This is a genomic window from Sinorhizobium fredii, assembly GCF_002944405.1.
Taxonomy (GTDB): domain Bacteria; phylum Pseudomonadota; class Alphaproteobacteria; order Rhizobiales; family Rhizobiaceae; genus Sinorhizobium; species Sinorhizobium fredii_C.
The window spans coordinates 2,667,869-2,724,144 of the sequence record NZ_CP024307.1 but is presented as its reverse complement, the minus strand read 5'-3'; the positions used below and the strand labels follow the sequence as shown (position 1 = coordinate 2,724,144).

53 protein-coding genes (2 of these 53 running past the window's edge) are annotated in these 56,276 nt (G+C 63.4%); 25 read left to right on the top strand and 28 right to left on the bottom strand.

From position 1 onward, the window contains the following. From ade to NXT3_RS13375, 7 genes are all read right to left on the bottom strand, one after another. A protein-coding gene (gene ade / locus NXT3_RS13405) for an adenine deaminase (protein WP_104839504.1) crosses the window boundary here: on the bottom strand, positions 1–88 show its start. The gene continues 1,610 nt to the left of window position 1, outside the view; the window shows 88 of its 1,698 coding nt (coding positions 1–88); it begins with the start codon at positions 86–88; its stop codon lies off the left edge, out of view. A gap of 91 nt (positions 89–179) precedes the next feature. Then, complete coding sequence (locus tag NXT3_RS13400) at positions 180–1,508, bottom strand: omega-aminotransferase AptA (RefSeq protein WP_097538001.1); 1,329 nt, start codon at positions 1,506–1,508, stop codon at positions 180–182. 176 nt (positions 1,509–1,684) lie between these two features. Next, a complete protein-coding gene (locus NXT3_RS13395; protein ID WP_037414853.1) occupies positions 1,685–2,029 on the bottom strand; it encodes an ArsR/SmtB family transcription factor in 345 nt (114 codons plus the stop codon). A gap of 119 nt (positions 2,030–2,148) precedes the next feature. After that, the gene (locus NXT3_RS13390; protein WP_104839503.1) at positions 2,149–2,892 is read right to left on the bottom strand and encodes a HugZ family pyridoxamine 5'-phosphate oxidase; all 744 of its coding nucleotides are present in this window, start codon (positions 2,890–2,892) and stop codon (positions 2,149–2,151) included. A gap of 82 nt (positions 2,893–2,974) precedes the next feature. Further along, positions 2,975–4,024, bottom strand: a complete 1,050-nt coding sequence (gene choV / locus NXT3_RS13385) for a choline ABC transporter ATP-binding protein (RefSeq protein WP_037414858.1) — start codon at positions 4,022–4,024, stop codon at positions 2,975–2,977. Further along, positions 4,021–4,866: a choline ABC transporter permease subunit gene (choW, locus tag NXT3_RS13380; protein WP_037414860.1), complete on the bottom strand. Its 846-nt coding sequence runs from the start codon at positions 4,864–4,866 to the stop codon at positions 4,021–4,023. The genes choV and choW overlap by 4 nt, the downstream gene beginning before the upstream one ends. 183 nt (positions 4,867–5,049) lie before the next feature. Further along, positions 5,050–6,006: a choline ABC transporter substrate-binding protein gene (locus tag NXT3_RS13375; RefSeq protein ID WP_104839502.1), complete on the bottom strand. Its 957-nt coding sequence runs from the start codon at positions 6,004–6,006 to the stop codon at positions 5,050–5,052. Positions 6,007–6,300: 294 nt separating this feature from the next. On the opposite strand from NXT3_RS13375, the gene NXT3_RS13370 reads away from it, so the two are divergent. The 8 genes from NXT3_RS13370 to NXT3_RS13335 all read left to right on the top strand — a co-directional run bounded on the left by NXT3_RS13370 (position 6,301) and on the right by NXT3_RS13335 (position 15,971). Continuing rightward, positions 6,301–6,888 (top strand): thymidine kinase, encoded by a 588-nt coding sequence (locus NXT3_RS13370; protein WP_037414865.1) that lies wholly within the window; start codon positions 6,301–6,303, stop codon positions 6,886–6,888. Between the two features lie 35 nt (positions 6,889–6,923). Continuing rightward, a complete protein-coding gene (locus NXT3_RS13365) occupies positions 6,924–7,304 on the top strand; it encodes a c-type cytochrome (protein ID WP_104839501.1) in 381 nt (126 codons plus the stop codon). Positions 7,305–7,453: 149 nt separating this feature from the next. Next, a complete protein-coding gene (locus NXT3_RS13360; RefSeq protein WP_037414871.1) occupies positions 7,454–8,542 on the top strand; it encodes a coiled-coil domain-containing protein in 1,089 nt (362 codons plus the stop codon). Positions 8,543–8,603: 61 nt separating this feature from the next. After that, positions 8,604–9,752: a hypothetical protein gene (locus tag NXT3_RS13355; protein ID WP_037414874.1), complete on the top strand. Its 1,149-nt coding sequence runs from the start codon at positions 8,604–8,606 to the stop codon at positions 9,750–9,752. Positions 9,753–9,755: 3 nt separating this feature from the next. Next, positions 9,756–11,672, top strand: a complete 1,917-nt coding sequence (locus tag NXT3_RS13350) for an AAA family ATPase (protein ID WP_104839500.1) — start codon at positions 9,756–9,758, stop codon at positions 11,670–11,672. A gap of 19 nt (positions 11,673–11,691) precedes the next feature. Then, a complete protein-coding gene (locus NXT3_RS13345) occupies positions 11,692–12,981 on the top strand; it encodes a DUF6638 family protein (RefSeq protein WP_037414880.1) in 1,290 nt (429 codons plus the stop codon). A 3-nt stretch (positions 12,982–12,984) separates the two neighbouring features. Next, positions 12,985–14,205: a DUF2333 family protein gene (locus NXT3_RS13340; RefSeq protein WP_097538005.1), complete on the top strand. Its 1,221-nt coding sequence runs from the start codon at positions 12,985–12,987 to the stop codon at positions 14,203–14,205. 86 nt (positions 14,206–14,291) lie between these two features. Then, positions 14,292–15,971: a formate--tetrahydrofolate ligase gene (locus tag NXT3_RS13335; RefSeq protein ID WP_104839499.1), complete on the top strand. Its 1,680-nt coding sequence runs from the start codon at positions 14,292–14,294 to the stop codon at positions 15,969–15,971. 21 nt (positions 15,972–15,992) lie between these two features. Here NXT3_RS13335 and NXT3_RS13330 read toward each other — a convergent pair whose 3' ends face one another. After that, positions 15,993–16,502 carry a DUF1993 domain-containing protein gene (locus NXT3_RS13330; protein WP_104839498.1) on the bottom strand — a complete coding sequence of 170 codons (510 nt, stop codon included), beginning with the start codon at positions 16,500–16,502 and terminating at the stop codon, positions 15,993–15,995. Between the two features lie 269 nt (positions 16,503–16,771). Here NXT3_RS13330 and NXT3_RS13325 point away from each other — a divergent pair, with 269 nt between their 5' ends. Beyond that, positions 16,772–17,242, top strand: coding sequence for a YiiD C-terminal domain-containing protein (locus NXT3_RS13325; RefSeq protein WP_104839497.1), 471 nt, complete (start codon positions 16,772–16,774; stop codon positions 17,240–17,242). On the opposite strand, the gene NXT3_RS13320 is transcribed toward NXT3_RS13325, so the two are convergent. Then, entirely contained in the window at positions 17,239–18,060 is an 822-nt protein-coding gene (locus NXT3_RS13320; protein ID WP_104839496.1) for an extensin-like domain-containing protein, read from the bottom strand. The genes NXT3_RS13325 and NXT3_RS13320 overlap by 4 nt on opposite strands. Before the next feature lie 249 nt (positions 18,061–18,309). On the opposite strand from NXT3_RS13320, the gene NXT3_RS13315 reads away from it, so the two are divergent. From NXT3_RS13315 to queF, 5 genes are all read left to right on the top strand, one after another. Then, entirely contained in the window at positions 18,310–20,421 is a 2,112-nt protein-coding gene (locus tag NXT3_RS13315) for a TonB-dependent receptor, heme/hemoglobin family (RefSeq protein WP_104839495.1), read from the top strand. Between the two features lie 18 nt (positions 20,422–20,439). Next, the gene (gene trpLE, locus NXT3_RS33085) at positions 20,440–20,589 is read left to right on the top strand and encodes a trpE operon leader peptide TrpLE (RefSeq protein WP_337442160.1); all 150 of its coding nucleotides are present in this window, start codon (positions 20,440–20,442) and stop codon (positions 20,587–20,589) included. 114 nt (positions 20,590–20,703) lie between these two features. After that, entirely contained in the window at positions 20,704–22,893 is a 2,190-nt protein-coding gene (locus NXT3_RS13310) for an anthranilate synthase (protein WP_104839494.1), read from the top strand. A gap of 178 nt (positions 22,894–23,071) precedes the next feature. Continuing rightward, entirely contained in the window at positions 23,072–23,983 is a 912-nt protein-coding gene (locus NXT3_RS13305; RefSeq protein WP_097525397.1) for a cation diffusion facilitator family transporter YiiP, read from the top strand. Between the two features lie 57 nt (positions 23,984–24,040). Further along, positions 24,041–24,505, top strand: coding sequence for a preQ(1) synthase (gene queF, locus NXT3_RS13300; protein ID WP_037414901.1), 465 nt, complete (start codon positions 24,041–24,043; stop codon positions 24,503–24,505). Positions 24,506–24,541: 36 nt separating this feature from the next. Here the strand turns inward: queF and NXT3_RS13295 are convergent, their stop codons facing one another. Further along, positions 24,542–25,120: a HupE/UreJ family protein gene (locus NXT3_RS13295; protein ID WP_104839493.1), complete on the bottom strand. Its 579-nt coding sequence runs from the start codon at positions 25,118–25,120 to the stop codon at positions 24,542–24,544. Between the two features lie 230 nt (positions 25,121–25,350). On the opposite strand from NXT3_RS13295, the gene NXT3_RS13290 reads away from it, so the two are divergent. Together NXT3_RS13290 and leuA are read left to right on the top strand one after the other, a co-directional pair. Next, positions 25,351–25,935, top strand: a complete 585-nt coding sequence (locus NXT3_RS13290; protein WP_037414905.1) for an ATP-dependent Clp protease proteolytic subunit — start codon at positions 25,351–25,353, stop codon at positions 25,933–25,935. A 482-nt stretch (positions 25,936–26,417) separates the two neighbouring features. Next, a complete protein-coding gene (gene leuA / locus NXT3_RS13285) occupies positions 26,418–28,127 on the top strand; it encodes a 2-isopropylmalate synthase (protein WP_104839492.1) in 1,710 nt (569 codons plus the stop codon). Between the two features lie 192 nt (positions 28,128–28,319). Here the strand turns inward: leuA and NXT3_RS13280 are convergent, their stop codons facing one another. The 4 genes from NXT3_RS13280 to NXT3_RS13265 form a co-directional block, all read right to left on the bottom strand. After that, entirely contained in the window at positions 28,320–29,141 is an 822-nt protein-coding gene (locus NXT3_RS13280) for an anti-sigma factor family protein (RefSeq protein WP_104839491.1), read from the bottom strand. A 3-nt stretch (positions 29,142–29,144) separates the two neighbouring features. Then, positions 29,145–29,663, bottom strand: a complete 519-nt coding sequence (locus NXT3_RS13275; protein WP_097525235.1) for an RNA polymerase sigma factor — start codon at positions 29,661–29,663, stop codon at positions 29,145–29,147. A 185-nt stretch (positions 29,664–29,848) separates the two neighbouring features. Next, on the bottom strand, positions 29,849–30,394 hold the full coding sequence (locus NXT3_RS13270) for a tetratricopeptide repeat protein (protein WP_104839490.1): 546 nt from the start codon (positions 30,392–30,394) through the stop codon (positions 29,849–29,851). 164 nt (positions 30,395–30,558) lie between these two features. Further along, positions 30,559–31,467, bottom strand: a complete 909-nt coding sequence (locus tag NXT3_RS13265; RefSeq protein WP_037414920.1) for a metallophosphoesterase family protein — start codon at positions 31,465–31,467, stop codon at positions 30,559–30,561. Positions 31,468–31,597: 130 nt separating this feature from the next. Here NXT3_RS13265 and NXT3_RS13260 point away from each other — a divergent pair, with 130 nt between their 5' ends. After that, positions 31,598–32,086, top strand: a complete 489-nt coding sequence (locus tag NXT3_RS13260) for an NUDIX domain-containing protein (RefSeq protein ID WP_104839489.1) — start codon at positions 31,598–31,600, stop codon at positions 32,084–32,086. Between the two features lie 5 nt (positions 32,087–32,091). On the opposite strand, the gene NXT3_RS13255 is transcribed toward NXT3_RS13260, so the two are convergent. Beyond that, complete coding sequence (locus NXT3_RS13255; RefSeq protein ID WP_037414927.1) at positions 32,092–33,069, bottom strand: glutathione S-transferase family protein; 978 nt, start codon at positions 33,067–33,069, stop codon at positions 32,092–32,094. A 259-nt stretch (positions 33,070–33,328) separates the two neighbouring features. Between NXT3_RS13255 and NXT3_RS13250 the strand changes: the two genes are divergently transcribed. Next, the gene (locus NXT3_RS13250) at positions 33,329–33,889 is read left to right on the top strand and encodes a GNAT family N-acetyltransferase (protein WP_037414930.1); all 561 of its coding nucleotides are present in this window, start codon (positions 33,329–33,331) and stop codon (positions 33,887–33,889) included. Between the two features lie 269 nt (positions 33,890–34,158). Here the strand turns inward: NXT3_RS13250 and NXT3_RS13245 are convergent, their stop codons facing one another. From NXT3_RS13245 to NXT3_RS13230, 4 genes are read right to left on the bottom strand one after another with little or no spacing between them, the layout of a single operon-like run. Next, positions 34,159–36,228 carry a hypothetical protein gene (locus tag NXT3_RS13245; RefSeq protein ID WP_097525238.1) on the bottom strand — a complete coding sequence of 690 codons (2,070 nt, stop codon included), beginning with the start codon at positions 36,226–36,228 and terminating at the stop codon, positions 34,159–34,161. Between the two features lie 7 nt (positions 36,229–36,235). Then, positions 36,236–39,049, bottom strand: coding sequence for a DUF4159 domain-containing protein (locus NXT3_RS13240; RefSeq protein WP_104839488.1), 2,814 nt, complete (start codon positions 39,047–39,049; stop codon positions 36,236–36,238). Next, positions 39,046–39,966 carry a DUF58 domain-containing protein gene (locus NXT3_RS13235; protein ID WP_097525240.1) on the bottom strand — a complete coding sequence of 307 codons (921 nt, stop codon included), beginning with the start codon at positions 39,964–39,966 and terminating at the stop codon, positions 39,046–39,048. The genes NXT3_RS13240 and NXT3_RS13235 overlap by 4 nt, the downstream gene beginning before the upstream one ends. A gap of 3 nt (positions 39,967–39,969) precedes the next feature. Continuing rightward, positions 39,970–40,983 carry an AAA family ATPase gene (locus NXT3_RS13230; RefSeq protein ID WP_097525241.1) on the bottom strand — a complete coding sequence of 338 codons (1,014 nt, stop codon included), beginning with the start codon at positions 40,981–40,983 and terminating at the stop codon, positions 39,970–39,972. 265 nt (positions 40,984–41,248) lie between these two features. Between NXT3_RS13230 and NXT3_RS13225 the strand changes: the two genes are divergently transcribed. The 3 genes from NXT3_RS13225 to NXT3_RS13215 are packed head-to-tail and all read left to right on the top strand — an operon-like array spanning position 41,249 to position 43,757. Continuing rightward, entirely contained in the window at positions 41,249–41,872 is a 624-nt protein-coding gene (locus NXT3_RS13225; protein ID WP_104839487.1) for a DUF1285 domain-containing protein, read from the top strand. After that, the gene (locus tag NXT3_RS13220) at positions 41,869–42,501 is read left to right on the top strand and encodes a CoA pyrophosphatase (protein WP_104839486.1); all 633 of its coding nucleotides are present in this window, start codon (positions 41,869–41,871) and stop codon (positions 42,499–42,501) included. The genes NXT3_RS13225 and NXT3_RS13220 overlap by 4 nt, the downstream gene beginning before the upstream one ends. Next, the gene (locus NXT3_RS13215) at positions 42,498–43,757 is read left to right on the top strand and encodes a CCA tRNA nucleotidyltransferase (protein WP_104839485.1); all 1,260 of its coding nucleotides are present in this window, start codon (positions 42,498–42,500) and stop codon (positions 43,755–43,757) included. The genes NXT3_RS13220 and NXT3_RS13215 overlap by 4 nt, the downstream gene beginning before the upstream one ends. A gap of 17 nt (positions 43,758–43,774) precedes the next feature. Here NXT3_RS13215 and NXT3_RS13210 read toward each other — a convergent pair whose 3' ends face one another. Then, on the bottom strand, positions 43,775–43,960 hold the full coding sequence (locus tag NXT3_RS13210) for a DUF1059 domain-containing protein (RefSeq protein ID WP_037414981.1): 186 nt from the start codon (positions 43,958–43,960) through the stop codon (positions 43,775–43,777). Positions 43,961–44,261: 301 nt separating this feature from the next. Between NXT3_RS13210 and NXT3_RS13205 the strand changes: the two genes are divergently transcribed. Beyond that, the gene (locus tag NXT3_RS13205; RefSeq protein WP_037414984.1) at positions 44,262–44,804 is read left to right on the top strand and encodes an adenine phosphoribosyltransferase; all 543 of its coding nucleotides are present in this window, start codon (positions 44,262–44,264) and stop codon (positions 44,802–44,804) included. Between the two features lie 31 nt (positions 44,805–44,835). Here the strand turns inward: NXT3_RS13205 and NXT3_RS13200 are convergent, their stop codons facing one another. From NXT3_RS13200 to ychF, 3 genes are read right to left on the bottom strand one after another with little or no spacing between them, the layout of a single operon-like run. Continuing rightward, the gene (locus tag NXT3_RS13200) at positions 44,836–45,306 is read right to left on the bottom strand and encodes a MaoC family dehydratase (RefSeq protein ID WP_083853895.1); all 471 of its coding nucleotides are present in this window, start codon (positions 45,304–45,306) and stop codon (positions 44,836–44,838) included. Further along, positions 45,306–45,755: a MaoC family dehydratase gene (locus NXT3_RS13195; protein ID WP_037414987.1), complete on the bottom strand. Its 450-nt coding sequence runs from the start codon at positions 45,753–45,755 to the stop codon at positions 45,306–45,308. The genes NXT3_RS13200 and NXT3_RS13195 overlap by 1 nt, the downstream gene beginning before the upstream one ends. 29 nt (positions 45,756–45,784) lie before the next feature. Beyond that, positions 45,785–46,888, bottom strand: coding sequence for a redox-regulated ATPase YchF (gene ychF / locus NXT3_RS13190; RefSeq protein WP_104839484.1), 1,104 nt, complete (start codon positions 46,886–46,888; stop codon positions 45,785–45,787). 174 nt (positions 46,889–47,062) lie between these two features. On the opposite strand from ychF, the gene clpS reads away from it, so the two are divergent. Beyond that, positions 47,063–47,374, top strand: coding sequence for an ATP-dependent Clp protease adapter ClpS (clpS, locus tag NXT3_RS13185; RefSeq protein ID WP_037414992.1), 312 nt, complete (start codon positions 47,063–47,065; stop codon positions 47,372–47,374). 15 nt (positions 47,375–47,389) lie between these two features. On the opposite strand, the gene pth is transcribed toward clpS, so the two are convergent. The 5 genes from pth to NXT3_RS13155 all read right to left on the bottom strand — a co-directional run bounded on the left by pth (position 47,390) and on the right by NXT3_RS13155 (position 53,679). Next, entirely contained in the window at positions 47,390–48,109 is a 720-nt protein-coding gene (gene pth / locus NXT3_RS13180) for an aminoacyl-tRNA hydrolase (RefSeq protein WP_104839483.1), read from the bottom strand. 235 nt (positions 48,110–48,344) lie between these two features. Continuing rightward, complete coding sequence (locus NXT3_RS13170) at positions 48,345–49,079, bottom strand: substrate-binding periplasmic protein (RefSeq protein ID WP_097538021.1); 735 nt, start codon at positions 49,077–49,079, stop codon at positions 48,345–48,347. 24 nt (positions 49,080–49,103) lie between these two features. After that, positions 49,104–51,470 (bottom strand): EAL domain-containing protein, encoded by a 2,367-nt coding sequence (locus tag NXT3_RS13165; RefSeq protein WP_104839999.1) that lies wholly within the window; start codon positions 51,468–51,470, stop codon positions 49,104–49,106. A 258-nt stretch (positions 51,471–51,728) separates the two neighbouring features. Next, positions 51,729–52,343, bottom strand: a complete 615-nt coding sequence (locus NXT3_RS13160; protein ID WP_037414999.1) for a 50S ribosomal protein L25/general stress protein Ctc — start codon at positions 52,341–52,343, stop codon at positions 51,729–51,731. Between the two features lie 154 nt (positions 52,344–52,497). Continuing rightward, positions 52,498–53,679, bottom strand: coding sequence for a benzoate/H(+) symporter BenE family transporter (locus NXT3_RS13155; RefSeq protein WP_104839482.1), 1,182 nt, complete (start codon positions 53,677–53,679; stop codon positions 52,498–52,500). 230 nt (positions 53,680–53,909) lie between these two features. Between NXT3_RS13155 and NXT3_RS13150 the strand changes: the two genes are divergently transcribed. Further along, positions 53,910–54,866: a helix-turn-helix domain-containing protein gene (locus NXT3_RS13150; RefSeq protein ID WP_097525247.1), complete on the top strand. Its 957-nt coding sequence runs from the start codon at positions 53,910–53,912 to the stop codon at positions 54,864–54,866. Between the two features lie 237 nt (positions 54,867–55,103). Then, on the top strand, positions 55,104–56,276 hold the 5' portion of the coding sequence (adh, locus tag NXT3_RS13145; RefSeq protein WP_097525248.1) for an aldehyde dehydrogenase. 336 nt of this gene lie beyond the right edge of the window; only the first 1,173 of its 1,509 coding nucleotides appear in the window; it begins with the start codon at positions 55,104–55,106; its stop codon lies beyond the right edge, outside the window.

Here is a 56,276-nt window from a genome sequence, read left to right as displayed (position 1 = left end):
GATCGAAGAAGCGCCCGCCCTTGAGCACGATGTCGGCCGGCTTGCGGCCGACGCCCTGATCGATGAACCGTTCCAGCGCCTCGGACATGCCTGCACCTCGCCCCTTTGCTGCTTTGCCGATGACAATACCCCTCTCCCCTGAGGCGGGGAAAGGGCTTCGCAAATAACGCGGAGATGTCTCAGATATTGTTCTTCAAGACGTCGCGCAGCTTGTCGAAGAGTTCGTCGATCTGCTGCTTTTCGATGATCAGCGGCGGCGACAGCGCGATGATGTCGCCGGTCGTGCGGATCAACAGGCCTTTCTCGTAGGCCTTTAGGAAGGCGGAGAAGGCGCGCTTCGTCGGCTCGCCGGCGATCGGCTCGAGCTCGACCGCGCCGATCAGGCCGATATTGCGGATGTCGATCACATGCGGGCAGTCCTTCAGCGAATGCAGCGCCTCCTCCCAGTAGGGCGCGAGATCGGCGGCGCGCGTCAACAGACCCTCTTCCTTGTAGGTGTCGAGCGTTCCGAGTGCCGCGGCAGACGCGATCGGGTTGCCGGAATAGGTGTAGCCGTGGAAGAACTCGATCAGATGCTCCGGGCCGGTCATGAAGGCGTCGTGGATTTCCGAGGTGACGAACACTGCGCCCATCGGGATCACGCCGTTAGTCAGGCCCTTGGCGGTGGTGATGATATCCGGCTTGACGTCGAAATATTGCGCGGCAAAAGGCGTGCCCAGACGGCCATAGCCGGTGATGACCTCGTCGAAGATCAGCAGGATGCCGTGCTTGGTGCAGATCTCGCGCAGCTTCTGGAGGTAGCCCTTCGGCGGGATGAGCACGCCGGTGGAGCCGGCGACCGGCTCGACGATGACCGCGGCGACCGTCGAGGCGTCGTGGAGCGTGACGATCCGTTCCAGTTCGCTCGCAAGATCGGCGCCGTGCTCGGGCTCGCCGCGGGCAAAGGCGTTCTTCCCCGGCAGGTGCGTATGCGGCAAATGATCGACGCCCGTCAGCAGCGTGCCGAACATCTTGCGATTGGCAACGATGCCGCCGACCGAAATGCCGCCGAAATTGACGCCGTGATAGCCGCGCTCGCGGCCGATGAGGCGGAAGCGCGAGCCGTTGCCCTTGGCGCGGTGATAGGCGAGCGCGACTTTCAGCGCGGTGTCGACCGATTCCGAACCGGAATTGGTGTAGAGGACGTGGTTCAGACCTTCCGGTGCGATGTCGACAAGCCGGTTGGCGAGCTCGAAGGCCTTCGGATGGCCGAGCTGAAAGGCCGGCGCATAATCGAGTTCGCCCGCCTGTTCGCGGATCGCCTCGGTGATCTTCGGCCGACAGTGACCGGCATTGACGCACCAGAGACCGGCCGTGCCATCGAGCACGGTCCGCCCGTCATGGGTGGTGTAGTACATGTCCTTGGCGCCGACGAAGAGCCGCGGCTCCTTCTTGAACTGCCGATTGGCGGTGAAGGGCATCCAAAAGGCGCGGAGATCGTTCGGGGTGGTGTTCAGGCGGTTCGACATGTCTGTTCTCCTCGGGGGCGTCCAGCGCGAAAAGTCGGCTGGGGTCCGAATTCTTTTACCTGTTGGTCAAATTATCAGTGCCCCTGTGAGCGTCAAGCCTGCCGGCGCGCAAGAAATAAGCCCCGCGATTGCTCGTCGGGGCTTTGGCCTTGCAGCTCTTGTCGGCGTCTTGGGAGTTACGCCGACTTGCGCACGAAGGGCTTTTCTATGACGACGCTCGTGGGGGCTCCGTAAATCTCCGTGAGTGCGCCCAAAATCCTCATGACCGCCTCGGACGAACTCGAATAATAGATCGTCTGGGCGTCACGACGGGTGCTAACCAGATTCTGGGCACGCAACTTCGAGAGGTGCTGGGAAAGAGCCGACTGGCTCAGCCCGACCTTGTTGGCCAATGCGCCTACCGCCATTTCTTCCTTGACCAGCGAGTCGAGAATGAGCAGGCGTTTTGGATTTGCCATGGCCGAGAGGAAACCGGCTGCTATTTCCGCTTCCTCATGTTTTTCAGGCGAAAGAGGCTGCATTGCGTGCTCCATGCGAGAATTACATCACACGTAGTTATGTTTTACGAAGCACGATAATTAGACGTGATGCATAAAAGGGCAACCACCCACTGCAAGAATTGGGGGTAGCTAAGTGCCGATTAACCGTTAAGTTTTTTCAAAATCGGCCGCAACTGGGCCGTGTCCTCGAGAACGGCGTCGAATTCCAGGCGCTGCAGTCTCTCCCCGTCGGAAAGGTCGAGGCCAGCCGAGTCGATTCCGGCAATCTTCCAGTCGCCATCGCCGGCGCGGCAATGAACGGTCGCATAATGCTTCACCGCGTCCTGGTGATCGGAATTCATATGCTCGATGGCGCTGCTCTCCATCTCGGCGAGCGCGGCGGCCGCAGGCGAAGCGATGACGAGATCCTTGTCGGTCAGCACATAGGCGCGGCCGAAACCGCCATTGAGGCTGGCGCGCAGCGGCGCCAGGCGGAAAAAGCCGAAATCGGGAAAATCGACATAGAGCCGGGCCTTGGGATGGCGCCGCAGAAAACGCTCCCGGATGCGGCCATGCGCGGCGCTGTCGCGCGCAACCTCTTCGGCCTCGCACTGCAGGGTGAGGCGGGGATGGGCGAGGGGGTCGCCCTTGCCCGGCTCGCCGGTCAGCAGCGAGGCGCGTCGGTCGGCAAGGAGCGCCTGGGTATGGGTCGAAAGCCGTGAGACGAGAATGACCGGCGCGCCGTCGATATCGATGCCGATCAAGGCGCGGCTGACGAAGGGAAAGCCGCTGCCGTCGGGTTCGAGCACAGCCAGCGCGCCGCTGCGCGCGGACCGGAGCAACGCCCGGGCAAGCCTGCGCGCCTCGTCGTCGGTCTCTCTCAAGACGTTCGGTTTGTCGCTCATGACGCGCTTCCTCGGGTCAGTCAAAACAAAAAAGCCCGGAGCGGCTGCTCCAGGCTTCTTTTGAACCCCGCGCTTCGTGGCGTCAATCTTTGCTGCGGTGACGCGTCAGGCCTTCGACGATGTTTTGGGCGTCGATGGTCCCGACCACAGCGCCGTTATCGACGACGCCGATGCTGCCCGGCTGGCGGGACATGGCGTCGAGGATGTCGACGAGCGGCGTCGTCGGCTTGGCGGTCGCCGTCACGCCGGTCGTGGCAGCGGTCCGCCCGACGCCGGACTGCATCACGTCCTTTGCCGTCAGCATGGTGATCGGGTTCATGTGCTGGACGAAGTCGGCCACGTATTGGTTGGCGGGATTCTTGACGATCTCCTGCGGCGTACCGCACTGGATGATCCGCCCGCCTTCCATGATGGCGATGCGGTTGCCGATGCGAAAGGCCTCGTCGAGATCGTGGCTGACGAAGATGATCGTCTTCTTCAGCCGCCGCTGGAACTCTAGCAGTTCGTCCTGCAGGCGCGTGCGGATCAGCGGGTCGAGCGCCGAGAAAGGCTCGTCCATCAGCAGGATGGGAGCGCCGGTGGCGAAGGCCCGCGCAAGACCGACGCGCTGCTGCATGCCGCCCGAAAGCTCGTTGACCTTGCGGTCTGCCCACTTGGTCAGATTGACGAGTTCGAGCTGTTCGCCGACGCGCTTCTTTCGCTCCGCATCGCCGACGCCGGCCAGTTCGAGGCCGAAGCCGACATTGTCGGCCACCGTGCGCCAGGGAAGCAGGGCGAACTGCTGGAACACCATCGACACCGTGTGCATGCGGAAATCGCGCAAGGCCTTGGCGTTGCAACGATAGGGGTTCAGCGGTGCGCTCGAAGTCTTGACCTCGACCTCGCCGCGAACGACCGGGGCAAGGCCGTTGACGGCTCTCAGCAGCGTCGACTTGCCGGAGCCGGACAGGCCCATTAGCACGAGGATCTCGCCTTCGTGGATTGCCAGCGAGGCGCCGGCCACGCCGAGCACGAGGCCGGTGGCAGCGCCGATCTCGTCGCGCGTCTTGCCCTGATCGACCATCTGAAGGGCAGGCTGGGGGTTCTTGCCGAAGATGATGTCGACATTCTTGAAAACGACGGCTTCGGTCATGCGCCTTCTCCTTCATCGGACGAGCGGAAAAGACGGTCGAGGACGATCGCCAGGATGACGATACAGAGACCAGACTCGAAGCCCCTGGCGATATTGACCGTGTTCAGCGCCCGAAGGACCGGCACGCCGAGGCCGTCGGCACCGACGAGCGCGGCAATGACCACCATCGACAGCGACAGCATGATCGTCTGCGTCAGCCCGGCCATGATCTGCGGCATGGCGAAGGGAATCTCGACCTTGCGCAGCACCTGCCATGGCGTGGCGCCGAAGGACTCGGCGGCCTCGACCAGTGACGGCGGCGTCGAGATGATGCCAAGGCGCGTCAGGCGGATCGGCGCGGGAATGGCGAAAATGACCGTGGCGATCAGCCCGGGCACCATGCCGAGACCGAACAGGATCAGCGCCGGAATGAGATAGACGAAGGTCGGGATCGTCTGCATCAGGTCGAGAATCGGCCGCATGATCGAGTAGACCCAGGCACGCCGCGCAGCGACGATGCCAAGGGGCACGCCGACGGCCATGCTGACGAAGCTGGCCGCGAGCACCAGCGCCAGCGTCTCCGTGGTTTCCTGCCAGTAGCCCTGGTTGACGATCAGGAGCAGCCCAAGACAGGTGAATGCGGCGATGCCGACCGAGCGGCGAAACCACCAGGCCAGGGCGGTCACGACCGCGATGACGATGAGCGGGTGCGGTGTCTGGAGGATGTAGAGCAGGACGGCGATGATGCCTGAAAGCAGATTTGCGAGCTGGTCGAAGAACAGTTCGAAATTCGTCGTCAGCCAGTCGACGAAAGCCTTGGCCCAGCCGCCGATCGGGATGCGATTATCAGTTAGAAATTCCACGAAACTGGATCCCTCTTGTCAGGGTCAAACACTGGATCGCATGAAGCGGTGGAAGGGCGGGGAGGTTCCCGCCCGACTGCATGGTTTCCTTCAATCACAGCCGATTTGAGGACAGAGGCATGCAGCAATTTTTGAGTGCTGCAGCGACCTTTGCGCGACGGGCGGCCGCGCGGCGCCACGCAATCAGAGGCCGAGTTCGGACTTCACCGCAGCCAGTCCGTCGCCACCATCCTTGGTGGTCACGCCGGCAAGCCAGGGCTCGATGGCAGAGGGGTTGTCCTTCAGCCAGGCGGCAGCGGCCTTCTCCGGATCTTCGCCGTCGTTCAGGATCTTGCCCATGATCTCGTTTTCCATCTCAAGCGAGAAGTTCAGGTTCTTGAGCAAGGCGCCGACATTCGGGCATTCGGTCGTATAGCCGGCGCGCACATTGGTGTGCACCGTGGCGCCGCCGAAGTTCGGGCCGAAGATGTCGTCACCGCCCGAGAGGTAGGTAAGCTTGAAGTTGGCGTTCATTGGATGCGGCTCCCAGCCGAGGAAGACGATCGGCTCGCCGTCCTTCTCGGCGCGCGCCACCTGCGCCAGCATGCCCTGTTCGGAGGATTCGACGACCTCGAAGCCCTTGAGATCGAACGTTCCCTTCTCGACCATGTCGATGATCAGGCGGTTGCCGTCATTGCCAGGCTCGATGCCGTAGATCTTGCCCTCGAGCGCATCCTTGTGGGCGGCGATGTCCTTGAAGTCCTTGATGCCGAGCTCAGCACCCTTGGCGTTGGTCGCCAGCGTGTATTTGGCGCCTTCGAGATTTTGGCGGACGGTTTCGACCGATTTGTCGTCGCGATAGGGTTTGATGTCGGCTTCCATGGTCGGCATCCAGTTGCCGAGGAAGACATCGATATCCTTGTTCTTCAGCGACGTGTAGGTAACGGGGACCGAAAGCACCTTGACGTCAGTCTCGTAGCCGAGCGCCTCAAGGATGGTGGTTGCCGTCGCCGTCGTGGCGGTGATGTCCGTCCAGCCGACGTCGGAGAAGCGGACGGTGCCGCAGCTTTCCGCCTCGGCCGCGGCCGCATTGCCGGCGGTCAAGGCCGCTATGCAGATGGCACCTGCCAGCATGAATTTGAGCGAGAATGTCCTTGTCATCGTTGTCGTTCCCCTGCCTGTGTTCTTTTTTTAGCCAAACACCAATGCGCCCCGAATTCAAGGCCTTGGCGTCGAGGGAAGTGTATTGTCTCATTCCATTGAGGGGATGCACAAAACGACGCTGAATGTCGCAATGCCTGCGAAATGGCGCTCCACAAACATTGATAGGCTCACGAGCGGCGCGGGTGCACCAATTTCCGCCGACGGCGAAAATCTGTGGGTCGCGCCGACGCGCTCTGGTCATCAGCTCTTTGCAAGGTCATGTAGCGGAGACGACGTCTGGGAACCCTGGTCATGGCCAAACTCTATTTCAGCTACGCGACGATGAATGCGGGCAAGAGCACGCTGCTCCTGCAGGCCGCCTACAACTATCAGGAGCGCGGCATGCGCGTCGTGATGCTGATCGCCGCCTTCGACGATCGGGCAGGCACGGGGCGCATCGCATCGCGCATCGGGCTCCAATCGGAGGGGATCCCGTTCCGTGGGAAGGACGACCTCTTCAAACTCGTCGAGCGGCTGAACGGCGACGGATCCGGCCAGATCGCCTGCGTCTTCGTCGACGAGGCGCAGTTCCTCGGCGAGGACCAGGTGTGGCAGCTCGCGCGCGTCGCCGATCGCCTCGGCATTCCGGTCATGGCCTATGGCTTGAGAACGGATTTTCAGGGGAAGCTCTTTCCGGGTTCTATGGCGTTGCTGGCGATTGCCGACGAGTTGCGCGAGGTCAGGACGATCTGCCATTGCGGACGCAAGGCGACGATGGTCGTGCGCCTCGACGGCAACGGTAAGGTCATGCGCGAGGGGGCGCAGGTCGATGTCGGCGGCAATGAGAAATACGTCTCCTTCTGCCGCCGCCATTGGGAAGACGAGATGCGCGCCGGCTGACGGCGGCGCGCCGATCTTCAACGGGAGTTCCAAGCATGCGGTCCGTCGCCTTCGCCACCTGTCTCGCCTTCGTCGCGACACCCAGCCTGGCGGATGGCGACGCCAGGGCGGGCGCCGCGGTCTTTCGGAAATGCAGTGCCTGCCATACGGCGACTGAACCGGCGAACCGGGTGGGACCGAGCCTGATGGGCGTTGTCGGCCGTCCCGTCGCTTCGTTCGGCGGCTACAACTATTCCGATGCAATGAAGGCGTTCGGCACTCAAGGTAAAGTGTGGGACGAGGTTACGCTCTCCGAATATCTGTTGAGCCCACGGACTCTGGTAAGCGGCACCAGAATGAGTTTTCCGGGACTGAGGAGGCCGTCGGACATTGTCGACCTTATCGCCTATCTCAAGAATCCCACCGCCGGCCAATGAGCGGGCCGCGCAGCCTCGCCTTACCTGCGAAAAAAGCCCGCCGGCGTCTCTTGTCCTGACCTGCTAAACACCCTTTATATAACTGCAATCAAGGGCTGAGCAGATTGGTCCGCGGGCACAGCCGCCCGGACGGACAAAGGGGATAGGACATGGCCACTCTTCAGAATTTTGACGCCGAAATCGCCAAGACGCGCAGTGTCGTCGACGAGATGCGCGGCAAGCTCGAACAGTCGGGCGTCGTGCTAGAGCAATTCGCCAAGGCGGACACCAAGCTCGGCGATGTCAATTTCGACATCGAGAACGCCCGCATTCAGGACGTCCTCAAACAACAGAAGGCGATGGAAGCCAACATCGCCGATCTGATCATCGGTCTCGAAGATGCAACGAACGTCTTCGGTGCCGAGTTCGAGAGCATGAAAAGCTATACGGGTTACGAGAAGTTCATCGGCATGTTCTCCAAGCAGTCGATGCAGCGGATGCGCACCGACCGGGTGCGCAACATGTCGCTCGCCGGAAACCTTCAGGAACTGCTCGTCAAGTCCGACACCATCGTCGGCATCCTCAAGGAGCAGAAGGCGATCCTCGACCAGCGCTACAAGACCTCCGAGCAGAGCCTCATCCAGGTGATCGAGCGCCGCAAGGGCACGATGGCTGCGCTGGTGGAGACCCAGAAGCGCATCGAGGAGCTCAACCCTCTGCTGCTCGACGTCGAGAATCGGATCGCCGCTTCCACGGACCAAACGACCCGCACCGACCTCGAGTCCGAGCGCTCGCGGCTGGCGACGGAATACAACGAGAAACAGGCCAAGGAACAGGAACTGCTCGCCGAGAGCCAGACGCTCGAGCGCTATACCGCGATGTTCCAGACCTTCGTCGATTCGCTCAACAATCAGATCGCCGCGCAGAACACGCTGATCAACAAGCTGACGATCGATACGGAGCAGCGCATCGTCCTCTACAAGTCGCTGGAAGATTCGCTGAAGACCGCGGCGCAGCAGGACGTGGCTCACAAGATCAATACGCTCGGCAGTCAGGTCGACACCGCCGCCGAGGAAACGATGGCCGGGATCGGCGCCGCCGCCCAGCGGCATATCGGCGACCTTCTCGAAATGCATGAAAAGAACATGCTCGCGACCCAGGATATCCAGCGGCGCAAGAAACTGGCCGACGACGCCTTTGCCCGTCGCTTCCAGACGGTGATGGACAAGCACAATGCCGCAAACTACGTGAAGCAGTGATCGGCAAGGCGGCAATGACCGGCTTTCCGACCGCCTTTCGGCATATGCCGGAGGGGTTTACATGAACACCGCCGTATCGCCTGCCGTCAGGCAATATTTCACCTCGATCAGGGCCGCATTGGCCGGTCTCGAGCTGTTTCTCGGCGACCGCAATTCACCGCTTTACCGCAACACGGTCGTCGGCGAGGTCATCGTTCCCTATCTCGCCCGGCTGAAGGCATCGGTTGCCTGCTGGGAGAATCGCATCGGATTCGTAGAGCATTTCCGGATTTCGCGGGCCGAGAGCGGCTTTCCGGTCTTCCAGAACGTGCTGGAGCTCGAGAACGACCGGCAGAGCGCGGAAAAGCGGCTGGCGAGCATTCCCTCCGCGGATGCGCTGCGCGAGGAAATGGTCGATTTCATCCTCAGGCAAAAGGCCTTTCCGGAGGCGCTGCAGGCGCGCATGGCCGAACGGCTCTATCTCGAGCAGATCGGCAAGGGCGACATCTTCTCGCCTTTCATCCTGCCGGAGACGATCCGGGTCGCCGTCAACCCGAAGACGATGCGGCCCTATTATGTGGTCGCCTGGGGCGCCTTCGACGGCACGCAGACGCTGCCGATGATCTATATGGCGACGGTCGAGGATTCTTCCGACAATATCGTCGAGATGCTGGTGACCGAAGACGGCAAGCTCAATCCGGAGATCGAGATCCCGCTGCCGGTCGGCGGACTGCTCAATCCGCAACTGGCGAGCCGTTTCGACGATTTCGCCTCGAAGAACAGCGCCTATTCGCTGACGCCGGTGACGATCGCCACCAATCTCGACAGGGATTTTCCGGAACTGCATCCAAAACAGCTTCGGCGCATCGTGCTCGGGCCGTTCTATTCGGCTGGAATCACGGAGAACAACGCGCGGATCAACGACATCCTCTCGAAGGTGCGCAAGACCGAGAATGCCTGGCTTTTGACCTGGACGGTGCAGGAGGTCTTCTCCAAGGCCGAGCGGCCGGCGGAGCGTGGCTTCTGGTCGACGACGCCGGCGCAGGAGGAGTTTCACATCGACACCGGCAATCTCGAAGCCGCGCGCATGGGCGTGAGCGCCTACGAGAAGCATGCGCTGGTGCCGCACGACGCCTATCAGGCGCTCTACGCGGCAGGCGAGGCGGCGCAGGTGTTCGGTGACTACAAGGTGCATGTTATCTCCGGCAACCAGGTGGTGAGCGAGGTTTGATCGATGACGCTGAACACGGGCCTGACGACGCTGCACGAGGACGACATCGCCAAGCATCAGGCGGTGGCGCAGAGCCTCGTCACCAAGCTCGTCATTCTCGAGCGGGATGAGCCATCGGCGGGCACACCCCTTGCCGGCACCGGCCGCCGTTTCGTCTCGACCGTATCGACGGGAGGCCAGCGCCGCAGCCGGGAGGTGGAACTCGCCCGGACGATCCAAGCGGTGCGCGGCGCCGATCCGCTGCTTTCGCCGGCCCAGCACGCCGCGCTTTACCGTACCCGGCGCGGCATCCAGGTGGCGCTCGCGGTTTCGGATGTTTTCGCGCGGCAGACGAATCTCGAACAATTGCAGGCGCGTAACGCGGGCACGCCGCTTTCCGGCGAAGACGCAAGTCATTTCAAGGCGCTGCTCTCGGCCGCCGCCTATATCGCCGCCTTCACCCTTGCCGCCTATCTCGGCGCGACGCTGCAGGGTGAGGGCGAGCCGGTCGACGATGCCGCCGAGCCGGATTTCCTCTTCGATACGCCCCAGGACGCACTGAAGAGCATGGTCGCCGGGCTCGATCGCAGTCTTGCCGGTGCGCCGGACGATCTGGCCTTGACGGCGCGGGCCCGCGCCTTCTCTCGCGTCGCGATCGAAGGGCTGCTTGCCCGCAAGGCGCGCTTCACCGGGCTGCAGAACTTCGAGAATGTCCACATCCGGCTCGACCAGGATGACTTCACCCTGAACGGTTTCGATGTCGCGCCCGGGCAGAAGCGCAAGCCCTTGGTGATGACCTTCAAGAAGCCGGAGGAGATCATCGGCAATCACATTGCCAAGTATCAGGCGCTGAAACTTGCCAAGATGCTGATGGCCTACGACTTCGACCGGCAGATGAATCCCTTCGTCGAACTCGGCGGCTTCCTCTTCACCTTCATCGGCGACGGCATGCCGGGTACCGGCAAGACGATCCTGATCCAGATGCTTGCCGGCATGCTCCACGACTATTGCGATGTCGCCGGCTACGCCTTCCATTACGAGAATTTCGGCGTCGACCAGATCTCCTCCTATCAGGGCAAATCGGGCCAGAACTGCAAGGAGTTCGTCAACAACGTGATGAACCCGCGGGCGATCGGCTTCGGCACGATCGACGACGTCGATCAGGTGACGGCGAAGCGCTCCGACGATCGCGCTTCCGCCGGCCAGCACGAAGTGACGGCGGTGCTGATGGAGAGCTTCGCCGGCGCCTCGACAGTGGTGCGCGGCAATTGCACCTTCGGCATGTTCTCGAACCATCCGGAGAATGTCGACGATGCCCTGCGCCAGCGCGCCGGCGCACGTTGGCTGGTCGACGGGCCGCAGACGGAGGCCGACTATATCGACATCTTCGCGCTGCTCGTCGGCAAGAACCACAAGATTCCGCTCGGGGAGCACGATCTCTATGCCGGCCAGGAGATCAAGCGCGCCGTCTCGCAATCCTATGCGGCCCATGCCCGGCCGCAGGAGGACGGGCTTGCGGCGGTTTGGGAACGCTACGAGAAGGAGAAGGGCAAGATCGCCTCGCTCGCCGATGTCGGCGCCTATCTGCACATGATCAAGGAGGCGGAGCCGCGCTTCACCGGCCGGGCGATCCGCAACATCACCGACGCGATCAAAATGCGGGCGATGGACGTCGAATTGCCGGACGACTGGTTCAAGGATGCGGGCACCTTCATGCACAAACCCTACGACGAGAAGAAGGCGATGATCGAGGACCTGCGCGGCCCGATCACCATCGACATGGTGTTGCAGGAGATCAACCGCTACGCCGATAGCGAATTCCGCTATACCGACAAGTCGGACGACGCCGCCATTGCCGAAATCATCCGCCGCGAGCGGCAACGCGAGAGGGCGATGCGCGAGATCGAGACAATGAAGCGCGAGGGCCGATGGCAGGGATGACAGAAGAGAACATCGCCCCATGAAGCGCCTTCTCGAAGCCGAGCTCATCTATGGGCGGCTGCTCGATATTTCCGAGCCGCATCTTGTGGCTCGCTATAACAAGGCGCTCGAAGGGTTGGGGCTGAAGCCGACGGCGCTCGAGCGCTTCAGCATCGATGTGACCGGCTTTTCGCCGGAAATTGCTGAGGAGCTCGGAGACCGCGATTATCTCGATCCGAACCGGGTCAACCGGCGCTTCATCATCCTGACGCCCGCCCAGGCGGACCTGCCGGTGGTCCATACGAGCTTTTCCAACACCGCGGCGCTGATGCATGAGTTCTTCAACGCCAACAGCCGGGCTATCAACGCCGTCACCATCAAGGATGCGCTCTATGGCGAGATCGAGGACTCGGTGTCGGTGGTCGAGGACATCGACGATCTGCTGTCGATCAACGAGGTCCGCTTCCGCGTGCTTTCCGCCGAGGACATGCTCGGAAAGGCGGCGGAGCTCCGGGAGCTCGTCGACCGGCTGAAGAAAGTGCCGGACGCGTGGGCGGACGACGCCATGCTGGACCGGATGGTGGAACTCGCCAAGCTGACCGGCGACATCCGCCAGAATGCTCTTGTCCCAGAGGAGCTGGTGTTTCGGCACGAGGCCTTCTGGGCCAATCATTTCGGCGGCGTCTATGTCTTCCTCGACCAGAAGACGACGACGGTGATCTGCGATCCTTCCGTGCCCGGCTTCAGGCGCTCGCGGCCCTGGCAGGTGAGCTATATCGCGATCGGCGATTACGCGCGCATCTACGACTTCCTGACGACGACGAACCGGCTGCAACTGCCGCAGGCCTCCTGGGTGCAGGAGTCGGGCCTCTTCCAGCACCGGGCCGACATGGCAATCCGCGGGCTGATCAACGAAGCCGATCCGGATGCGGATCTGCTGAATGCCGATCGAATCTGGCTACAGACCTGGATCCATCGCAACGCCGCGCTGGTGGCGCGCGATGGCACCTACCCGTTCCTGCAGGAAGTTGCGCGGGCGATCGCCGCAACGGGGACGGTGAAGATGCAGGAGATCGCCCCGGAGAACCGTTTCCTGCTGGTGCGGGCCGCTCCCGACCATCCGGACAAATGGCTGGTCAACCAACTCGTCTCGCAGCTCGTCCCGCGCGACTTCGTCTCCCGCTTCGTGTTCGACAAACAGGGCTTTTATGCTGCCTACGAACACTACGGCGAAAAGTTCCGCGAATATGTTGTGGCGACCCTGACGGGCACATATCTGAAAGACAAGACCGCCTTCCGCCACAAGCTCTACGGTCTCAAAGAGGAATAGGACATGCTCGATCCGATCGTTGTGTTTTTTCAGCGCGTGTTCACGGCGATCGGCCGCGGCATAGGTCTGGCGGTCTCCTGGCTCCTCTGGCCCTTCGTGGCGCTCGGCAACTGGTATCGGGCGCGGAGCTGGATCATCAAGGGGCCGATCGGACTGGTGCTGCTCGGGCTGATCTTCTTCTACGGCTATTTCATCTGGCAGACGCAGGCCTGGACCAATTTCGATCCAGACTATGTCAATCGCTACAAGCTCGCCGAGCGCAAGGTGCCGGCGGGTTCGCCGATCAGCGGCCCGGGGGCCACGACGGGACAATCCGGTAGCGCGGCGGCTACGAGCCAGGCCGCAGCCGTGGTGCCCTCGGACGGGTCGACCACGGAAGCGCTCGACATGGTGCAGTTGCCGGCCGGCACGGTCTGCCAGACCTCGGCGACCGTCGATGTCGCGGCCGATCTCATCGACCTCAACGTCAACCAGAACGCCTGGATTTCCTCGATGCTCGCCTACAAGCTCGGCCTGTTCGGGATGGACTGGGACGACACGCCCTGGCTCGACAACAAGGCGTCGTTCCAGCGCGGCATCAACCAGGCGGTGCGCCGCACCAGCGTCGAACTGGTCGACTCGCTTGGCCGGGTGCGCGGTACCTCCGGCGTCAACAACGACCTGCAGGCCGCACGCGGCAACATTCAGTTCGACGAGGAAACCTGGTATTTCGGCATCAATCCTTTCGGTCCGAAGACCCCGACGCCAAGCTTCTACCGTGCCGCCGAGCGCGACCTTCGGAAATTCAACGTTTCGCTCGGCAAATGCGAGGCGATCTTCGACGGCCGGTCCGACAACATGGTCGAGTTCCTCGACCGCATCGCCAACGATCTCGGCAATACGTCGGCGATCATCCGCGAGCGTTCGGAATTCCACAATGGCGGCTGGTTCGATACGCGCGCTGACGACCGTTTCTGGTTCGCCTTCGGCCAGCTCTACGGTTATTACGGCATTCTCTCGGCGGCCGGTGCCGATTTCGAGAATGTCGTCGCCCAGCGCGGGCTGACGCCGATCTATACGGAGACGCTGAAGCAATTGCGCTCGGCGCTGCGTATCCAGCCGCTGATCATCTCCAACGGCCGCGAGGACGGCTGGATCATGCCGACGCATCTGGCGACGATGGGCTTCTATATTCTTCGCGTGCGGTCCAACCTGGTGGAGATGCGCGACATCCTTGCCCGCTGACGGCCGGCATGGCAGCGTAAGCACAAGGAAACGGAGCGCGCATCCGGCAGAGGAGGCGGGATGTACGCACCAAACAGGGGGAAGCCATGGGGGAGGTCAAGTCCGACATCGAAATCGCGCGTGCTGCGCGCAAGCAACCGATCATGGAGATCGGGGCTAAACTCGGCATTCCGCCGGAGCATCTGCTGCCTTACGGCCATGACAAGGCGAAGGTCAGCGCCGAGTTCATTGCCGCGCAGAAGGATAAGAGAGACGGCCGGCTGATCCTGGTGACGGCGATCAACCCGACGCCGGCCGGCGAGGGCAAGACGACGACCACCGTCGGCCTCGGCGACGGCCTCAACCGCATCGGCAAGAAGACGATCGTCTGCATTCGCGAGGCCTCGCTCGGTCCCTGCTTCGGCATCAAGGGGGGTGCTGCCGGCGGCGGCTATGCGCAGGTGGTGCCGATGGAGGATATCAACCTGCACTTCACCGGCGATTTCCACGCCATCACCTCGGCCCACAACCTGCTCGCCGCGCTGATCGACAATCACATCTATTGGGGCAACGAGCAGGCGATCGACATTCGCCGCATCGCCTGGCGGAGGGTGATGGACATGAACGATCGGGCGTTGCGCCAGATCATCGGCTCGCTCGGCGGTGTCGCCAATGGCTATCCGCGCGAGACCGGCTTCGACATTACCGTCGCTTCCGAGGTCATGGCGATCCTGTGCCTTGCCGCCGACATCAAGGATCTGGAAAAACGCCTCGGCAACATCATCATCGGCTACCGGCGCGACAAGAGCCCGGTCTATGCGCGCGACATCAAGGCGGACGGGGCGATGGCGGTGTTGCTCAGGGATGCGATGCAGCCGAACCTGGTGCAGACGCTCGAGAACAATCCGGCCTTTGTCCATGGCGGCCCCTTTGCCAATATCGCGCATGGCTGCAACTCGGTGGTGGCAACGACGACGGCGCTGAAGCTTGCCGACTACGTCGTGACCGAAGCCGGTTTCGGAGCGGATCTCGGCGCCGAGAAATTCTTCGACATCAAGTGCCGCAAGGCCGGCCTGAAGCCGGACGCCGCCGTCGTCGTCGCCACCGTCAGGGCGATCAAGATGAATGGCGGCGTGAAGAAGGACGATCTCGGCAAGGAGAATCTCGAGGCGGTCAGGAAGGGATGCGCCAACCTCGGCCGCCACGTGCAGAACGTCAAGAAATTCGGCGTGCCGGTGCTCGTCGCGATCAACCACTTCACCTCCGATACGGAGGCGGAAATCCGCGCAATCAAGGACTATGTCAGGACGCTCGGTTCCGAGGCGGTCCTGTGCCGGCACTGGGCCGAGGGATCGGCCGGCATCGAGGAACTGGCGCACAAGGTCGTCGATCTCGCCAATGCCGGACACTCGCAGTTCTCGCCGCTCTATCCGGACGACATGCCGCTCTTCCACAAGATCGAGACGATCGCCAAGGACATCTATCACGCCAGTGAAGTGATTGCCGACAAGGTGGTGCGGGATCAGCTGAGAACCTGGGAGGACCAGGGCTACGGGCAACTGCCGATCTGCATGGCGAAGACGCAATATTCCTTCTCCACCGACCCCAACCTGCGCGGCGCTCCGAGCGGCCATGCGGTGCCGATCCGCGAAGTCCGCCTTGCGGCCGGAGCCGGCTTCGTCGTCGTCATCACCGGCGAGATCATGACGATGCCGGGCCTGCCGAAGGTGCCGTCCTCGGAGAAGATCCGCCTCAACGAGGCGGGCTACATAGAGGGGCTGTTCTGACGGTGGTGCAGTAGTGCCGGCTCAATCGAGACCGCCGATAAAGTCCGCCTTGCCGAGCGGCACGCCCTTATGGCGCAGGATGTCGTAGGCCGTGGTCAGATGGAAATAGAAGTTCGGCAGCACGAACTTCAGCAGATAGTCGTCGCCGCTGAAGGTGACCTTCAGATTCGGGAAGTTGAGGGTCACCTCGCGCTTCTCGCTGCCCTCGAGGTGTTCCGGTGTCACGGTTTCGAAGAATGCCACCGTCTTGTCGATCCGCTGACGCAGATCGGCAAAGCTCTGCTCATCGTCGGGAAACCGCGGCACTTCAAGCGTCGTCAGTCGAGCGATGGCGTTCTTGCTGGTGTCGCTCGCTCGCTGGACTTGACCCGACAGCGGCAGCATGTCCGGCGCGAGCCGCGCGCCGAAGAGTTCGTCGAGCGGCGTGCCCGATTTGGCGGCAAAGGCCTCGCCCTTGTCGAGGAGCCCGCCGAGCGCGGAAAAGCCGCGTGTGAAGACGGGGACGGAGAACGTGTAGATTGTCAAGGGCATGGGAGTGTTCCTCGTTCAAGGCGTTGTGGTCGGCACCGGAGATAGATCGTATCGGTCGTCCGCGGGTTCAATCGGTTGCGAAAATCTTTGCCAATCCGAAAGAGAATTCGTGCTGAAACCGGCCCGATTTCCGCTGGAGCGAGATGTGCAACGTGTTTGCGGTCTTCCGCGCGCGCATCCACTCTATCCTACGTGTACCGCTCACGGTTTGTGATGGGTCCATTCGGCTCAAAGCATCGTGATCCAAGGTGCTCTACATTGGACGCACAATGACACCCTCGGAATTGCAGGCCTACCTTCATACGCATATTCCCCTGTCGGCCGCCATGCAGGTGGAGGTGGAATCGGTGGAATGGGACCATGTCCTCCTCCGGGCGCCCCTGGCGCCGAACATCAACCATCGCGACACAGTTTTCGGCGGCAGCGCTTCGGCGCTTTCGATCCTCGCTGCCTGGTCGCTGCTGCATGTCCGGCTTCGCTCGAGCGGCATCGCCTGCCGCCTGGTGATCCAGAGCAACCGCATGGACTATCTGAGACCGATCCTCGGTTCATTCTCGGTACTTTCGAGTCTCGAAGATGCCGACCAATGGCCAGGCTTCATGCGTCTGCTCGAACGGCGGGGACGGGCGCGTCTGAGGGTGACGGCCGAATTCATGGCCGAGGGTGAGGTCGCCGGCACCTTCTCCGGTGAATTCGTGGCACTTGGATACGGGAACGCGAGCACCGACGGGGGTGGCTAGCGGCAATAGCGATAGCCGTTCTTTCGTTCGATGACGTCGAAATGCAGGTGTGTTTCATGGGCCGCGTCGCTGCCCGGATCGAGGACGGTCGTGAAGTAGAGGCAGCCGGAGGCGGTCACGGCGCGCTGGAAGGCGCCGGTCAGGGTGCCGTCTTCGTCGCGCGGCTGGATTTCGACGGTCTTGCCGTCTGCGAGGCTGAAAGAGGCGATGTCGACCGCATTGCCGCGTGCGTGCTCGGAGATCTTTCCCGTCTTTGCGTTGTTCCTAAGCCGGCAGACATAGGAGGAGGCCTGGTTCAGCGCCGAAATACGGGCGTCGGCTCCGAATGCGGCCTCCGCCGCCGGAGTGGCCGTCTCCTTCACCCAACGGGCGAGCGCCAGGGCCGTTTCGCAGCGCATCACTCCCTCGGGCTCAAGCGCGACGCCCGGCAGGACCGAACTGACTCTGATCGGCCTGTCGATGCCGCAGCCCTTGCCGTCGTCGATGCGGGCAGTCTCCGCAAAGGCGCTGCCGATCTCCTTGAGCGCGGCCAGACAGGAGGCATAGGCTTTCGGGTCTTCCTTTTCGATCGGCAGAAGCGCTTCCTCGCGGAGAGAGTCGTCTTTCCACCCAGGCGGTAGGTCTTTGCCAGCCCCGACATTTAAGTTTTCTTGATCGCTCGCTTGAGGTTTTCTCTGCGGCGCGGCAGGTTTTGGCGTGGGCGTCGGCTGTTCGCCTTGATCGGTATCCGGCCTCGCTACGGGTAGCGGGCCTTCCTTCGGAAGCGCCGCCCCCCAGAGCACGAGGGCGGAAATCAGTACCACACCGACAGCGCGCATGCAGGTCCTTTCCGTTTGTCACGGTCAAACGCATGAAAGGCCATCCTGTTTCAAAATGTGCTGAAACTGAGGAGGACGGACGGGATATATGTGCCCTAAAATTATATTGACTTTTTCAGTCATGTTTTTTATGTGGCCCAAATAAGGCGATGACGTGACTGGATTCGCCGAATTCCGACACCTGCCCAGCCAGCCCTTGAGTTTGCCGCTCAACAGCAAGCCCGGCCAACAAACTCATAGGACTGGTCCATGCTCAACCGGCATCATCGCCTGGCTCTTCTCGCATGCACGGCAACACTCGCATTGTCCGTCGCCTCCGGCAGCTTCGCGCAAAGCGCGACAACATCCCAGCCGACAGAGGCCGAAGAATCGGAAGCGGCAAAGAAGGGCGAGACCTATCTCTCGCCGATCATCGCCAAGGGCGGACGCGAGGCCAATCCCTATGCGAAGCCCGGTCCTTCGAGCGTCGTCAGCACGGACCAAATCGAGCTTCAGGCGGGCCAGGAGACCGACGATCTGCTGCGCAGCGTGCCCGGCACGTCGACGGCCAACAACCCGCAAAATCCCGGCGTTGCCGTCAATATTCGCGGTTTCGAGGGCTCCGGCCGCGTCAACATGATGATCGACGGCGTTCGCCAGAACTTCCGCTTCACCGGCCACGAGGCCCAGGGCTTCGCCTATGTCGATCCGGCCTTCCTTTCCGAGATAGACCTGACCCGCGGCGCCGTCACTGGCATCGGAGGCGGGGCGCTGGCCGGTTCGGTCAATTTCAAGACCTATGACATCAAGGACCTGATCCAGGACGGCAAAAACTATGGCGGTCAGGCCGTCGCCACCTACGGCAGCAATGGCGCCGGCTGGTCGGAATCCTTGCTCGGCGCCTATCGCTTCAACGACGTCTTCTCTGTGCTTGGCGGGATCAGCAAGAGCGATCCGGGTAATTACGACAATGGCGACGGCATCGAAGTTCCCTTCACCGAGGAGGATCTGCTTTCCGGCCTCCTGAAGGCCGAGATCACGCCGGACAAGGACCATTCTTTCAAGTTCAGCGCAATCTCCTACGACAATGACTTCTTCGCGAACTCCTATTTCCAAAACGTCAGAAACCAGACGGTCAGCGCGAACTACGCCTACACGCCCGACAATGAACTGATCGATTTCCGCGCCAACTCCTACTGGAACCGCCTGCGGATGAAGTACGATACCAACCTCCTGGGTGCCGGCGGCGCGGCGGGGCGGCGGATCACCGACACGGGTATCGGCTTCGACATTTCCAACACCTCGACATTCGATTTGGGCGAAGTTGCCGTGCGCTCCAACTACGGCGTCGAATATTTTCAGGATGACTACGATGTGATCAACAGCACGGCGCAGCCGACCGGCGGCGTCAACGGCGGCGGCAAGAACGCGACGACGGGCATCTTCAATTCGACGACCTTCACCTATGGCATCGTCGACCTCACTGCCGGCCTGCGCTACGACCAATTCAACATCGACGGCACCGGATCGGTGAGCGCCGGTAATCCGCTCGGCATGCCGGCAGGCGCCTATAGCGTCGACGAATCGGACGGCCGCCTCAACCCGAGCGTTACGCTCGCCGTCAATGCCACCGAGTGGCTGCAGCCCTACGTGACCTATGCCGAGACCTCGCGTGCTCCGACGGTCAACGAAATCTTCGTGGGCGGTTCGCATCCGGGCGGCTTCCAGATGTTCTTCCCCAACCCGTTCCTCCAGCCAGAAATATCCAAGGGCTGGGAAATCGGCGCGAACATCAATCTGGACGACCTCATTGCTACGGGAGACAGCTTCCGCCTGAAGGCGAACTATTTCCATAACCGGGTGGACAATTACATCACTGCGGCTTTGGCCAACGGCGGGATGAAAATATTCTTTGTCAACAATCCGGGAATATCCACGGTTCAAGGCTTTGAACTGCAGGCAGCCTATGATGCCGGCTATGTCTTCGGCGACCTTGCCTACACGCATACGGAGAGCGACCTCCCGTCACAGGTCAACGGCTTTGGCGTACAGAGCTTCCTTCCCGATGACATCGTAAGTGCGACCCTCGGGGCACGCTTCCTCGAGGAACAGCGCCTCACGGTAGGCACGCGGATCTATGCCGTTTCCAATGCCTTCATCGGCGAGGAGAATGCGGGGGCAAGCGGCTCCGCCACCGTTCCCGGCTACGGACTGGTGGACCTCTTCGCGAACTACAAATTCGAGAACGGTCTCGAACTCACCGGGAGTGTGACGAACGTCTTCGACACGACCTACACGCCGGCGTCGAGCACGATCGCCGGCAGCACGGTCGACACCGGCCGCGGTCGGACGTTCCTCGTCACCGCGAAGGCGAAGTTCTAGGCTCCGTTGCCTGACTGCATGGAGAGGCGGCTCGAAAGGGCCGCCTCTTTTCTTTCGGCGCGCGAACATTCGGTGCTGTTTTCCCGCTTGCGTAAGGCCGCAAGCCACGCTAACACTTCGCCCATGGCAAACACGCAGAACATTTCGATCTGGTGGTGGGCTCGCTGAGGCGGCCTTGACCAGTCATGCGTGATTGAGACATGAAGCCGCCCGGAGATTTCGAGGCGGCTTTTTTCGTATTCGAGCCGCGTGGAATGACCGGGCTTTTAGGGAGCGAGGCGAATGGCAACGGTAATTCTGAAAGACGGCGCGGAGAGTTACACCACGAATGGCGGCATTGTCGTGACGCGCCGGCGACGCGACGCGTCCTATGCGGATGCAATCGCCTCCTATGTGGACAGGCTGGACGAGCGCCGCGGTGCGGTGTTCTCGTCGAATTACGAATATCCGGGGCGCTATACCCGCTGGGACACTGCCGTCGTCGACCCGCCGCTCGCCATCTCCTCCTTCGGCCGCTCGCTCTGGATCGAAGCCTATAACGGGCGCGGCGAGGTGCTGCTGGCGCTGATCGCCGAGCACCTGAAAATGGTTGCCGACATCACGCTCGGGACGCTGACGGCCCGCCGTCTCGATCTCACCATCAATGAGCCCGACCGCGTCTTTACCGAGGAAGAGCGCTCGAAGATGCCGACGGTCTTCACGGTGCTTCGCGCCGTGACGAACCTCTTCCATTCGGAGGAGGATGCGAGCCTCGGCCTTTACGGCGCCTTCGGCTACGACCTTGCCTTCCAGTTCGACGCAATCGACCTGAAGCTCGCCCGGCCGGACGACCAGCGCGACATGGTCCTCTTCCTGCCGGACGAAATCCTCGTCGTCGATCACTATGCCGCCAAGGCCTGGATCGACCGCTACGATTTCGCCAAGGACGGTGTCTCGACCGAGGGCAAGGCGGCGGAGATTGCTTCCGAACCGTTCCGCACCGTCGACAGCATCCCGCCGCACGGGGATCATCGCCCGGGCGAATACGCCGAGCTCGTCGTCAAGGCGAAGGAGAGCTTCCGCCGCGGCGACCTCTTCGAAGTGGTGCCTGGGCAGAAATTCTATGAGCGCTGCGAAAGCCGCCCCTCCGAAATCTCCAACCGGCTGAAGGTGATCAACCCGTCCCCCTATTCCTTCTTCATCAATCTCGGCAACCAGGAATACCTCGTCGGCGCCTCGCCGGAGATGTTCGTGCGCGTTTCCGGGCGCCGCATCGAGACCTGCCCGATCTCCGGCACGATCAAACGCGGCGACGATCCGATCGCCGACAGCGAGCAGATCCTCAAGCTCCTGAACTCGAAGAAGGACGAATCCGAGCTCACCATGTGCTCGGACGTCGACCGCAACGACAAGAGCCGCGTCTGCGTGCCGGGCTCGGTCAAGGTGATCGGCCGCCGCCAGATCGAGATGTATTCGCGGCTGATCCACACGGTCGACCATATCGAGGGGCGGCTGCGCGACGACATGGACGCCTTCGATGGCTTCCTCAGCCACGCCTGGGCGGTCACCGTCACCGGCGCGCCGAAGCTCTGGGCGATGCGCTTCATCGAGAGCCATGAGAAGAGCCCGCGCGCCTGGTACGGCGGGGCGATCGGCATGGTGGGCTTCAACGGCGACATGAACACCGGGCTGACGCTGCGCACGATCCGCATCAAGGACGGCATTGCCGAGGTGCGGGCGGGGGCAACGCTGCTCTATGATTCCAATCCGGAAGAGGAAGAAGCCGAAACCGAACTGAAGGCCTCCGCCATGATTGCAGCCATTCGCGACGCGAAATCCGCCAACAGCGCCAAGGCGGCGCGCGACGTCGCCCCCGTCGGCGCCGGCGTCAATATCCTGCTGGTCGATCACGAAGACAGCTTCGTCCATACGCTGGCCAATTATTTCCGCCAGACGGGTGCGACGGTGACCACCGTGCGCACGCCGGTTGCCGAGGAAATCTTCGATCGGGTGAAGCCGGACCTCGTCGTGCTTTCTCCCGGCCCCGGCAGCCCGAAGGATTTCGACTGCAAGGCGACGATCAAGAAGGCGCGGGCGCGTGAACTTCCGATCTTCGGCGTCTGCCTCGGCCTGCAGGCGCTGGCCGAGGCCTATGGCGGCGATCTCAGGCAACTGGCGGTCCCGATGCACGGCAAGCCGTCGCGCATCCGCGTGCTGGAGTCGGGCATCGTCTTCTCCGGCCTCGGCAAGGAAGTGACGGTCGGGCGCTACCATTCGATCTTTGCCGATCCGTCGAGCCTGCCGCGCGACTTCATGATCACCGCCGAAAGCGAGGACGGAACGATCATGGGCATCGAGCATCTCAAGGAACCGGTGGCGGCCGTGCAGTTCCATCCGGAATCGATCATGACGCTCGGCGGAGACGCCGGCATGCGGATGATCGAGAACGTCGTGGCGCACCTGGCGAAGAGGGCGAAGATCAAGGCCGCCTGAGGCCCTCGCTGACGACCCCTTGAGAGTAATCGCGAGAGTGCGATCGCGCCTTTGACAAGCCGTTCATTATCGCCCATATGAGGCATGAAAATCCGCCTGCGCGAAAACCCGCGCGGGCGGTTTTGCGTTTCAATGGGCATGCATTTGCAACTCGTTTGCATCTGCACGAGGAATGAAGATGACCGCGTCCGACAATCGAACGGTTCTAAGGCTCGCCTTTTGGGGCATCCCGCTTTCTCTCGGGGTCATGGGGCTGAAGCTGCTTGCCTGGTGGGTGACAGGGTCGGTCGCATTGCTGTCAGACGGCCTGGAGTCCGTAGTCAACGTCGTTGCCGCGGTGATCGCCTACGCGATGATCGGCTACGCAGCGAAGCCGGCGGACGCCGGCCACCCCTTCGGGCATCACAAGGCGGAGTATTTCTCGGCGGTCATCGAAGGTGTCCTGATCGTCGTGGCGGCGCTGTCCATCCTTTGGGAGGCCGTGCCCGAGATGATGGCGCCGTCCTTGCTGAAGGCGCCGGCGCTCGGCCTGGCAATCAACTTCGCTGCCGGTGTCGTTAACGCGATCTGGGCCTATGTCCTGATCCGCGCCGGCAGGGCGCATCGTTCGCCGGCACTCAGCGCCGACGGACATCACATCCTCTCCGACGTCGTCACGTCGGCCGGGGTGCTCGCGGGTCTTGTTCTTGCCGTTGCCACCGGCTATGCAATTCTCGATCCCTTGCTTGCCGTGGTCGTCGCCGCCAACATCCTGTTTCAGGGCTGGAAGGTCATCTCGCGCTCGATCGACGGGCTGATGGACAAGGCTGTGCCGGCGGAGGAAGAAGAGGCGATCAAGCAGGCGATCGCCGCCAATGCCGGCGGGTCGCTCGGCGTCCATGACCTGAAGACGCGGCAGGCGGGTCCGGCGACCTTCGTGGATTTTCACATGGTCGTGCCGGAGGCGATGCCGGTCGGCGACGCCCATGATATTTGCGACCGGATCGAGGTTGCTATCCGCGCCGTTCATCCGGGCGCAAGGATCGCCATCCACGTCGAGCCGGAAGGCGAAAAACCGCACGGCGTGCGCGTCAAAACCAGAACGGGATGACGAAAAAGGGTGTGCGGTGCTTTGCCCGCATCGCTCCAAACTTAAGGAACCAGGGAAATGCCGAAGACCGACGTATCAGGACTTTCACAACTGGGGGCGAAGGTCGACCTGCCGCAGAGCCCCGAGGAGGCGGTGCTCGAACGCGTGCCGAGCGGCCATGAGGGTACGGATTTCCTCGTCCGCTTCACGGCGCCGGAATTCACCTCGCTCTGCCCTATGACCGGACAGCCGGACTTCGCCCACATCGTTATCGACTACGTGCCGAACGGTTGGCTGGTCGAATCGAAGTCGCTGAAGCTGTTCCTGCATTCCTTCCGCAATCACGGCGCCTTCCACGAGGATTGCACGATCGACATCGCTAAGCGGCTGGTGTCGCTTCTTTCTCCGAAGTGGCTGAGGATCGGCGCCTACTGGTACCCGCGCGGCGGTATCCCAATCGATGTGTTCTGGCAGACCGGCAATCCGCCCGCAGGCGTCTGGCTGCCGGATCAGGGCGTGCCGACCTATCGCGGCCGCGGCTGAAGCGGCGGGAAGCCCGCCGCCCTTGCGCCGGTATGGTCAGCCAAAGATCATCGCGGCGCCGGCCAGCGCGGTGACGCCGCCGAGAAGGCGGGCAAGCGTGCCGTTGCTCGAAAGCCTCGCGAGCGCGATACCGAGGCCAAGGCCGGCGGCGTGCAGCAATGCGGTTGCGGCGATAAAGCCGAGAGCGAAGGACCAGGCGCCGGCCTGCCCCAGTTCGCTGCCATGGGCATGGCCGTGGATGAGGGCGAAGATGCCGACGATCGCAGCGGCCGGCGCCACGTCGAGGCGCACGGCGATCGCGACGATCAGGCCGAGGGCGACGACCGAGGCGAGGATCGCAGGCTCGGCGAAGGGCAGGGGAACGGCGGCGAGCGCCAGTCCGAAGCCGACAGTCATCATCCCGACGAAGGCAGCAGGAACAGTCCAGAGCGCGCGGCCGCCGATCTGCGCGGCCCAGAGGCCGACGGCGACCATCGCCAGAACATGGTCCGCGCCGAAAAACGGATGGGAAAGACCGGCCGCCAGCGAACCGTGCTCGACCGGGTCGAGATGCGCGAAGGCGGGCGCCGCGGAAGCGCCGAGTGCGGCGGTGGCAATGAGCATGCGTGTCTTCATTATGGTCCCCATTTGTCGGCGGGCACGGGAGGCAGCCCGTCCGCTCTGATGACGCGCTGATCTTATTGGGCTTTTTCGCGCTGTCCATACGGCATTTGACGGTGCACCCATTTACCATTGCGGCAGCGCTCGGGGTCCGGACCTTTATTCACTGGCGGTTTGCATTGTCATCGGCATCGAGTCGCATTATCTGACCTTGAGACATTTCACGAGGAGTCCGAAGAATGCGGATGAACGACGACGACCAGGAAGAAAAGAAGACCGAACTGCCGCTGGGCAAGGAAACCGAGGCGAACCTTTTCAAGTCTCGTTCGATTTTCATCTACGGAACGATCAACCAGGAACTGGCGCAGAAGGTCTGCTCGCAGCTGGTGGCGCTTGCCTCGGCCAGCGACGAAGACATTCGCATCTTCGTCAACTCGCCGGGCGGACACGTCGAATCCGGCGACAGCATTCACGACATGATCAAGTTCGTGAAGCCGAAGGTCTGGACGATCGGCACGGGTTGGGTGGCCTCCGCCGGCGCGCTCATCTTCGTCGCTCCGCCGAAGGAACGGCGCCTTTGCCTGCCGAATACCCGCTTCCTGCTGCATCAACCGTCCGGCGGCACCCGCGGCATGGCTTCGGACATCGAGATCCAGGCGCGTGAAATCATCAAGATGAACGAACGGCTTAACAAGATCTTCTCCGAAGCGACCGGCCAGCCGGTCGAGAAGATCGCCAAGGACACGGACCGCGACTACTGGCTCGGCGCCGACGAGGCGAAGTCCTATGGACTCGTCTCGCGGATCATCACATCGGTCGCGGAGATTTGACGTCGGGTCACCCCAGCGAATCGCCCCTCATCCGGCTGCTGCCACCTTCTCCCCGCAGGCGGGGAGAAGGGTTCTGCCGCACCGTTCTGCCTATTTATGTTGACTTCGACGCCAGCCCCGCAGGCTATTGGTGAAGCCTCAGCTAACACGCGCTACACCCATCAGCTCCCTTGCTCCGCTTCGCCAAGCCGTGTATAGGCACTCTTATGACCAAGGCTTACGCGCACAAGATCTCAGCGATCTCCTTTGGACACGATCACGATCGTGCCCCCTCGCGCGCCTTTGCCTCGCTTCTTCTTCTCGGCCTTACTCGCGGTTGCCGGGTCCGGTGAGGGGCGCCCGGCGGCCGAAAGCCTTGCCGGCAGATGCTCCTCGAACACCCCAGAACTGAAACAATGGCGTCGGCATCAGCCTCGCAATATGGTCCGTGATCGGCTATTGCATCCGGCAAGCCACGCTCCAGTGACGAAGAGAAGCTGCACATGACACTGAGATCGCATCCCATCAAGGCCGGCATGCCCGAGGCCGCGGTGAAATATCAGGCCTATCCGCAGGTCGCGCTGCCGGACCGCACCTGGCCGTCGAATACGATCAGCAAGGCGCCGATCTGGTGCTCGGTGGATCTGCGCGACGGCAACCAGGCGCTTGTCGATCCGATGGGGCACGACCGCAAGGCCCGCATGTTCCACCTGCTCGTCGACATGGGGTTCAAGGAAATCGAGATCGGCTTCCCGTCTGCGTCGCAGACCGATTTCGACTTTGCCCGCTGGTGCGTCGAGGAGGGCAATGTGCCGGCCGACGTGTCGCTGCAGGTGCTGGTGCAGTGCCGGCCGGAACTGATCACCCGTACCTTCGAGGCGCTTGAGGGCGCGCACCGGCCGATCGTCCACTTCTACAACTCCACGAGCGAGCTGCAGCGCCGCGTCGTGTTCGCCAAAGATGTCGCCGGCATCAAGCAGATCGCAACCGACGCCGCCAAGATGATCACCGACATGGCGGCAAAGGCTGGCGGCGGCTATCGCTTCGAATATTCGCCCGAGAGCTTCACCGGCACCGAACTGGAAGTGGCGCTGGAGATCTGCAATGCGGTCACGGAGATCGTCAGGCCGACCCCGGACAACAAGCTGATCATCAACCTGCCGTCGACCGTCGAGATGGCGACGCCGAACGTCTATGCCGACCAGATCGAATGGATGTGCCGCAATCTCGACAACCGCGAGAACCTGATCATCTCGCTGCATCCGCACAACGACCGCGGCACCGGCATCGCTGCCACCGAACTGGGCCTGATGGCCGGCGCCGATCGCGTCGAGGGCACGCTGTTCGGCAATGGCGAGCGCACCGGCAATGTCGACGTGGTGACGCTGGCGCTCAACATGTTCACGCAAGGGGTCGATCCGAAGCTGGACTGCTCGGATATCGAGCGGATCAAGGAAGTCTACGAATATTCGAACCAGATGGTCATTCCGGAACGCCATCCCTATGTCGGCGAACTGGTCTACACCGCCTTCTCCGGCTCGCATCAGGACGCCATCAACAAGGGCATGAAGGCGCTGAAGCAGGCCAACAAGCCCATCTGGGAAGTGCCGTATCTGCCGATCGACCCGCGCGATGTCGGCCGCAGCTACGAGGCCATCATCCGGATCAACTCGCAATCGGGCAAGGGCGGCATCGCCTATATCATGCAGGAAGACTACGGCATCAACCTGCCGCGCAACCTGCAGATCGAGTTCCGCGAGGACATTCAGCGGATCACCGACGAAGAAGGCAAGGAATTGCCGTCGAAGCGCATCCATCAGCGCTTCATCGAGCGCTATGTCGAGCAGCCCGGCGCACGCATCAAGTTCGTCGATCACCACACCTATCCGGTGGGCGACCACAAGGGGCTCAGAGTCGTTGCCGCCGAGATCACCGATCGCGGCGAGACGAAGCGGATCGAAGGCAAGGGCACCGGCCCGATAGACGGTTTCATCAACGCGCTGTCGATCTATCTCGGCATCGAGCTCTCGGTCGCGGACTATTCCGAGCACTCGCTGCAGCACGGCTCGAACGCCGCCGCGATCGCCTATGTGGAGGTCGAGCATCCGGGCGGCACGCTCTTCGGTGCTGGCATCAATACCAACATCGTCGCGGCCTCGCTCGAAGCGATCGTCTCGGCCGCGAATCGCGTGTTGGAGACGGTGGCGAAGTGAGCCCGTGACGATGGCCAGCGGGCTGTTCTGAAGACGGCGCTCGCCTGCGATTGCCCCTCTTCTCGGGTTTATCCCGAGGAATAGCGCTCTCCCCGCTTGCGGGGAGAGGGGACTAAGGCAACGCGGCAAACCCCTTCGCCCCGCATTGTGGGGAGAAGGTGCGGGGGGCCGAACCGCGACGTTCCAACGTGCTCAGATGGCGGCCGCCACCGTGCGCGCCAGATCCTGCAGACCGGCGGCCGATGACGGCCCGACGACGACGAAGGAGGCGCCCTCCTTTTGCCAGGAGACCAATCCCAGATCGCCGCGGATAACCTCGCTGAAGGTGTCCGCCTTGGCCCCGTCGGCGCTCCTCAAGAAGCAGATGGCGAAGATCTCGTCCTCCTGGTCACGGTAGACGAGCTGGGCGACCGGCTTGCCATTGGCGACCAGCAGCCTTGCGCCTTCGAAGGCAAGTCCCGTGCTCGTAAGATCGGGAATCTTGAAGCGGACGCCGACGCTCGCGGTCAGCCAGGTTTCTATGTGGGCCGCTTGCGAGGCCGGGACCTCGACCAGATGCTCCTTCTGGCGCGAATAGACGCGATGGTAGTCGGCAATCTCGTTGACCCACGGGCTCGCGGCGGTCTCGCCGACCGGTTCGACGAAATTGGCCGTGCTGCCGAGAATGAACCCGGCGACGCCGCCGGTCAGCAGCAGGCCGATCGCGGTGGCAACAAGGCGTGGAAAGACCCGGGCGCCTCGTGTCGGGAGGTTCGACGTCGTTACCCGCTCGAGCTTCGGGCTGATGCCGCCTCCCTGCTTTATCTGCCGCACCAGCGCCAGCGGCACCGGATCGTGAAGGAAATCCTCGAAGGCCCTGTTGCCGAATGTGCTGCCCGCCTTCAGCTTGTCAAGCAGCACCCTGGCGTCCTCATCGCGCGAAAGCAGAGCGTCGAGCTCGGATCTTTCCGCCTCGCCGAGTTCGCCGTCGATATAGGCGGACAACCGCACTTCGAGCGCCATCGTCTGCTGCAACGGTCAGGCCCTCCTTTCCGTATCTTCGGACAGCATGGCCGCGAGCCGCAGGCGCGCTGTCGAGAGCCTGCTCATCACCGTGCCGATCGGGATGCCGAGGATCGTCGCGGTCTCCCGGTAGCTGTGACCTTCGACGTTGACCAGCAGGAAGACGCTTGCCAGTCCCTCAGGCATGGAGAGGATCATCTTCTGCAGCTGATTGGCATAGACCGCCTTCTCGGCCGCGGCTTCGACATTCAGTTCGCGCTGGTCGAATATGTCGACCATGCTGCCGGTGCCGCGGACCTTGCGCTTGCGGACCTCGTCCACCCAGAGATTGCGGGTCATCGCATAGACCCAACTCTCCAGCCGTCCCTCGCCATTCCACAGATGGCTGCGGCTGATCGCCCGCTCGCAAACCTCCTGGACGAGGTCGTCGGCATCGTTGGCATTGCGCGTCAGCGTCATCGCGAAGCGGCGCAATTTGGGCAGCAGGCTGACCAAATCCCGTCTGAAGTCCTTCATCTCTGCCGCTGGGCGCATTTCTCTTCCAGTGAGACGTGCCGGATCATCCGTCTGTTCGCGCTGCGAACGCACGGCTCATGATATGAAACTTGATCGGAAGTCTGCAAGGGAAGACCCGGATCGCAATGAGTTTTTTGCGGTCCGGCGTACAAGGTTTGGCACGCCGGCAGCCCGGCGTTCGGCGGGGAGGAAGATCCGCGCCGTCAATACTGACGAACGCCGCCGAGCGATTCGAGCAGGGCCCTGTAAGCCCATGTGCCTTCGCCGCCGCGGTCGCGGATTTCGACGAGCTGTGCTCTCCCCTCCTCGACCCGACCTTGCTCGATCAGGGCCTGGCCCATATAGGAGCGGGCGAGAATATAATTTTCGTCGGCCTGGATGGCGCGCTTGTAATACTGCATGCCGAGCTCCATGCGCCCGGCCTTGCGGTTGCTATAGCCGAGATAGTTCAGGACGCGGGCGCTCTGCTGCTCGTTCATCGCGCCGAGGACCTTGATCGCGTTCTCGTATTGGCCGGCATAGGCGAGCTCGCGTGCCGCGTCGAACAGGACATCGTCGCCAAGATCACTCCGCTTCGCATCGACGCATCGGTTCCGCTTGGCGTCCCAGACCTTGCCGTCCCTGCATTGGGTGGTCGTCTTGGTCTTCTTGGGCGGCGCGCTGTTGTCGTCGCCGACGGCCAACGCCGCCTGGCTTCCCACGGAGGCCGCGAAGGCGGAAAGGGTGAAGAGGATGATCTTGCCGTTCATGATGCCTTTCTCCTGTGAACGATGCGGCGGCCGATGACCGGCCGACGCAGATGTCGCTCCGGCGGCGTTTGACCTCCAACGCGACATAGACGCCGGAGCCTTGCCGATTATTCGGGCGGCAGTTCAAAAAAGCGCCCCCGATACGATGCCCCCTAAGCGCTCTCTCAACCATGGAACTGGGTTGTCTCGGCGAGGCTGACGGTCTTGGCGTCCGCGCCAAGGGCAAAGCGCTCGCGGGTCAGCTTCCAATTGCCCGGCTCTCCTCCGATCGAGAAAAGGTTGTAGGCGGCGACCGGCTTGGCGCCGCCCGGCCCTTGCGAGGCGGAGGCGATGCCGACAACCGGCACCGGCGCCGCGTGTCCCCTGAGCCAGTAGACGGTGTTGAGATGCGTGTGGCCATGCAGCACCAACTCCGCGCCACCTGACGAGATGGTCGCGGCGAAGCGGCGGATGCCGATCATGCGCTTGTGCATGGATGTGGCGCCGCGGATCGGCGGATGGTGGATCATGACGACCCGAAACAGACCGGCCTCGCCGGCCGCACGCAAGAGGTTGACCGTGGCGCGGGCCTGCCGCGGGCCGAAATAGCCGCTTGCCGCAAAGGGAGGCGTGGCGACCGCCGTCGAACAGCCGATGAGGGCGACCGAGCCCCGTACGCGAAGATAGGGAAAGCAGTGATGGTCCTTCATCCAACCGGAAGGACCGTTGTCGCCGCGCATGAAAGGATACCAGGCGCGTGCCGTCTTCTCATAGGCCCCGGGCACATAGGCGTCATGATTGCCGGGCACGACGGAGATGTCCTGCGGGTCGCCGGCCTCGGCGAGCCATTCGGTGACCGCTTCGATTTCCAGAGAGGATGCAAGGTTGACTAGGTCGCCCGTGATCGCCAGATGGTCCGGGTCGCGCGTTTCGATGTCGTCCATCAGGCATTTGAGCGTGTCGGGAAAGAGATGGCGCGCCCGGTTGCGGTGCCAGTTGACGAAACCGGTAATGCGCTTGGAGGCGAGTTCGCGAAACGACAGATCGGGTAGGGGGCCGAGATGGACGTCGGAAATATGCGCAAGTTTGAACATCGCCCCGGTCTAGCGCATATTCGGCGGCAGGGGAATCACTTGAATGGGTTATCCCGCCGCAGCGGCACATGTCCGACGCAGGGCCACAGGCCCCGTTGCAGCACTTCGAATTGCCGGGAAGGAGAAGCCGATGGACCAGGACCGGCCGAAAGAGGTGCGCAACTGGCTCTGGCCCCTGACACGGCTCGCTCACATGTATTTCGCCGTCTCGCGCGGCATGACGCTCGGGGTGCGGGCCGCCTGCTTCGATTGCCAAGGCCGGGTTTTCCTCGTCAGGCACTCATATCTGCCCGGATGGCACTTGCCCGGTGGCGGCGTCGACCGGCACGAGACGGCGTTTGACGGGCTGGTCCGCGAGCTCCGCGAGGAGGGCAATCTGGAGCTCACCGGGCCGCCGCGCCTCGTGCAGGTCTACTACAACCCGGGAACAAGCAAGCGCGATCATGTCGTCTTCTTCCGGTGCGACGATGTCCGCCAGGTGCGGCCGAAAGTTGCCGACCTGGAAATCGCGGCGGCCGGCTTCTTTGCGCCCGACGATCTGCCCGCCGACACCACGCCGGCAACGCGCCGCAGGCTTGCCGAACTTGCCGGAACGGCGGCGCCGGCTATGTTTTGGTAGGGACCCTACCGATCCTCGCGTCCGTGCGGCGCCTGAAGATCGAGTTCCGGCCCGACGGGCACGATACCGGTCGGATTGATCATCCTGTGGCTGCGGTAATAGTGCTCCTTGATATGGCGCATGTTGACGGTCTCGGCGACGCCCGGCACCTGATAGAGATCGCGCAGATAGCCGCTTAGGTTCGGATAGTCGGCAATGCGGCGGATGTTGCATTTGAAATGGCCGACATAGACCGGGTCGAAGCGCAGCAAGGTGGTGAACAGGCGCCAGTCCGCCTCGGTCAGGCGGTCGCCGAACAGATAGCGTCGCGAGGCAAGGCGGCTTTCCAGTTCGTCCAACATCGCGAATAGCGCCGTGACGTTCTCCGCATAGGCCTCCTGGCGCGTGGCGAAGCCGGCCTTGTAGACGCCGTTGTTGACCTTGTCGTAGATGCGCGCATTGAGCGCGTCGATCTCCTCCCTGAGGTCCTCCGGATAGAAATCTGCTGCCGAGCCGGTGAGACGGTCGAAGGCGGAATTGAACATGCGGATGATCTCGGCCGATTCGTTGGAGACGATCGTGTTCTTCTTCCTGTCCCAGAGCACCGGTACGGTGACACGGCCGGAATAGTTGGAGTCGGCGCGCGTGTAGATCTGCCAAAGCGCCTGCGAGCCGAAGAGGTGATCGACGGTGCCGCCGTTGTCGCCCTTGAATTCCCAGCCGTTTTCCAGCATCAGCGGATCAACGATCGAGACCGGGATGATCTCCTCAAGCTTCTTGAGTTTGCGGAAGATCAGCGTGCGGTGCGCCCAGGGACAGGCAAGCGAGACATAGAGATGGTACCGATCGGCCTCGGCCTCGAAGCCGCCTTCGCCCGAAGAGCCGGGTGAACCGTCGGCGGTGACCCAATTGCGGAATTGCGACACGCTTCGCTTGAAATGCCCGTTGGTTTCGACCGTATCGTACCAGACGTCCTGCCAGACGCCGTCCACAAGCCTGCCCATCAGCGCGATCCTTCCAGTTCTTCCTGTTTCTCGATAGATAGCGCGGCATCGCCTCGCCGATAGGCATGAAATTCTGAACAGTGCGTTTTAGACTTTGACCGGCGGCGATTTTCTGCTATCGGCGATCCGAAGCTTTTTCTTTTTTCGGAAGCGACCGTAACGATGATCCTGTCGGGAAGCCTGCGACGACGCTGATGCTGCAAACGCCCTCGGGGCGCGCCATCCCTGTTGTCTGTTCGCTTGCCGGTTCTCGACATCCATGAAAAAGCTCGATCTCGTCTATCTGACTGAAGACGCATCCCACGACGCAGCCATCGAAATCATCAATGAGGAAGCCTTCGGCCCCGGCCGGTTTGCCCGGGCGGCCGCGCGGATCCGCGAGCAGGGCCCGCACGACCGGGCGCTGTCCTTCATCTGCACCGATGACGGCGAAACGATCGCCTCCGTGCGGATGACCCCGGTGAGCGTGGGGTCCGTCAAGGGGCATCTGCTCGGTCCGCTCGCCGTCCGGCCGTCGCACAAGAACAAGGGCATCGGTCGGGAACTCGTGCGGATCGCCGTCGAGGCGGCGCGGCGGAAGGGCTCCGAAGCGGTCATCCTGGTGGGCGACCCGCCCTATTACCAGCCGCTCGGCTTCGCGAAGGTCCGGTACGGCGCGCTCGAATTCCCCGGTCCGGTCGATCCGGCCCGGGTGCTGGTCGTGCCGATCGCAGCCGACGTTCACGCGCGGCTTGAGGGTGTGATTGCCTGGCGGGATGACAGCGTAGTGCCTGCAGCGAAGGGCGTTGTGCCGCCACCCGCTGAAGGCGCCGCCGCCTGATTTGCTGGGCGCTGGGCCATTCAACGGAATGGCCGCTCCCCTTCCACTCGTCATCCTCGGGCTCGACCCGAGGATCCATTCACGAGCTCAAAAAGAAGCAATCGGCCCCGGGGTTCGCGCTACATTACTGATGACCTGGGCGTGTCCAGATGCTTGCACTTGGATCCTCGGATCAAGCCCGAGGATGACGATCCAGGGGGCTCGGCATCCAACGCGCTCGCCCAAACGTGCGGCAGCACACCGAGCCGTATAGACCTCAATGCGCCCACTCACCGCCCTTCGCGGTACCACATTGCCGAGATCAACAACAGCAGGGCGGCGAGGCCGAAGAGGCCGGCGAAGAGCGACAGCGAATTGACGCCCTTGAGCACCGTCTCGTCTGTCATTCTGAGTGACAGGCGCTGGTCGTCGGCGACGCGCACCGCACCCCGGACCGGCAGGATGGTTGGCAGGTCGACGGCACCATCGGCATCCGCAAGCCGGCGGACCATGCCCTTGGTCTTTTCGGCCCAAGGCTTCAATTTTTCCTCGGTGGAGATCGCCGCCTTGAACTCCGGCGCATCGACATTGCCGACATGGACGAGCGTCGTCAGTTCGTCATTGGCGACTTCGAAAAGACCGATCTCGTCGGTCTTCACCTCCGCCTTGTAGAGCCCCGGCTCGCGCTCGGTGAGCCCTATCTCCTGAGTGCGGCCGGAAGGGTAGGTGAGCGTCGCCTGTCCGGGGTCGCCTTCGATCGTCTGCCGGGTGATTTCCAGCGTCCGTCCGAGGGCGCGCGCGGTCAGCGCTTCTTCCTCAAGCGCCGGCTCCTGCATCAGCCAGTGGGCGGTGCGCCGGTAGAGCGAGATATGCGGGCCGCCGCCTTCAAAGCCGCGCGCCCAGAGCCAGCCCTGGTCGGAGAGCAGCATGGCGACGCGGCCCTTGCCGACACGGTTGAGCACGAGCAGCGGCTTGCCGTCCGCTCCCTCCATGACGGTCTGGCCGAGCGGCCTGTCAACGTCGACGGTGCGGAACCAGCGTCCCCAGCTTGGCGGTTCGCTCGATGCGCCTTCGAGCCCGCGCGTCACCGGATGTTTTTTTCCTTCCTCCGAAAGCCGCGGGAAGAAGGCCTTCTCATTCATGACGCCTGTCGGATTTGCCGGCAGCACAGTCGAAAGCGGCGTTGCCGCGATCGAATCGTCGCCGGCATGTTCCGGCCCCGCCGCAATCAGCAGCGCGCCGCCGTTCTGCACGTACTGGGCGATGTTGTCGTAGTAGAGAATGGGCAGCACGCCGCGATGCTGGTAGCGGTCGAAGATGATCAGATCGAACTCGCTGATCTTGTCGACGAAGAGCTCGCGCGTCGGAAAGGCGATGAGCGAGAGTTCGTTGATCGGCGTGCCGTCCTGCTTTTCCGGCGGCCGCAAAATCGTGAAATGCACGAGGTCGACGGCGGCGTCGGATTTCAGGAGATTGCGCCAGGCGCGTTCGCCGGCATGCGGCTCGCCGGAGACGAGAAGGACGCGCAGGTTCTCGCGGATGCCATCCAGCACGTGAACGGCGCGATTGTTGACCTCCGTCACCTCGCCCGCGATCGGGTTGACTGCGAATTCGAGAATATTGTTGCCGCCGCGCGGAACGGTGAAGCTGAACGGCACATCCGTTCCCGGTTCCGCATGTTCCGTCGCGATCTCGTTGCCGTTGAGGCGGATCGTCACCTCGGCGCTGCCGCCGTTGGCAGCGCCATCGTCAACAACGCGGAAGGTCAGTTTCTGCTGCTCGCCGACGATGCCGAAGCGCGGTGCGTTGACGATCTCGATGCGCCGGTCGACCTCGTCCGGCCTGCCGCTAATCAGTCCATGGATCGGCGCCTCGAAACCGAGCTTCTGGTTGATATCGGGCACGTCGTGGATCTGGCCGTCGGTGATGAAGATGGCGCCGCCGACCCGGGCGGGCGGCACGTCCGCTATGGCCGTCGCGAGCGCGCCGAAGAGCTTCGTCGAGGGCGCCTCGGTCTCCTCGCCGTCCTTGGCCTCGACGACACGCGTCTCGATCTGCGGAAAACGGGCGAGTCGCTCCTTGAGGTCGGCAAGCGCCCTGTCGGTCTGTTCGCGCCGGCCGTCATTGTCCTGGCTCTGGCTGCGGTCGACGACGACGGCGACGATGGTCGAGAGGGGCTCGCGCTCTTCCTGGAACAGCACGGGATTGGCAAGCGCAAGGAAGAATGCTGCAAGGGCCGCGGCGCGGAGCCAGGCGCCGCGAACGCCTCGCCAGATGCCGAACGCCGCCAAGGCGGCCGCAACGAGCGCCAGTGCGGCAAGATAGGGCCAGGGAAGGAGCGGTGAGAAATCGATCGTCATCGCTGCCTCATTGTCCGAGCCGCTCGAGCAGGGCGGGGACGTGTACCTGGTCGGCCTTGTAGTTGCCGGTCAGCATATACATCATGATGTTGACGCCGGAGCGGAAGGCATATTCGCGCTGCATCTCGTCCGGCGGAACGGTCGGCAGCAGGGCGACGCCGTTGGCGTCCACCGCCCAGGCGCCGGCAAAATCGTTGCCGGTGATCATGATCGGCGTTACGCCGTCGCCGGAGCGGGCCGGCCGGTTGCTCGGCTCGTCGCGATTTTCGAACTGCGCCTCGATCCACAGAGGACTGCCGGTGTAGCGGCCGGGGAAATTGGTCAGGAGGTAGAAGGCCTTGGTCAACACGTGGTCGGCGGGCACCGGCTCCAGCGGCGGGATGTCCAGATTGGCCAGAATGGCCTGCAGCCGTTCCGTGTTCGGGCTGGTGCCGCTCGATGCAGCGCCAAGCGAGGAAAACTGGTCGCGCGTGTCGAAGAGCACGGTGCCGCCGGCGCGCATATAGGCGTCGATGCGGCTGACCGCCTGCGGGCTCGGCATCGGGGCGCTCGCCGAAATCGGCCAGTAGATGATCGGATAGAGGCTGAGTTCGTCCCGCATGATGTCGAGACCGACTGGCGCACCGGGCTCGAGCGTCGTGCGGTAGGTGAGGAAATCGGTCAGCCCGCGAAGCCCGCTCTCCGAAAGCCGGTCGACCTCGTCCTCACCAGTGACGACATAGGCGAGATGCGTCGTGTCCAGACGTTCGAGAATACGCTCGTCGTCCGGTCGCGCATCGTCCGCAAGGACCTGCGGCGGCATGAAGAGAACGCCTGCGGCAAGCGCGAAGACCAGCATAGATGCAGTGCGCACCATGCGGATCCGGGAAAAGGCGCCGCTCATGAAAAGCACGATGATGGCGTCGGCAATGAGCAGGAGCAGGGCGAACGTCAACAGAGCCGGCTTCAGCGACCAGCTCTCTGCCCGCACGAGCCGTTCCACGGTGTGGGCTCCGGCAAGGGTCATTTCGATCCGCTTGAGTTCGGCGTCGCGCGGCAAGAGGTTCAGCGCGGTGAATCCGTCCTCGGAACCGTAAAGGCCCGGCGGGTTGTCCGGCGTCGTGACGGGAGCCTTGCCCGGCTGCATATCGAGCGGCCGGGCATTGCCGGTCTCCGCGACGAGCACACCGTCGGCATTGAGGAGCCGGAAGGGCGCCAGCGTGTGCGCCTGCGCCGCCCTGCTTTCACCGGCGACGCCGCCGCTGCGTGAAAGCTGGACGCTGCGGCGAAGCATCTCGACGAAATGCCCGGAAATCGGCAGGTTCGACCAGGTTGCCTCGGCGCTGACATGGAAGAGCACGATGCGGCCGGTGCCGCGTGCTGCCGTAGTCACCAACGGCGTGCCGTCGGCGAGGTTTGCCCAGGTGCGCTCGACCAGATCTGCCGTCGGTTCGGCTAGAACCTGGCGCTTGACCAGAATGTCGCTCGGCCGCGCCATACCCGCGAAGGGGCTGTTGGCCGGATAGTCGGCGAGCGGCTGCGGTTCGGACCAGGAGAGGGCGCCGCCGAGGGCCCGCTCCCCTTGCCGGAGCGTCACGGGAACGAGGGGGTCGTCGGCCGGTGCCGCGGCAAGGCGCGGACCCGCGAAACGGATCAGCATGCCGCCGTTGTCGATCCACTTCGAAAGCAGCGGATAGGTTTCTTCCGGCAACCGGCCGATATCGGCCATGATCAGGACGGAAGGGCGCTGTTCCAGGAGCTCGGGAATGGCGACGGCGAGGTCGGTCTCGCGCGGCTCGATGAGATCGGCATAGGGGCCGAGCGCGCGATTGATATAGTAGAGCGGCGACAAAAGCGGCTGCGACAGGTCGCGCGCCTCGCCGCTCAGGAGTGCGACGCGACGCCGGCGGAAACCGTCGTCCAGGAGATGCGTGGCACCGGCGGTCGCCTCGCCCTGGATGCCGATGCGGGCGAAATCGTTGCGCAGCTCGAACGGTGCTTCGATCGTTCCCTTGGCGACAGCGGCGCCGGGGGCAAATTCGATTGCGCTATCGGCGATGGCGCGGCCGCGGCTGTCGTAAGCGACGATCGGAAGGGACCGGCGGTCGTCGGTCTTCAGGCGGGTGGCCGTCACCGACATGCCGGCAGACTCGTTGCTCGTGCCGGTCAGTGCCACGGCCTGGCTGCCGTCCGCGTCGATCACCCGGAGCTCCGCCGCGCCCATTTCGTTCAGCGCTGCCATGGTCTTGTCATCGGCCGCTTCGATGCCGTCGGTGACGAAGGCGATCGTCCCCGGCGGGGTGTCGTTGAACGCGGTCTTCAGCGCCGCCAGCGCCGGTCGGCGATCGGCGGGAAGCGGCTCCGGCGCAGCGGCCGCGAGCCGGGTGCGTGCGGCAGCGGCCGATGCCGGCGTCGCGTCGTGCTGGCGATCGCCTGTGAAAAGGACCGAAACGGCAAGATCCCTGGCCTCGGCGTCGTCGATCAATGCCGACGCAGCCTCGACCCTTCGCTCCCAGTCGGGTGCTGTTGCCCAGCTGTTGTCGATCACGAGCGCCAACGGTCCGGAAGAGGCAAGCGTATTGCTGCGGGGATTGAAGACCGGGTCGGCGATCGCGAAGATGACCGCGGCGGCCATCAGCATTCGGAGAAGCGTCAGCCACCAGGGGCTTTTCGACGGCGTCTCCTCGCGCTTGATTACGGAGGCAAGGATGCGAAGCGGCGGGAAGACCTCGGCCGCGGGCCTCGGCGGCGTCATGCGCAGCAGCCACCAGATCACCGGCAAGGCCGCGAGGGCGGCCAGTATCGCGGGGTTGGCAAAGGCGAAGGCGAGGCCGCCGATCATAGCTGCCCCCCGTGTGTCGCGCGGGTGGGCATCCCGGAAAGATACATATGGACGGCGACCAGCGCCTCCGAGGCCGGCCGGTCGGTCCGATGCGGAATGAAGGTCCATCCGAGGTGGCGGAGACCTGCGCCGAGGCCGTCGCGGCGGGCGCGGTAGGCGCGCTGGTAGTCGTCGCGCAGGATTTCGGCGCGGCCGGCCGTCAGCTTCTCGCCGCTTTCGGGATCGGTGAATTCGGTGCGGCCGGCATAGGGGAAGACCTCCTCGGCCGGGTCGGCGATTTCGACGACATGTCCGCGCAGTCCCCTGCGGGCGAGCGGGCCGAGCCGCTCCATCACCTTGTCGGCCGGGTCGAGAAAGTCGCCGATCAGCACCAGATCGCTGGCGCCGCGGATCATGCCGGTCTCGGGCAGGCCGCCGCCAAGCGGGCTCAGCATGATCGCCGCCGCCAGGCGTTCGGCGGCGTTGCGGGCCGAAACCGGCTCCATCACCCCCGGGCAGCCGATCCGTTCGCCGGACCGGGCGAGGATTTCGGCCAGCGCCAGCATCAGCACCAGTGCGCGGCTTTCCTTCGACACTGCGCCGAGGGTCGATTTGTACATCATCGAGGGCGAAAGATCGGCCCAGAGCCAGATCGTGTGCGCCGCCTCCCACTCGCGGTCGCGGACATAAGTATGATCATCGCGGGCCGAGCGGCGCCAGTCGATGCGCGACAGGCTTTCGCCCTGGCTATAGGGGCGGAACTGCCAGAAATTCTCGCCGATGCCGCGCTTGCGCCGGCCGTGCCAGCCGGCAATCACCGTATTGGCGATGCGACGCGCCTCGACAAGGCAATCGGGAACGAGCATCGCCCGCTGCTGGGCGCGCGACAAGACTTCCCCGGACGGTGTACGCGCGACTGTCTGCCCGATCGCGGCCATGCGCTATCCCTTGGCTCGCTTCACCAGGTCGGCGATGACGTCCCGCACGGTCATGCCCTCGGCGCGGGCCGCGAAGGTCAGCGCCATGCGGTGCTGCAGCACTGGCTCGGCAAGCGCGAGAATATCGTCGATCGAGGGCGCCAGCCGGCCGTCATAGAGAGCGCGAGCGCGGGCACAGAGCATCAGGGCCTGGCCGGCGCGCGGACCCGGCCCCCAGGCGACGTTCTTGTCGGTGGCCGGATTGCCGTTGCCCGGGCGGGCGGAGCGGACGAGCGACAGGATGGCATCGACCACCTTTTCGCCAACCGGCATCTGACGAATGAGATGCTGAAGCTGCTGCAGGCGTTCGGCGTTGATGACCGGGCGGGCTTCGATCTCGGTCACGCCGGTTGTCTCCAGCAGGATCTGCCGTTCGGCGGCAAGCTCCGGATAGCCGACGTCGACCTGCATCAGGAAGCGGTCAAGCTGGGCTTCCGGCAGCGGATAGGTGCCTTCCTGCTCAAGCGGGTTCTGGGTCGCGAGCACGTGGAAGGGATGCGGCAGGTCCTTGCGGGCGCCGGCAATGGTGATGTGATATTCCTGCATGGCCTGCAGCAGCGCCGATTGGGTGCGCGGAGAGGCTCGGTTGATTTCGTCGGCCATCAGGAGCTGGGTGAAGATCGGACCGGGAATGAAGCGGAAAGAGCGGTGGCCGGCCTGATCCTGGTCCATCACCTCGGAGCCCAGAATATCCGAGGGCATCAGGTCCGGCGTGAACTGGATGCGGCTGTTGGCAAGCCCCAGCACGGTGCCGAGCGTCGCGACGAGCTTGGTTTTGGCGAGACCCGGCACGCCAACGAGCAGCGCGTGGCCGCCGGAAAGCACCGCCAGCAGCGTCTGCTCGACGACGTTTTCCTGGCCGAAGATGACCTTGCCGACCTCCGTTCGGATGAGCGCTATCTCCCCGAGAGCCGCTTCCGCGGCGGCGACGATCGCCTTCTCGTCGGCCGCTTCGGCCGCGGTTTTCATCACACTCATCGCCTGTCTCCCGCTCGTGCGTGTCGAACCCGATTCGGCATCACCCGCGTCCGGTTCCCTTTTTTCAATTTAGACCCTGGCAGACGGCTGACAAGCCGCCGCCAACGCACTATCTCGTGAGCTTCAAGAAGCCCTGAAGCATACTAAGTGCTTCTCTGCGAAGCGCGAAGTGCGGTCAAGGTGCTCGTAACCGCTGACGAACATCCCGCACGCCTTTGAACACGCGACGCCTCCGAGGAAGATTGGGGCCAAACGGGACAGAACGATGGCAGAGACCAAGATTCAGCAGACGGGAGATGCGGCGGGTCTTGCCGCGTTAATTGCCCGCGCTGCCAGCCAGACGGGAGGCGAAGCGAGAGGGCTGCCGCCGGTCGAGCGCTGGAACCCGCCATTCTGCGGCGACATCGACATGGAAATCCGCGCCGATGGAACATGGTTCTACATGGGCACGCCGATCGGCCGCCAGCCGCTGGTGAGGTTGTTTTCCACGGTGCTGCGCAAGGACGACGACGGCAGGACCTATCTGGTCACTCCGGTGGAAAAAGTCAGCATCCGCGTCGCCGATGCGCCCTTCATCGCCGTCGAGATGAGCGTCACGGCAAGGGAGGGCGAGACCGTGGTCACCTTCCGCACCAATGTCGGCGACGTGGTCGAGGCGGGGCCGGAGCATCCGCTGCGCTTCGTCATCCATGGCAACAACCGCGAGCTGAAGCCCTATCTGCACGTGCGCGGACGCCTCGAGGCGCTCGTTTCCCGTCCGGTCATGTACGAGATCGTCGAACTTGGCGAGACCGCCCTGATCGACGGCGTCGAGACGTTCTGCGTCAGATCCGCGGGGGCCGTCTTCCCGGTCATGCCGGCGGCCGAGCTGGAAGCGCTGTCGCGATGAGCCGTCCGATTTTCTCCGCCGACGAGTTCCGTCGCCGTGCGCTCAAGCAGACGGGCGGCCCGATCGAGACCGCCTGGCGCGATCACGGCGACTTTCTCCTCAATCCCGGCATCGTGCCCCATCTCGAGTCGCTGCATCTGAAGGACGCCGCGGTGCTCGTACCGGTGGTCGACGACGGTGACGATGCGAGCGTCATCTTCACGCAGCGCACCTCGTATCTGCGCAAGCACTCGGGCCAGGTGGCCTTTCCGGGAGGCGCCGTCGATCCCGAGGACCACTCGATCGAGGTGGCGGCGCTGCGGGAGGCGCAGGAGGAGATCGGGCTCGATCCGCGTTTCGTCGAGACAATCGGCCGCCTGCCGCATTACATGGCATTGTCCGGCTTCCGCATCACCCCGGTGCTGGCCGTTGTCCAGCCCGGTTTCGAGCTCGTGCCCAATCCCGAAGAGGTCGAGAGCGTCTTCGAAGTGCCGCTCTCTTTCCTCATGGATCCCGGCAATCACGGCCGCGGAAGCCGCCATTGGGAGGGTGCGGAGCGGCATTTCTACCGGATGCCCTATGGCGAGCGGAACATCTGGGGGATCACCGCCGGCATCGTCCGCATGCTCTATGAAAGGCTTTATGCATGATATCTATCGCCGCCGAGCACTGGTTTCAGGCTGCATCGCTGCGCCGCGTCTTCGAGCTTTTGAATGCCGAGGGCGGCGAGGTGCGGGTCGTCGGCGGCGCCGTCCGCAACAGCCTGCTCGGTCTGCCGGTGGGGGATGTCGACCTGGCGACAACCTGGCAGCCGGAGGATGTGGTGGCGCGGGCGGAGAGCGCCGGCATCAAGGCGGTGCCGACGGGGATCGAGCACGGCACAGTCACGCTGGTGATCGACGGAATTCCCCATGAGGTGACGACGTTGCGCCGCGACGTTGCGACGGACGGTCGCCGCGCCGAGGTCGCCTTCGGCACCGACTGGAAAGCGGATGCCGAGCGCCGCGACTTTACGATCAACGCCCTCTATGCCGACGCCGGAGGCGAGATATTCGACTATGTCGGCGGCCTGTCCGATATCGAGAGCCGCACCCTGCGTTTCATCGGCAGCGCCGCCGAGCGGGTTGCGGAGGACTATTTGCGTATCCTGCGCTTCTTCCGCCTCTTTGCCCATTACGGGCAGGGCCGCCCGGATGCGGAGGGGCTCAGGGCCTGCGCGCAGGCACGAGCAAGGATCGCGACGCTCTCGGCCGAGCGCGTCTGGGGCGAGATGAAGAAACTGCTTGCCGCGGAGGATCCCGGCCGCGCCCTTCTCTGGATGCGCCAGGCAGGCGTGCTCGGCGAGGTCCTGCCTGAAACCGAAAAATGGGGGATCGATGCAGTGCCGGGCCTGATTGCCGCCGAGAAGGTCTTTGCCTGGACGCCGGAGCCGCTTCTGCGGCTTGCCGCAATCGTTCCGCCCGATGCCGGGCGGCTCGAGGCGATGGCGGCGCGGCTGCGCCTGTCGAAAACGGAGGCGGCCTTTCTCGCCCGCTTTGCCGAGGCGCCGGCCATTGCCGCCACGCTCGCGGACGCAGCGCTCGATCGCACGCTTTACCGGAACGGTGCCGAGGGCATCATCGCACGCCTCAAGCTTTCGCTCGCTGCAGCGCGGCGCAAATCGGAAACCGATCCGGCCTTTCTCGCCGAGACAGCCGCCTACCAGCGGCTGTTGGCACGGACGGAGAAGTGGCAGCGTCCCGTCTTCCCCGTGAACGGGGCCGATGTCCTGAAGGCCGGCGTTCCCGCCGGACCAAAGATCGGGGAACTGCTGGCGGAACTCGAGAATTTCTGGATCGAGCGCAACTTCAATGTCGACCGGGCGACGCTCGTCGCCCGGCTGGAAGCCCAGCTGCGTTCCGGCTGAGGCGAAAGGGCGGCGCGTCAGGCGGCCTGGGTTTCGTCGACGATGCGAGCCTTAATATTGTCGATCATGTTTTCGCGGATCACCGTCTCGCCATGGGTGTCCCGCATGTGTTCGACGACACGGCGGACGATTTCCGCGTCGTTGTCGGCGCGGGTATGCCAGGGGCAACCCGGAACGAGAGAACCGCATTCGAACAGGCGCATGGTGTTCCTCCTTTCTCTGGATCGGCATGCTTTCGCATCGAGCGAAATGCAGCGTGATCTCATCCAAGAAGTTCGGAGCGGGATGCGGTCAGAAAGACGCCGAGATCGTCTCATCCCGCTCAGTCATCAATGCAACTGACAGAGCCGCCGTCGGGATCTGTCCATGGGCAAGGGTAACATCAACCGGAGGTTCGGCCAAATTGTTCCGGCCCGGCCAGTTGCGCAAAGAAACCCTGTGAACATGCGGCGCGATGGTGCTATGGCTTTGCCACCTCCAGACTTGAAAGGCCGCTTCCACACCATGCTCGCTGTCCAATCGGAACTGATTTCCGCCATCCGGAGCATTCCGGACTATCCGAAGCCCGGCATCGTCTTTCGCGATATCACGACTCTGCTCGGCAATCCGAAGACGTTCCGGCGGGCGATCGACGAACTCGTCCACCCCTATGCCGGAACCAAGGTCGACAAGATCGCCGGGATCGAAGCGCGCGGCTTCATTCTGGGCGGTGCAATTGCGCATCAGCTGTCGGCCGGCTTCGTGCCGATCCGCAAGAAGGGCAAGCTGCCGCACGAAACGGTGAGGATCGCCTACAGCCTGGAATATGGCGTGGACGAGATGGAGATGCACAAGGATGCGATCGAACCCGGCGAGAAGGTGATCCTGGTGGATGATCTTATCGCCACCGGCGGAACCGCCGAGGGCGCCACCAAGCTCCTGCAGCAGATGGGCGCCGACATCGTCGCCGCCTGCTTCATCATCGACCTGCCGGAGCTCGGCGGTCGCAAGAAGCTCGAGGCGCTCGGCGTCAAGGTCCGCACGCTGATCGAGTTCGAGGGGCACTGAGTGAGTGGGCGGGCGCCCGGCGCTCGCGTGCTCAGGTGAATTCGAGGACCTTGCTTTCGAAGCGGATCACCGGCTCCTCATGCTGGTTTTCGCCCTCGCACAGGATCGTGTTGATGCGCCAGCCGGGGCGGGAGGCGAGGGCGCGGGCTTGGAGGAGCGTGACGGCATAGGTAACGGTGTCGCCGGCATAGACCGGTTTCAGCCAGCGGAGCTCGCGGAAACCGGCAGCCGGGCCGAGCCGGGGAGCATGCAGCCCCTCTGCGGCCAGCCGCCGGGCTTCGCCGGCCCAGAAACGGACGAAGCACTGCATCCAGCCGGCGCTGGTGTGCCAGCCTGAGGCGCAAAGGCCGCCGAACAGCGAGCGCCTTGCCTCCTCCTCGTCGAGATGGAAGGGCTGCGGATCGAAGTCGCGTGCGAAACGGACGATGTCCTCCGCCGTGAATGCCAGGCTGCCGATCATGGTCTTGCGGCCGGCCGCATAGAGTTCTTCGAGCGTCATCATCAGCGCCCACCCGCGCGGTGCCGAAACATGATCGAACATTCGGAGACAGCAACCGGCGCCCCGCTCTGATTGCTGATTTCGTTGCGGAACTTGACGAGACCGATCTGCGGCTTCGACTTCGAAGGGCGCGCCTCCAGGACGAGGCTGAAGCCGGAAAGCACGTCTCCTGCAAGCACCGGCTTCTTCCAGTCCATGAAGTCGATGCCGGGCGAGCCCTGCGAGGACGAATGGCCGAGGAAGGCGTCGATCATCATCCGCATGCCGATAGCGCTGGTATGCCAGCCGGAGGCGGAAAGCCCGCCAAGGATGCTGCGCCTGCCGGCTTCTTCGTCCAGATGCATCGGCTGCGGGTCGAACTCGCCGGCAAAGGCGATCATGTCTGCGGCCTGCATCCGAACCGGCGCATAGTCAAAGCGCCGCCCCGGCGTGAAGTCCTCGAAATATAGCATGCCAACCTCCGGGCCGCCTCCTGCGCACGTCACGTGTTGAAGCGGAAGTGGATGACGTCGCCGTCCTGGACGACATATTCCTTGCCTTCGTCGCGGGCCTTGCCGGCCTCCTTGGCGCCGGTCTCGCCGTTATAGGCAATGTAGTCGTGATAGGCGATCGTGTTGGCGCGAATGAAGCCGCGCTCGAAGTCCGAATGGATGACGCCGGCCGCCTGCGGCGCCTTGGTGCCGCGCGGGATCGTCCAGGCGCGCGTCTCCTTGGGGCCGACGGTGAAATAGGTGATGAGGTCGAGCAGCTTGTAGCCGGCTCGGATCAGCCGGTCGAGGCCGGCCTCCTCGAGGCCCAGAGCGCCGAGGAATTCCTTGGCCTCCTCTTCCGGCAGTTGGGCGACCTCGGATTCGATCGCGGCGGAGATGACGACGGTTTCGGCGCCCTGCGCCTTGGCCATCTCGGCAACGGCGCGGGTGTGCTCGTTGCCCGCTGCGGCATCTGCCTCCGCGACGTTGCAGACGTAGAGAACCGGGTGGGCGGTGAGGAGATTCAGCCCCTGAAGAATGCGCAGCTCCTCGGCATCGAGCTTCGGCAACAGCGTGCGCACCGGCTTGCCTTCTTGCAGGAGCTTCAGTGACGCCTCCATGATCGGAAGCTGCGCCATCGATTCCTTGTCCTTGCCGGTGGCGCGCTTGCGCGTCTGTTCGGTGCGCCGCTCCAGGCTCTCGAGGTCTGCGAGCATCAGCTCGGTCTCGATCGTCTCGGCGTCCTCGACCGGATGGATGCGGCCCTCGACATGGGTGATGTCGTCGTCCTCGAAGCAGCGCAGTACGTGCACCACCGCATCCACCTCGCGAATGTTGGCGAGGAACTGGTTGCCGAGACCTTCACCCTTGGAGGCGCCGCGCACCAGGCCGGCAATGTCGACGAAGGAGATGCGGGTCGGAATGATTTCCTTAGACTTGGCGATGTCGGCGAGTTTGCGCATGCGCGCGTCCGGCACCGCGACCTCGCCGGTATTCGGCTCGATCGTACAGAAGGGATAATTTGCCGCCTGCGCTGCCGCCGTCTTGGTCAGCGCGTTGAAGAGTGTGGACTTGCCGACATTCGGCAGCCCGACGATACCGCATTTGAAGCCCATGGCCTAAACCTGTCGTTCTCGAATTTCTTGGCCGTGGCTATGGGGGAAAGGAGCGGGGCGGTCAAGCGCTTCGCGCGCATTGGGTGGACTTGGCCGGCTTCGACTTGAATGCGGGTACTGCAGGCGCGATACTGGATTTTTTCCATCGCATGTCATCGACGGGTGCAGGTTCCGATGAGTGACAATGAAGTCGCCCCAAAACGAAAAACGAAGGTGAAGCCCAAGCTCGAGCGGCCGCGGCTCTATAAGGTCATCCTCGTCAACGACGACTACACGCCGCGTGACTTCGTGGTGATGGTGTTGAAGGCCATTTTTCGCATGAGCGAGGAGACCGGCTATCGAGTGATGATGACCGCTCACAAGCTGGGCACCTCGGTCGTCGTGGTCTGCGCCCGGGACATCGCCGAGACCAAGGCGAAGGAAGCGACCGATCTCGGCAAGGAAGCCGGCTTCCCCCTGATGTTCACGACCGAGCCGGAGGAGTGAGTTCCGGCCCGTCCGTCAGTCCCCCTTGGGGCCGAACATCTTCTTCAGCATGTCGGCCATCGGTCCCGTCGCCGGCAGTTTTTTCAGCTGCGCGGCGTTGCGGGCCTGGTGGATATGGGACTGAGCGGCGACCCGCTTCTTCGCCTGCGGCTCTTGCGTGTCGGGCTTGCCGCCGGTGGCAAGGGCGATCTTGTTCATGAGCTGCGAGTCCTCGCCTTTGACGAGCATGCCGGCGTTGTCGGCGATGGTATCGAGTAGGGCCGAAAGCCAGGCCTGATCGGCCTTGGCGAAATCGCCGAGCACATGCGCATGTACCAGGTCCTTGACGCCCGGATGGCCGATGCCGAGGCGCAGGCGGCGGTACTCCTTGCCGCAATGGGCGTCGATCGATTTGATGCCGTTGTGGCCGCCATGGCCGCCGGCGGTCTTGATCCGCGCCTTGCCGGCAGGGAGATCCAGCTCGTCATAGATGACGACGATGTCCTTCGGCGCGAGCTTGTAGAAGCGCATCGCTTCGCCGACCGCTTCGCCGGAAAGGTTCATGAAGGTCTGCGGCTTGATCAGCAGGACGCGCTCGCCGCCGATCTCGCCCTCGGCGATCTCCGCCTTGAATTTCTTCGACCAGGAGGGAAAGCCTTGACGCTGCTGGATGGCATCCACCGCCATGAAGCCGATATTGTGGCGGTTGCCGGCGTATTTCGACCCCGGATTGCCAAGTCCCGCGATGATCAGCATGCGGCAAACTCCTGATGGTTCCTGCTTCACCGACGATGGTCATGCGGAGAGTGGAATGCTTGCCCCCCATCCCGCTGCCGTGACCTTCTCCCCGCTCGCGGGGAGAAGGGGTTCGCCGCGCTCTCCCAGTCCCTCTCTCCGCGCGCCGGAAGAGGACTAGTCCTCGGTTAAACCCGAGGAGAGGGGCAAAACCCGTCTCTCAACCCCAAACACCGTCGGCCGGGCAAGTCAATCTCTATTTGGCCGCCTGCTTTATTCCGTCCGGACGAAGGCCGTATTGCTCGTAGATCCGATCCTGGCTTCCCGTGGCGATCAAGCGGTTGAGTTCGACCTGCATGCGGCTGACGATCTCGTCGGGCATGTCGATGTGGCAGGCTATACCGTATTGCTTGCCTTCAAGCACCAGCGCCGCCTCGACAGGCTTGCCTTCGGCCCGCATCGTCTCGAAGGTCTTTTCGGAGGTCATCATCAGGTCGACGCGGCCGGCGATCAGCTTCCTGAGCGTCGAATCGAGGCTGGAGGCATAGTCGATCCTCTGGAAGCCATGCTCTTTCAGATAGCTGGCGGAAAAGTCCTCGCGTTGGGTGCCGACGATGAACTGTTTGGCCTCATCCAGCGTCCGTAGCTCGATCGCCGAATGCCTGTGACGCACCATGATCATCTGGTCGACGAGAAGCGGTTCGATCCATCTGAACTTCTTGTCCCGCTCGGCGTCGTGACCGGTCGTGAAAACGCAGTGGAAGGGTTCGCTTTCGGCAAGCGCAAAGGCGCGCGCCCAAGGCAGGACTTCGATCTCGTAGGGGAGCTCGACGGCCTTCATGATCAGGGCGATTTGGTCGACCGAGGCGCCGCTCGCGCCGTTCGCGGTCGAGAAATTGTAGGGCGGGTACTCCTCGGTGACGAAATGGATCGTCTCGGCGTGGGCAGCGGCGGAAAGACCGATGGAAAATGCCAAGATCAAGTGTTTCACGCCATAACTCCTTCTGGCTCCCGGCTAGAGACGAGCACTGGCCTTGGCTTCGGATTCGTTTTCCAGCATGGTCAGCATACCGTCGATCGGCATCGGCCGGCTGAAGAGATAGCCCTGGCCATAATCCACACCGAGCTTGCGCAGGAGTTGCCACTGCTCGTTCGCCTCGATGCCTTCGGCGACCACCGTGCAGCCCATCTGGTGGGAGATCGTCCGGATGCCCTTGATCAACATTCGGCTCTTGCGCCGGACGTCGGCGGCTGGCGAGCTCAAGGAGCGTGTGAAGGACTGGTCGACCTTGACGATATCGACCGGGAAGCGGTTGAGGTAGCTAAGCGACGAGTAGCCGGTGCCGAAATCGTCGAGAGCGATGCGGCAACCGAATTCATTCAGCTGCTTCAACACCGAATGGACTTCCGGATTGTCGAGCATCAGCACCGCTTCGGTGATCTCGACGACGATGCGCTGCGGCGAAATGTGATGTTTGAGCAGGAGCGCGGCGAGCTTGTGAGGCAACGTCAGCTCGAACTGCAATGGCGAGAAATTGACGGCGAGATAGGTGCCTTGGGTGCCGTCCAGTTCGGAGATGGCGGCGAGATGGCGGATCGCCTTTTCGAGCACGCAGTCGCCGATGCGGCCTATCGTGCCGGTCTCCTCGGCAATGCCGATGATCTTGCCCGGCGGAATCAGGCCCTTTTCCGGATGATTGAGCCGCACCAGCGCTTCGAAGCCGACAATCTGCCCGTCGTCGAGGCTGACGATCGGCTGCAGCCAGGCCTCGAACCAATCTTCCTTGAGACCGGCCTCGATGCACTGTTCGATCTCGTGGCGCTCGCGTGCGGCGTCGAGCATGCCGGCGTCGAAAATCTGCAGACCGTTCTTGCCCTCGCGTTTGCGGGCATACATCGCCATGTCGGCCTTGAGCAACAGGTCGGAGGCGCCGGAGGCATGGGTCGGGTAGACCGAGACGCCGACACTGGCGCTGACGAAGAGCTCGTTGCCGGCAATCGGCATCGGTTCGTGCAGCGCCGCGCAGATGCTCTCGCCGATCTCGCTTGCCAGGGCTGCGACATCCGTTGCGGCAATCAAGATGGCAAACTCGTCGCCGCCGAGCCGCGCGATCACATCCTCGGGCCGAAGCGCTGCCCGAATGCGTTCCACCGTCTGGCGCAGGACCGCATCGCCGGCGGCGTGGCCGAAATTGTCGTTGATCCACTTGAAGCGATCGAGATCGATGAACAGGCAGGCAAGTTGCATGCCGCACTGGTCGGCGCTCAGGATCGCCTCGTCCAGCGCGTTTTCGAATCCTTGCCGGTTCAAGAGTCCGGTCAGGTGATCGGTGATCGCCTGGGTATGGTTGCGGCTCTCGGCCTGTTTCAAGGCGGTGACGTCGGTCATCACCGAAAGCGAAATTTCTCCGCCGCTCGTTTCCGTTTCCAGGATGAGCACCGTCATGAACTCGCCATCCGCCTTGCGGAAGGGCAGGGTCGAGTCGCTGACGTCGTGACCGTCCCGCGCTGTCGCTTTTGTGCGCTGATGGTAGGCGTCGTGCCATGAGGGGTCGATGAAATCAGTGAAGCTGCGCCCGATGACCGAGTCGCGGCGATATCCGGTCGCGAGTAGCCAGTAGTCGCTGACCGCCGTCAGCCGGCCCGCGGCGTCGAGGGAAAAGAGCATGGCCGGCGTCAGGTTGTAGGTCTCCGTCGCACGGGCATGGGCGCTCTTCAGCTCCTGTTCCTCGCGTTCGAGCCGGTCCTGCATCGCGTTGAAGTTGCCGGCCAAGGCGCCCATCTCGTCATCCGCGTTCCAGTCGACCCGGTGGCGCGATCCGAGGCGCCGCGTCGCTTCGACTGCAGCGGTGAGCCGCATCAGCGGCCGGATGACGATGAAGCGGTTGCCGATCAGTGCCGCAGCGAAGACCGTCGCGACGGCAAAGAGAAGGATGCCGAGGATCGTCCACTCGTCCTTGCTGAAGCGTAGCAGCAGGCCGGAGGGCGGGACGACGACGGTCAAAGCGCCGACGGGCACCGGGCCTTTGACGCTGTCATAGGAAATGGCCGTTTCCAAGGGCTTGCCGGCTGCGGCGTCAAGCTTGCCCGGAGGCACTTGCGCAAGGACGTTTCCCGCCGTGTCGCGGATCGTGACGGCGTCGATATCGGTGGCGTTCATCAGCGAAAGAGCGATCCGCTTGATGCCGTCCTGGTCGAAGTCCCAGATCGGCTTGCCAAGGGCTTCGGCGCTGGTTTCCATCAGCAGTTCGACGTTCTGCAGGCGCTCCCGCGCAACGCGCTCGCCGGATATGGCGAGGAACAGTGCCAAGAGGGGCGCCACGAATACAAGCATCGCGCCGCAGATGATCGCAATAAACCGGTTTTCCACCGAGTGCATCATCGGATGCTCCCGCCGGCGGACGTCATCACTCTCGACATTCGGATACTCTTGCACTGCCACGCCCATGTCCCTCGCGTGCAGAACATCATCAAAACCTTAAATGTTGTTGAAATTGCACGCCGAGATTTCATAAGCCGCGGCGTCAGCCCGCGGTCCGTGTGCGGTGCACAATGAAAGCAAAAAGCCCGTCCCAGGATTGGGACGGGCTCTCGAATGTTGCGGCCGTAAGGGCCGGCCAGCCGTTGCGGCAGTCGCGGATCAAGCTTCCGCTTCGCCCTCGGCTGCTTCTTCTTCTGCTTCAACTTCCTGCGCGCGGCCGGCGATCGTGGCGATCGTGAAGTCGCGGTCGGAAATCACCGGGGTCGTACCAGCCGGAAGCTTGACGTCCGAGATGTGGACGGTGTCGCCGATCTTGAGGCCACTGAGATCGACGCTCAGGAAATCCGGAATGTTGTCGGCGGAAACGTTCAGTTCGACTTCGTGGCGAACGATGTTCAGCGTGCCACCCTGCTTGAGACCCGGGGACTTCTCTTCGTTTTCGAAGTGGACCGGAACCTGGACCGACACCTGGCTGCCCTTCGAGACACGCAGGAAGTCGACATGCATGGTGAAGTCGCGAACCGGATCCAGCTGATAGTCCTTCGGCAGGACGCGGATCTTCTCGCCGTTGACGTCGATCGTTGCGACGGTGGTCATGAAACCGCCGGCGTGGATCTTCATCGTCACTTCCTTGGTGGAAAGCGCGATGGAAAGCGGGGCTTGCTTGTCACCGTAGATGACAGCAGGGATAAGACCGTTGCGGCGAAGTTCACGGGAGGACCCCTTACCAACCCGTTCGCGCGTCTCGGCCTTGAGCTCGTAAGTCTGGCTCATGGATAGACCTTTCTGGTTATTTGGAGAGTTCGTCCGTCAAGCGGAAAAACCTGAAACCGCATGGCGGTTCCATCCGCGTTGCCTCCAAGGGTGTCTGCGCGGACGCGGGGTCCATAGCCGAGAACGGGCCGAAATGCAAGGCACGCCGCGCCTCTCAACCTTTGCGCCGGGAGAAACGTGCGAGCGCGAGCATCAGGCCACCGCCGATCAGGCCCCAGAAGGCGCCGGAGACGCCGGCAAAACTGACACCGGACGCGGTGACGAGGAAAGTGATGGCGGCGGCTTCGCGGGTCCGGGCCTCCGTGAAGGCGGCCACGGCGGAGTTCGAAAGGGCGCCGATGAGCGCTAGGCCCGCGACCGCTTCGATCAGCACCGGCGGCGCCAGGCTGACGAAGGTGGTAACGGCGCCGGCGAGCAGGCCGAAGACGATATAGGCGATGCCGGCGATGATCGCCGACCAATACCGGCGGTTGCGGTCCGGGTGGGAATCGGGCCCGGCGCACATGGCGGCGGTGATCGCCGCGAGATTGACGGCGTGGCCGCCGAAGGGTGCGCTGAACAGCGAGAAAAGCCCGGTCGCCGCAAAGAGCGGGCCGGGGTTCGGGTGATAGTCGTTGACCTTCAGCACGGCGATGCCGGGAATGTTCTGCGACGCCATGGTGACGATGAAGAGCGGCAGGGCGATGCTGATCATCGCCGCCGCATTGAGGACCGGCGGGACGAATTCAGCCTTCGGCACGAGAGCGGACGATAGTTGCGCAAAGGCGGTTTCCGGCATCTCGACGCCGAGGGCGATCACGCCGACGAGGGCGAGAAGCGCTGCGGGAACGGCATAGAGCTTGTTGACGCTGCCGACGATCGCCCAGGCGAGGACGATCGGCAGGCCGAAGAGCGGATTGAAGGCGATCGCTTGCACCGGGGCGAAGCAGAGGCTCAGGAGCACGCCGGCGAGCATGGCGTTCGCCAGAGCTGCAGGAATGGCCGACACCATGCGGCCGAGCGGCTTCCACAGCCCGGCGACGACGATCAGCAGGCCGCAAACAAGGAAGGCACCGACGGCCGCGTTGAAGCCGCCTGGAACGGAACCGGAGGTCGCCAGCAGCGCCGCGCCGGGTGTCGACCAGGCGATGCTGACGGGTAGCCGCGTGACGATGCTGACGACTATCGCGCAGACACCCATGGAAACGGAGAGCGCCATCAGACCCGAGGCCGCCTGGGCCTCGGTGGCGCCGACGCCGGCAAGGCCATGCAGGATGACGGCGAAGGAGCTGGCAAAGCCGACGAAGGCGATCAGCACGCCCATGAAGAGGCTTTGGACGGAGAAATCACGAAGCATGGGCAACCGGGGTCTCGGGCGAGTCACAAGAGTTGCCCGACGGCGTAGCACATCGCAGGCCCGCTCGGTACCGCCCAACAACGTCTTGTAGGAGGGGGTGCTTGCACGACCTTCGTCTGCCTGGACCGGCCGCGGGACCTCTGTTTATAGTGGCCGCCAACGCGGTGCACCGAACGGGGAGACGGGTGCAGGCGATCCATGGCCGGAGGACGCTTTCAGGGAGGGAGCGAATGCCAGCAGTCAGAGACCATACGGAACACGTCTACAGGACCGCGCAACAATCGGCAGCCGCCGTCAGTTCGCCGGTCGCCGCTTCGTGGCGGCGCTGCCTGACCCTGCACGGCCTCGCCCCCGAAGAGGCGCGTCTGCCCTCGCGGCTCTCCGATGGCGAGTTTCGGCAGGCGCGCGAACGCTCGGGGGTGCTGATTGCGGAAGCGGTCGGCGAACTCGACCGGCTGTTCGGCGTGGTCGTCAAGGCCGGATGCTGCCTGTTGCTCACCGACGAGAAGGGGATTGCGCTCGAACGGCGCGGGGCAGGCGGGGACGATGCGGATTTCCGCGGCGTCGGTCTCTGGTCGGGCACCGTGTGGAGCGAGGCGAGCGTCGGAACCAACGGCATCGGTACGGCGATTGCCGACGAGCGCCCAGTCGTCATACATCGCGATCAGCATTTTTTGAGCCGCAATATCGGTCTGAGCTGTGCGACCGCACCGATCCGGGACGAGGCCGGGCGGCTTGCCGCGGCGCTCGACATATCCACCTGCCGCGACGACGCTTCCGAGGCGACGCTCGCGATCCTTTCGCAGGCAGTGCGCGATGCTGCCGCTCGCATCGAGGCAAACCTCTTCCGGCGCGCCTTTGCCGAAGCGCGGATCGTGCTCGTGCCGGCCGATCGGGCAGGGCCGGCTCTGCTCGCCGTCGACCGTGACGACCTTGTGCTCGGCGCGACGCGAGCGGCCCGGCAGTGGCTCGGGCTCGACGACAAGCGCATCGCCGCCGGCATTCCGGCCACCGACCTGCTCCAGGAGCGGGCCTCCAGCGAGGCGCGCGAATTGCCCGATGCTGAAAGGGCGGCCTTGCGACGCGTCTTGTCGCGGACCAATGGCAACGTGTCGATGGCCGCCGATCTGCTCGGAATCAGCCGCGCAACGCTCTATCGGAAAATGAAGCGGCTTTCGCTTAATTGAGATGCCCCTCTCCTCGGGTTTAACCCGAGGACTAGCCCTCTCCCCGCATGCGGGGAGAAGGTCGCGGCAGCGGGATGAGGGGCAAAACTCAAATGACGTGCGATAGCGGGGGCCACCTGTCTCAATTCTGAAACACACGGCGAAGCCGCGTGCCGCGGCACCCTACCGCAAATCTCCATCCGGCTTCACTCTCCCTCCACAGCAGATTGGAGTGCTGTTTTTCCAAGGGAGGAAGCCATGCTGCATCAGAAGATTCTCGATAACCCGTTCAAGCACAAATACGGAAATTTCATCGGCGGTGAATGGCGCGAGCCGGTGGCCGGCCGCTATTTCGACAATACCACGCCCGTCACCGGCGGCACGCTCTGCCAGGTGGCCCGTTCGGATGCCGCCGATATCGAGCTGGCGCTCGATGCCGCCCATTCCGCGAAGGAGAAATGGGGCCGGACCTCGACCACCGAGCGCTCCAACATCCTGATGAGGATCGCGGCGCGGATGGAGGACAATCTGGAACTTCTGGCGCGGGCCGAGACCTGGGACAACGGCAAACCGATCCGCGAGACGATGGCCGCCGACATTCCTCTGGCGATCGACCATTTCCGCTATTTCGCCGCCTGCATCCGGGCACAGGAAGGGTCGATCGGCGAGGTCGATCACGATACCATCGCCTATCATTTCCACGAGCCGCTCGGTGTCGTCGGACAGATCATTCCCTGGAATTTCCCGATCCTGATGGCCGCCTGGAAGGTGGCGCCGGCGCTTGCGGCCGGCAACTGCGTCGTCCTGAAACCGGCCGAGCAGACGCCGGCCTCGATCCTCGTGCTCGCAGAACTGATCGCTGATCTGCTGCCGCCGGGCGTGCTCAACGTCGTCAACGGCTTCGGCCTGGAGGCGGGCAAGCCGCTGGCGACCAGCCCGCGCATCGCCAAGATCGCCTTTACCGGCGAGACGACGACCGGCCGGCTGATCATGCAGTACGCCAGCCAGAACCTCATCCCGGTGACGCTCGAACTCGGCGGCAAGTCGCCGAATATCTTCTTCGCCGACGTGCTCAATGAGGACGACGACTATTTCGACAAGGCGCTCGAAGGCTTTGCGATGTTTGCGCTCAACCAGGGCGAGGTCTGCACCTGCCCGAGCCGGGCGCTGGTCCAGGAAAGCATCTATGACCGCTTCATGGAGCGGGCGCTGAAGCGGGTCGAAGCAATAAGGCAGGGCAATCCGCTCGATAGTGCGACGATGATCGGTGCGCAGGCGTCGGGCGAGCAGCTCGAGAAGATCCTCTCCTATATCGACATCGGCAGGCAGGAGGGCGCTGAAGTGCTGACCGGCGGCGAGCGCAACGTGCTCGAGGGCGATCTCTCGGGCGGCTACTACGTCAAGCCGACGGTGTTCCGCGGGCACAACAGG

What these genes read in the sequence shown, in the direction of transcription:
- NXT3_RS13150 (WP_097525247.1), top strand. Translation starts at nt 53,910, where the DNA reads ATGCCAGCAGTCAGAGACCATACGGAACACGTCTACAGGACCGCGCAA.
- NXT3_RS13235 (WP_097525240.1), bottom strand. Translation starts at nt 39,966, where the DNA reads ATGGCCGCGATCGGGCAGACAGTCGCGCGTACACCGTCCGGGGAAGTC.
- NXT3_RS13195 (WP_037414987.1), bottom strand. Translation starts at nt 45,755, where the DNA reads ATGCTATATTTCGAGGACTTCACGCCGGGGCGGCGCTTTGACTATGCG.
- NXT3_RS13210 (WP_037414981.1), bottom strand. Translation starts at nt 43,960, where the DNA reads ATGCGCCTGTTCGAATGCGGTTCTCTCGTTCCGGGTTGCCCCTGGCAT.
- NXT3_RS13315 (WP_104839495.1), top strand. Translation starts at nt 18,310, where the DNA reads ATGCTCAACCGGCATCATCGCCTGGCTCTTCTCGCATGCACGGCAACA.
- NXT3_RS13330 (WP_104839498.1), bottom strand. Translation starts at nt 16,502, where the DNA reads ATGCCCTTGACAATCTACACGTTCTCCGTCCCCGTCTTCACACGCGGC.
- NXT3_RS13295 (WP_104839493.1), bottom strand. Translation starts at nt 25,120, where the DNA reads ATGAAGACACGCATGCTCATTGCCACCGCCGCACTCGGCGCTTCCGCG.
- queF (WP_037414901.1), top strand. Translation starts at nt 24,041, where the DNA reads ATGCCGAAGACCGACGTATCAGGACTTTCACAACTGGGGGCGAAGGTC.
- NXT3_RS13200 (WP_083853895.1), bottom strand. Translation starts at nt 45,306, where the DNA reads ATGATGACGCTCGAAGAACTCTATGCGGCCGGCCGCAAGACCATGATC.
- NXT3_RS13245 (WP_097525238.1), bottom strand. Translation starts at nt 36,228, where the DNA reads ATGACGATCGATTTCTCACCGCTCCTTCCCTGGCCCTATCTTGCCGCA.
- NXT3_RS13395 (WP_037414853.1), bottom strand. Translation starts at nt 2,029, where the DNA reads ATGCAGCCTCTTTCGCCTGAAAAACATGAGGAAGCGGAAATAGCAGCC.
- NXT3_RS13350 (WP_104839500.1), top strand. Translation starts at nt 9,756, where the DNA reads ATGACGCTGAACACGGGCCTGACGACGCTGCACGAGGACGACATCGCC.
- NXT3_RS13305 (WP_097525397.1), top strand. Translation starts at nt 23,072, where the DNA reads ATGACCGCGTCCGACAATCGAACGGTTCTAAGGCTCGCCTTTTGGGGC.
- NXT3_RS13275 (WP_097525235.1), bottom strand. Translation starts at nt 29,663, where the DNA reads ATGCGCCCAGCGGCAGAGATGAAGGACTTCAGACGGGATTTGGTCAGC.
- NXT3_RS13265 (WP_037414920.1), bottom strand. Translation starts at nt 31,467, where the DNA reads ATGTTCAAACTTGCGCATATTTCCGACGTCCATCTCGGCCCCCTACCC.
- NXT3_RS13375 (WP_104839502.1), bottom strand. Translation starts at nt 6,006, where the DNA reads ATGACAAGGACATTCTCGCTCAAATTCATGCTGGCAGGTGCCATCTGC.
- NXT3_RS13325 (WP_104839497.1), top strand. Translation starts at nt 16,772, where the DNA reads ATGACACCCTCGGAATTGCAGGCCTACCTTCATACGCATATTCCCCTG.
- trpLE (WP_337442160.1), top strand. Translation starts at nt 20,440, where the DNA reads ATGGAGAGGCGGCTCGAAAGGGCCGCCTCTTTTCTTTCGGCGCGCGAA.
- pth (WP_104839483.1), bottom strand. Translation starts at nt 48,109, where the DNA reads ATGCTGATCATCGCGGGACTTGGCAATCCGGGGTCGAAATACGCCGGC.
- NXT3_RS13290 (WP_037414905.1), top strand. Translation starts at nt 25,351, where the DNA reads ATGAACGACGACGACCAGGAAGAAAAGAAGACCGAACTGCCGCTGGGC.
- clpS (WP_037414992.1), top strand. Translation starts at nt 47,063, where the DNA reads ATGAGTGACAATGAAGTCGCCCCAAAACGAAAAACGAAGGTGAAGCCC.
- NXT3_RS13165 (WP_104839999.1), bottom strand. Translation starts at nt 51,470, where the DNA reads ATGATGCACTCGGTGGAAAACCGGTTTATTGCGATCATCTGCGGCGCG.
- NXT3_RS13370 (WP_037414865.1), top strand. Translation starts at nt 6,301, where the DNA reads ATGGCCAAACTCTATTTCAGCTACGCGACGATGAATGCGGGCAAGAGC.
- NXT3_RS13340 (WP_097538005.1), top strand. Translation starts at nt 12,985, where the DNA reads ATGCTCGATCCGATCGTTGTGTTTTTTCAGCGCGTGTTCACGGCGATC.
- NXT3_RS13215 (WP_104839485.1), top strand. Translation starts at nt 42,498, where the DNA reads ATGATATCTATCGCCGCCGAGCACTGGTTTCAGGCTGCATCGCTGCGC.
- NXT3_RS13345 (WP_037414880.1), top strand. Translation starts at nt 11,692, where the DNA reads ATGAAGCGCCTTCTCGAAGCCGAGCTCATCTATGGGCGGCTGCTCGAT.
- NXT3_RS13160 (WP_037414999.1), bottom strand. Translation starts at nt 52,343, where the DNA reads ATGAGCCAGACTTACGAGCTCAAGGCCGAGACGCGCGAACGGGTTGGT.
- NXT3_RS13390 (WP_104839503.1), bottom strand. Translation starts at nt 2,892, where the DNA reads ATGAGCGACAAACCGAACGTCTTGAGAGAGACCGACGACGAGGCGCGC.
- NXT3_RS13270 (WP_104839490.1), bottom strand. Translation starts at nt 30,394, where the DNA reads ATGAACGGCAAGATCATCCTCTTCACCCTTTCCGCCTTCGCGGCCTCC.
- NXT3_RS13225 (WP_104839487.1), top strand. Translation starts at nt 41,249, where the DNA reads ATGGCAGAGACCAAGATTCAGCAGACGGGAGATGCGGCGGGTCTTGCC.
- NXT3_RS13360 (WP_037414871.1), top strand. Translation starts at nt 7,454, where the DNA reads ATGGCCACTCTTCAGAATTTTGACGCCGAAATCGCCAAGACGCGCAGT.
- NXT3_RS13320 (WP_104839496.1), bottom strand. Translation starts at nt 18,060, where the DNA reads ATGCGCGCTGTCGGTGTGGTACTGATTTCCGCCCTCGTGCTCTGGGGG.
- NXT3_RS13240 (WP_104839488.1), bottom strand. Translation starts at nt 39,049, where the DNA reads ATGATCGGCGGCCTCGCCTTCGCCTTTGCCAACCCCGCGATACTGGCC.
- NXT3_RS13365 (WP_104839501.1), top strand. Translation starts at nt 6,924, where the DNA reads ATGCGGTCCGTCGCCTTCGCCACCTGTCTCGCCTTCGTCGCGACACCC.
- ychF (WP_104839484.1), bottom strand. Translation starts at nt 46,888, where the DNA reads ATGGGCTTCAAATGCGGTATCGTCGGGCTGCCGAATGTCGGCAAGTCC.
- NXT3_RS13250 (WP_037414930.1), top strand. Translation starts at nt 33,329, where the DNA reads ATGAAAAAGCTCGATCTCGTCTATCTGACTGAAGACGCATCCCACGAC.
- leuA (WP_104839492.1), top strand. Translation starts at nt 26,418, where the DNA reads ATGACACTGAGATCGCATCCCATCAAGGCCGGCATGCCCGAGGCCGCG.
- NXT3_RS13335 (WP_104839499.1), top strand. Translation starts at nt 14,292, where the DNA reads ATGGGGGAGGTCAAGTCCGACATCGAAATCGCGCGTGCTGCGCGCAAG.
- NXT3_RS13220 (WP_104839486.1), top strand. Translation starts at nt 41,869, where the DNA reads ATGAGCCGTCCGATTTTCTCCGCCGACGAGTTCCGTCGCCGTGCGCTC.
- NXT3_RS13255 (WP_037414927.1), bottom strand. Translation starts at nt 33,069, where the DNA reads ATGGGCAGGCTTGTGGACGGCGTCTGGCAGGACGTCTGGTACGATACG.
- NXT3_RS13310 (WP_104839494.1), top strand. Translation starts at nt 20,704, where the DNA reads ATGGCAACGGTAATTCTGAAAGACGGCGCGGAGAGTTACACCACGAAT.
- NXT3_RS13400 (WP_097538001.1), bottom strand. Translation starts at nt 1,508, where the DNA reads ATGTCGAACCGCCTGAACACCACCCCGAACGATCTCCGCGCCTTTTGG.
- choV (WP_037414858.1), bottom strand. Translation starts at nt 4,024, where the DNA reads ATGACCGAAGCCGTCGTTTTCAAGAATGTCGACATCATCTTCGGCAAG.
- NXT3_RS13205 (WP_037414984.1), top strand. Translation starts at nt 44,262, where the DNA reads ATGCTCGCTGTCCAATCGGAACTGATTTCCGCCATCCGGAGCATTCCG.
- NXT3_RS13355 (WP_037414874.1), top strand. Translation starts at nt 8,604, where the DNA reads ATGAACACCGCCGTATCGCCTGCCGTCAGGCAATATTTCACCTCGATC.
- NXT3_RS13260 (WP_104839489.1), top strand. Translation starts at nt 31,598, where the DNA reads ATGGACCAGGACCGGCCGAAAGAGGTGCGCAACTGGCTCTGGCCCCTG.
- NXT3_RS13155 (WP_104839482.1), bottom strand. Translation starts at nt 53,679, where the DNA reads ATGCTTCGTGATTTCTCCGTCCAAAGCCTCTTCATGGGCGTGCTGATC.
- NXT3_RS13230 (WP_097525241.1), bottom strand. Translation starts at nt 40,983, where the DNA reads ATGAGTGTGATGAAAACCGCGGCCGAAGCGGCCGACGAGAAGGCGATC.